Genomic DNA, 53,743 nt, shown 5'->3' on the forward strand with positions numbered 1-53,743 from the left:
TACCAAACCCGGAAATCCGGCTCCGGACCCCAGGTCCACCAGTGTCCGTTCCCCATCGGGAAGATAGGGTGCCAATTGTGCCGAGTCGAGAAAGTGCCGCCGCCAGGGATCGTTCAGGGTGGCCCGGGACACCAGATTGATCCGCTCCTGCCACTTGATCAGCAGGGCCAAATAGGTCTCAAGGGCGGCCCGTGTTTCACGTGAAACATCGGTCAGGTCCTGGAAGTCCTGGGGACTGAGGGGGGAGGGGATCTCAGGCATGCAATGGGTCCCCTGTCCATGTCAACGGGTGGCAGTGCGCCTTTTGACATGGCCGAGCAGCGCCGTCAAGGCAGCCGGTGTGACGCCGGAAATTCGTGAGGCCGCGCCCAGGGTCGCCGGGCGGGCCTGTTGCAGTTTAAGACGCACCTCATTGGACAGGGACGGTAGGCGACTGTAATCCAGGTCCTCAGGGAGCAGCAGGGCCTCGTCCCGTCGAAAAGCTTTGATATCGGCGTCCTGTCGATCCAGGTACGCAGCATAAAGCGCCTCGATTTCCAATTGCCGGGCCACCGCCGGAGAGAGTTCCGCCAGTTCAGGCCAAACCATTTGCAGGCGGGCCATATTCATGTCTGGATAGGCTAACAGATCGTAGGCCGACCGGCGGACCCCATCCTGATTAATCTGCAACCCCCGTTGGCGCAACTCGCTGGGGCTGGCGATGCAGGACCCGAGTTGCGCGCGGCCGCGATCCAACAATTGTTGTTGATGGGCGAATAGCCGACGTCGCTCCAAGCCTATGCAGCCCACCCGCTCTCCCAACGGTGTCAAACGCTGGTCCGCATTATCGGCCCGCAGGCGCAGCCGGTATTCGGCGCGCGAGGTAAACATACGATAGGGTTCCGCGGTGCCCAGGGTCACCAGATCATCGACCATCACACCCATATAGGCATCGGCCCGATCAAGCATCAACGGTTCCTGTCCAGCGGCCCGCAAGGCACCGTTGATCCCGGCCAGAACCCCTTGCGCCGCCGCCTCCTCATAGCCTGTGGTGCCATTGATCTGACCGGCCAGGAACAGACCAGGCACCCGCAAAGTTTCCAGACTGGGCTTGAGGCTTCTGGGGTCGATGAAATCATATTCAATGGCATAACCGGGCTGGAGCATGCGCGCCTGTTCCAACCCGGGAATGGTCTTCAACAGCTCAAGCTGCACATCCTTGGGCAAAGAGGTGGAAATGCCATTGGGGTAAATGGTGGGATCATCCAAACCTTCCGGTTCGAGAAAAATTTGATGCCGCGACTTGTCGGCAAAGCGCACCACCTTGTCTTCTATGGAGGGACAATAGCGCGGGCCTGTGCTGTCGATTTGACCGGAATAGAGGGGGGCTCGATGCAGATTATCATGGATCAACCGGTGACCCCGGGCGTCCGTCCAGGTGATATGGCACACCGTCTGCGGCACCCGGATCGCATCGGTCAAAGTGGAAAAGGGCACCGGCGGGTTATCGCCCGGCTGAACCTCCAGTCCGGACCAGTCGATGGTTCGACCGTCCAGACGCGGCGGTGTCCCGGTCTTCAATCGACCCATGGGGAAGCCCAGACGTTTGAGGGTGAAGGCCAGCCCAATGGATGGCTTGTCGCGGACCCGCCCGGCCGGGAACATCACCTCGCCCACATGAATCATCCCACGCAGAAAAGTGCCGGTGGTGATGATCACCTGAGCGGCCAACATATCTCGCCCATCGTCGAGTCGCAGGCCCGCAACAGAACCTGTGCGATCAAGCAGCAAGTCTTCCACCGAGGCGGCAATCAGTTCAAGGTTCGGCTGCGCACCGAGCAGTTCGCGCATGACCTGTCGATAGAGGTTACGGTCGGCCTGCGCCCGGGGTCCCCAGACCGCCGGACCCTTGCTCTTGTTGAGCATGCGAAACTGAATCCCCGACCGGTCGATGACCCGGCCCATCAGACCGTCCAGGGCATCCACCTCGCGCACCAACTGGCCCTTGGCCAAACCGCCGATGGCCGGATTACAGGACATCTCCCCCAGCCGGTCGAGCCGTTGGGTGACCAGGGCCGTCCGCGCGCCCATGCGGGCCGCCGCCGCCGCCGCCTCGCAACCCGCATGGCCTCCGCCGACCACCAGCACATCGTATCTGTCTTGTTTCACGTGAAACAAACCCTACTTGCCGATACAAAAATCCCGGAACACCAGATCCAACATATCTTCCACGCCGACCCGACCGGTCACGCTGCCCAATGACCGCGCCGCCTGTCGTACATGTTCCGCCATCAATTCGCCATCGCTTTCTTGTTCGGCCCGCATCAGCGCCTGCAAACAGGTTTCCAGGGCCTGCCGGTGACGAGCCCGGGTCAGGGGAGGCGTGCCACCCCCGCCGTCGCAACGTTGGGCCACTGCCGCCGTCAAAGCAGACAGAAAAGCTTCGACCCCCGCACCTGTATGAACAGACAATCCAAAGATTCGATGCCGACCCCAGACCAGCGGGGCCTCGGGTAGGCCTCGGTCCAACTTGTTAACCACGACCATGGACTCATCATCCACGAGGGCAGCCGTCTGCGGATCAATAGTCGGCCAATGCCCCCCATCCAGCACCGCCACCTTCAAATCCGCATCCCGCGCCCGCGCCAAGGCGCGCCGCACGCCTTCCTCCTCGACCTCATCACAAGCCGCACGCAGTCCCGCCGTGTCAGCCAGGATCACCGGATAACCGCCGAGATCCAGATGAACCTCGATCACATCCCGTGTGGTTCCGGCTTGCGCGGAAACAATCGCCGCCTCGCGTCGAGCTAAAAGATTCAGCAGGCTCGACTTGCCGGCGTTGGGTGGTCCGACGATGGCCAACGAAACTCCCTCCCGCAACCGTTCACCCCGATGTCCATCAGCCAGATGATGGGATAGGTCATTTTGCAGCTCAGTCAGATTTTTCTTTAATTCGGCCCACAAATCCGCTGGCAGATCCTCGTCGGAAAAATCAATGGTGGCTTCCAAATGCGCCGACAGACCCATCAAACGCTGCCGCCAATTTTCATACAAGTCGCCGAGGGCACCCTGCATCTGTCGCTGGGCCTGTTGCCGTTGTGCCTCGGTTTCCGCCGCCACCAGATCGGCCAGACCCTCCAGCTCGGTCAGGTCCATCTTGCCGTGTTCGAAAGCCCGGCGGCTGAATTCCCCCGGATCGGCCTGACGCAGCCCCAGACCCTCGCCCAGCAGGCGGGCCAGACGAGCCAGCATGGCCCGGCCGCCATGACCCTGCAGCTCCACCACATCCTCGCCGGTGAAACTGCCGGGTGCCGGAAACCACAGCACCAAGGCCCGATCCACCATTTCCCCGCTCAGCGGATCGCGCAGATCCCGCAACACCGCCCGCCGCGCGGCGGGAAGCGGCCCCCCGGTCAGACGACGCAGGCTCTCACCCGCCTGGGGTCCCGAGAGCCGGAACACCGCCACACCCGCCGCGCCGCCGCCGCTGGCCAGGGCAAAAATGGTATCGTTTCGCATGGGGTCCTGAACCTATATGTAGTAGGTTCCTAATCCTTGTTACGCAACATCAGCCGATCCACCCGGCCACCGCCCAGAATATGAGTGGTCAGGATTTCATCCATATCCGCCTTGGTAGGGCAACGGTACCAGACCGCCTCGGGATAAATGACCATCACCGGGCCGTTTTCACAGCGATCCAGACAGCCCGCCATATTGATGCGCACGTCGTCCAATTCCAACTGCTTGGTCTTGATCTTCAGATAGGCGCGTAGGGAAATGCTGTTCTTGTCGGCACAACAGCCGCGCGGATGGTCATCAGATCGTTTGTTGCCACAGACGAAGACATGGTGGCGATAATAGGAGGATTCGTTCATTTTTCTCCGCCCGTGAACTGCGCCCAAAAGGCCTTTTGCAGTTGTTCCAGACCCTGGATACCGGCCGGCAACCAGGTTTTGAACAAAGCGTCGGGGTCCATGGCATGCAGATTGTTTTTCATCTGCTCTTCCAATTCCGTCAACAGGCGACCCTGCATGGGCTTGAGATCGGGCTGACCGAAAAAGGTTCGGGCCTCCTCCGGCGTGCAATCGATATTGATCGTGACCTTCATGGGAAATCCCTTTTCATCCTTGTATCTGCGGCAAGAAGGACCCAAATCATAGTCAATCCATACCGGGTGATCCCACCTTAGCACGCTCCTTTTCTTTCATAAATACGTGGACAACATGACCAAAAATCTTCTGGCCCGTGAAACCAGCCCCTACCTTTTGCAGCACAAGGATAATCCGGTGCATTGGCAACCCTGGGGAGAAGCGGCGCTCCAGATGGCCCGGCAGAATAACAAGCCGGTACTGCTATCCATCGGATATGCGGCCTGTCACTGGTGCCATGTGATGGCCCACGAAAGTTTCGAATCGGCCCCCATAGCCGATTTGATGAACAAACTGTTCGTCAATATCAAGGTGGATCGGGAAGAGCGCCCGGATGTGGATTCGGTCTATCAGACCGCCTTGCAGCTCATGGGACAACAAGGCGGGTGGCCGCTGACCATGTTTTTGACGCCCGACGGTGCGCCGTTCTGGGGCGGCACCTATTTTCCGCCGGAACCGCGCTGGGGTCGGCAGGGGTTTCCGCAGGTCCTGCAATCCCTGTCCGAGGCCTATCATACCCAGACGTCCAAGGTGCTGGAGAACGTCACATCCCTGCGCGCCGCCCTGGATCAGGCGACCAACGAGGCCGGTTCCGGCCAGGGCGGCGGCGAGCCGGTGTCGCCCGATTCCCTCGATTTCATCGCCCAGGCGCTGCTGCGCATGATTGATCCGGTCCATGGCGGCCTGCAAGGGGCACCGAAATTTCCGCAACCGACTCTGTTCCGTTTCGTCTGGAATTCCTATCACCGTACCCGCTCCACCCTGTACAAACAGGCGGTGACCACGACCCTGGACCGCATCTGTCAGGGCGGCATCTATGATCATCTGGGCGGCGGCTTCGCCCGCTACTCGACCGATGAAGCCTGGTTGGCGCCGCATTTCGAGAAAATGCTCTATGACAACGCCCAGCTCGTCGACCTGCTGACCACGGTTTGGCAGGAAACAGGCAGCGATCTTTATGCCCAGCGAATTGCCGAAACGGTGGACTGGCTGCTGCGGGAAATGGTGATTTCCGACGGCGATGATTTCGCCTTTGCCGGAACCCTGGACGCCGACAGCGAAGGCGAGGAAGGCAAATTCTATGTCTGGGACTCCCGCCAGATCGACCAACTGCTGAAAGACGACGCCCCCCTGTTCAAGGAAAACTACGGGGTTTCCGAATCAGGCAACTGGGAAGGCACCAACATTCTCAACCGCAGCGCCGACCTGGAACTGAAAACCCCGGTCATGGAGGCGCGACTGGCTGAAAACCGCGCTCAGTTGCGGGCCGTGCGCGATCGGCGTCCCCGTCCGGGCCGCGACGACAAGATCCTCGCCGATTGGAACGGTCTGGCCATTGCCGCGCTGGCCCATGCGGGGGTGGTCTTCGGACGGCCGGACTGGCTGCAAGCCGCCGAAACCGTCTATGCCTTCATTCTGCGCCATCTGGTTATCGAGGACCGTTTGCGCCATACCTGGAAAGACGGAAAAGCGCCGCATCCGGCGGTGCTGGACGATTACGCGCAGATGATCCGCGCCGCCCTGACCCTCTATGAAACCACCGGCAAGGCCGACTATCTCGCGCAAGCGACCCAATGGCTGGAGACCGTGGAAACCTATCATAGGGTCGGGCCGGTGTTCGCCCTGTCGGCTTCGGATACCACCGATCTGATTGCCCGTCCGCGACCGATTTTCGATAACGTCACTCCCTCCGGCAACGGTGCCATGGCAGAAAATTACGCCCGCTTATACCTGCTCACCGGCAACGAGGCCTATGCCGAGGCTGCCGAATCGCTGATCCGCGCGATCACCAACGGCCCCCGGGACAGGCTGGTCAATCAACCGGTCACCCTGGGAGCGCTGGATTTGTTGCATCGGGGTGCCCAGGTGGTGGTGATCGCCGAGGAATCCCAGGGCACGGCCTTGCGGGACAGCGCCTTCCGGGCGGCCCATCCGCATCGGGTGTTTCAACGCATCGACCCGGGCCGCGCCCTGCCGGAGGATCATCCGGCCCATGGCAAAACCCAGGTGGAGAATCAGCCGACCGCCTATGTCTGCGTCGGTCGCACCTGTGGCCTGCCGCTGACCGATCCGAAAGCCTTGAGCGAAGCCCTCGCCCGGTTGTAGACTGGCCCCTATGGCTCATTTGTCCCTGCATAGTCCGGTCGGTCCGCTGACCCTGTTCGAGGAAAACGGTTTCCTGGTCGCCCTGGAATGGGGCCGGGCGCCGGAGGCCGACGCCGCATCGCCGGTGCTGGACGAGGCCAAGCGCCAACTGGATGCCTATTTCGATGGCGATTTGCAAGTTTTTGACCTGCCGCTGTTGCCCCAGGGCACGCCGTTTCAACAACGGGTCTGGGCTGAAATGAAGCTGATTCCGTTTGGTGAGTTACGGACCTACGGAGATCTGGCCCGAGTCACCGGCTCCGGTCCAAGGGCAATCGGCGGGGCCTGTGGCCGCAATCCGTTGCCCATCCTGATTCCCTGCCATCGGGTGACCGGGGCCAACGGGGCCCTGACCGGTTATTCCGGGGGCGAGGGTCTGGAGACCAAGCGCCGCCTGTTGGCCCTCGAAGGCCGAATCCTTTCCTGAATCCCGCCCCAAGGAGATCCACCCATGACCAAGGCCATTCGCATTCACCAAACCGGCGGCCCGGAGGTCATGGTATGGGAAGACATCCAGGTCGGCGATCCGGGACCGGGCCAGGTGCGGCTGCGCAATACCGCCGTTGGGGTCAATTTCATTGATGTGTATCACCGCACTGGGCTCTATCCGCTGGATATGCCTGCGGTCCTGGGCATGGAAGGCGCGGGCGTCATCGAGGCGCTGGGGGACGGTGTCGAGGGCTTCCAACTGGGCCAGCGGGTCGCCTACAACGGCCATCCTGCGGGGGCCTATGCGGAACAACGGCTCTATCCGGCGGACCGTCTGGTGCCTCTGCCCGACAGCATCGACGACCGCCAGGCCGCCGCCATGATGCTGAAGGGCATGACCGCCCATTACCTGTTGCGGCGCAGCTACGAAGTGCAGGCGGGCGATACCATCCTGCTGCACGCGGCGGCGGGTGGCGTCGGCCAAATCGCCTGCCAATGGGCCAAGCATTTGGGGGCAACGGTCATCGGCACCGTCGGTTCGGAAGAAAAAGCCGCCATTGCCAAGGCCCGAGGCTGCGACCATACCATTCTCTACGAGCACGAAAATTTCGTCGATCGGGTCAAGGAAATCACCGACGGCGAAGGGGTGGCGGCGGTCTACGATTCCATCGGCAAGGACACTTTCCAGGATTCGCTGAATTGCCTACGCCGTTTGGGGACCATGGTTTCCTACGGCAACGCCTCGGGACCAGTCCCCCCGTTCGAACCGGCGTTGCTGGCACAGAAAGGCTCGTTGTTTTTCACCCGGCCCATATTGTTCCATTACATCACCACCCGCGAGGAACTGATGGCGACGGCCGAGGAACTGTTCGAGGTGGTGGCCGACGGCACGGTGAAAATCGACATCGGCCAGACCTTCCCCCTGGCCGACGCGGCGCTGGCCCATCAGGCCTTGGAAGCCCGCAGGACCACCGGCTCGACGGTGTTGCTGCCTTAATCGGCAGGCTGTAGCACGAACCGATTACTTTCCGGCTCGAAAGTGCGGCCCTTGATTTGTTGCGCCCGGGTCCCGTCGAGCACTTGGCGCATGTCCGAGATGACATCCGGATGGTACTGATAATAGGAATGCTGCTTGATCCGTTCGGCCAATTGCGGAAAATGGCCCGAGGAAACGGATTCCGAACAATCCACCAATTGCACCTTGACCGGCACCTGATGGGGCAGTCGCGGGCCGTCGTGACCCAATCGCTCCGGATTGTCCTTCGTCTTGTCGGAGATCCACATGGCCCGGTCATGGTTATTGAAATAGACCGTGACCCGCCGGGCCAGCCGGGGAAGAGAACGCAGCTTGAATTCATGTTCAAAGGCATCGTCATCTTCGTCGGCGGCCATTAACAGCACCTGATCGAAGATGCGAGTCGCCGCATCGCCCACCTGCGGAATCATTTGCACAGCATGGCGCAAGACGTAGTTGCCCATGCTGTGGGCGATGAGATGAAGGTGATGGTTGCAATAATCCGTCTCGATCAAAGACCCCAGAAAGTCGCGCGCCTTGTGAAATCCACGGGCGAAGGACTGGGCCGAGGCCTTGGCGTCGATCCGATCGGAGTGATAGCTCTGAAGGGGGATGGACAGGCCATCCGAGGGCCAGGAAAAAACCAGCACATTGACGTTTTCTTCGCCCATGTTTTTGCGGATTTGCGCGCCATCGCGTAGGGCTTCGTGGAAACTGGTATTGAACCCATGAATGAAAACAATGGTATCCCTTTGTTTCTCAGCCATTTTATTCTTCAGGGCATTGAAAATCTGGAGGCTGCCAAACACCTGCCGGTTCATGTTTTCCGGGGCCACCTCCAAGGTAACCTCTTCGCCCTCGACCGTCGCCCGGCCAAAGCGCAAATTGGCCAGACCGTCGGGGCCAAAATGAGACCCGAAGTCGGTGGGATTGTTTTTCCTGTTGGGATTCCTGTTAGTCGCGAAATAGACTGTCGTCATCACATGCCTCCATCCCATAGCATGTCATAATTGTATATGGTGACGCGGGATGTGCAAGATGTATTACGCCCTATCATTGTATGCATGGGGCTTCGCGCCACGAGACTTGCAAAATGAAAGTATTGGCGGTTTGATGGGACATGCGCTCGATATGCCCGCTCGCCACCGCTCTTGACCTGTTCGGGGATCGTTGGACCCTGCTGGTTCTGCGCGACATGATGTTCGCCAACAAGCAGACCTATGGAGCCTTCCTGAACGCACCGGAAGGCATCGCCAGCAACATCCTGGCCGACCGCCTGCGCAAGTTGACCGAGGCCGGACTGATTGCCAGGCAGGGCACGGAATATGGTCTCACTTCCAAGGGCTGGACCCTGGAACCGGTGATTCGCGGGATTATGCGCTGGGGGCTGCGGGAATTGCCGGGGACCGAGGTTTCATCGCCTCCATGACCAGCAACGGCCCGTCGGCAGGGAGAGACTCTTCCACCCCACACAATTCCGGGTCGTCGCTATGCCCCGGATCAACTCGGCATAGGGCCTCGAATCCCGCTTGAAACAGCCGTTTTTGTAAGGTTTCGGGACTATAGAGAAAGCGCCGACCCTGATCATAAAACAACCCGTTAAGCCGTTCGGCACGACCTTCACCGCCTTGATGGATCGCCGTCTCCAGGTCCTGAGTGGCCAGGCGCAGTTTTCCGCCCGGTTTGAGAATGCGGAAACATTCGCCCAGAAAACGTTGACCCTGATCCGCCGTCAGCCGCTCAATCAGACAAGTCGCCGCCACATAGTCGAGCAGATTGTCCGACAGCGGCAACGGGCGCGCCGGATCGACCACCATCACGTCTGGAGATGTGGGCAGGCGATTGCAATTGATCCATCCGGAGAGCGGCGCGCCGGGGGTGCGTAGACTGCATTTATGCGGACCGGGCGCCGCCAGATAGGCCCGGACCATTTGCTGGGTGCGGGCCACCGGGACATTCAGCGCGCCCGGTGGTTGCTGGGGGAGGGCGTTGCGTTGCTCAAGCAAGGCGTAACGTGCCCTATTGGCCCCCCGATCAGCCTGCATCCAATAATAGAGCGTCGGCCGCCCAGTCCATGCCACAGAATAATAGGCGCGCAATGCCTTGAAAATAGAATGATCCTGCCCGGTGCCATCGGCCGAAATAGGCACCGACCATAGATGCAGCGCCGCCAGACAACGCCGCCGGTCGATCATCATACAATTGGTATCAACGAAGCCGCCCTGTTTCGACAGATAGATCCCCCGCCCCGGTCCGGCGGATTCGAAATCATCGACACAAAGCACCCGGTCCTCCACCGGATCGACGAACCAGCGCAGGGTATAGGCCCAATCGAAACCGTCAATGGCCTGCAGCAGGCGGGACAGGTGGTCGGGGGCCATCCAGTTGTCTGAGTCGAGAAAAATCAACCGCTCCGCATTGGCCAGAAAACAAAGGGCCGAACGCAGATAGCCGCCGTAACAGGAACGGGCGGTGCCGCCGTGGGAAATGGAGGTGGAATAGCCCATGTCGAGCCAACTCACGGCCATGCGCGGCGGGCAATCCTGCTCAATGATATCACGCAACCCAGGATCACCCCGGGGCATATCGACAGCGATGAGAATCTGGACCCGTCCGGGGAAATCCTGCGCATAGACCGAGCGCACCGCCTGAAGCAACGAAGGCTCCAAAACGGTGGTCATCAACACCGCCACGTCGAAAGGCTCTTGCAGCGCCGGGTCGCGGCCCTCAGGAACCATCGACACAACCCGTTAGCTGTTCATGGCCTCAAAGAAGCTGTCGTTGGTCTTGGCGTGTTTGAGCTTGTCGAGCAGGAATTCCATGGCATCGGTGGTGCCCATGGGCATCAAAATGCGACGCAGCACCCACATCTTCGACAGGGTGCCCTTGTCCACCAGCAGTTCCTCCTTACGGGTGCCCGACTTGGTAATGTCGATGGCCGGGAAGGTCCGCTTGTCGGACAGCTTGCGGTCGAGGATGATTTCCGAATTGCCGGTGCCCTTGAATTCCTCGAAAATCACTTCGTCCATGCGCGAGCCGGTATCCACCAGGGCGGTGGCGATGATGGTCAGGCTGCCGCCTTCCTCGATATTGCGCGCCGCGCCGAAAAACCGCTTGGGCCGTTGCAGGGCATTGGCGTCCACACCGCCGGTCAGCACCTTGCCGGAGCTTGGCACCACGGTGTTGTAGGCGCGCGCCAGACGGGTGATGGAATCGAGCAGGATCACCACGTCGCGCTTGTGTTCGACCAGCCGCTTGGCCTTTTCGATGACCATTTCAGCCACCTGGACATGACGGGACGCCGGTTCATCGAAGGTCGAGGACACCACCTCACCCTTGACCGAGCGGGCCATGTCGGTGACTTCCTCGGGCCGTTCGTCGATCAGCAACACGATCAAATAGCATTCCGGATGGCTGATGGAGATGGAATGGGCGATGTTTTGCAGCATCACCGTCTTGCCGGTGCGCGGCGGGGCGACCACCAGGGCGCGCTGCCCCTTGCCAACCGGAGAAATCAGGTCGATCACCCGGGCCGTGGTGTCCTTGGCCGTCGGATCGGGATTTTCCAGCTTCAGCCGCTGGGTCGGATAGAGCGGCGTCAGGTTGTCGAAATTGATGCGATGACGCACCGCTGCCGGATCCTCGAAATTGATGTCGTTGACCTTGAGCAGGGCGAAATAGCGCTCGCCATCCTTGGGCGAACGGATCTGGCCTTCCACCGTGTCGCCGGTGCGCAGGCTGAACCGCCGCACCTGGCTCGGGGAGACATAGATGTCGTCCGGTCCCGGCAGATAGTTGGCTTCCGGCGAACGCAGAAACCCGAAGCCGTCCTGCAACACCTCCAGAACCCCCGATCCAAAGATCGCCACATCGTTTTCCGCCAATTGCTTGAGAATGGCGAACATCATGTCCTGCTTGCGCAGGGTGGAGGCGTTTTCGATGCTCAGCTCCTCGGCGAAGGCGAGCAGCTCGGTGGGGGACTTTTCTTTGAGTTCTTGGAGATTCATTGGGACATGTCACAGATAGTGGGAGGGGAATGTTCGGGAGGGCGGATTTTTTTGGAGTCCTGAAGGCTTCCGGCATAAACCGAAATATGACAGGCACACGACTGACGATGAGGCCTTAGGACAAAATCCGTTATATTAAATTGGAGGCAAAACCCCGCGTGGAAAAATAAGCTGTGCGGGATCTGTTTCACAAATACCCAAGGGAGAACGTCAAGTCAAACGGGATTTTATGAAATCCTGTGCAAAAGCATGGCTACATCAACAAAAAACCGTCATTCCCAAGGTTTGACGACCACCATGATGACCAGAACGATCATCAGCAGGGTCGGCACTTCATTGGCCACCCGATAGAATTTATGGGAACGTCGATTGCGCCCCGCTAGAAAGTCCTGCCGCCATTTCATGTTCAGAAAGTGCATGATGAACAGGCCGGTGACGCAAACCAACTTGATCCATAGCCAAACGCTCAACCAGGCGTCTTCGGAAAGATTGCCCAATAATATCAAGCCGAAAAAGAGTGAAAGTACAGCCGCCGGATTCATGATGGCGCGCAGCAAACGCCGCTCCATGACCTTGAAGGTCTCGCCGGTCGGAGAATTTTCCGGTTCCTGGGCATGGTACACATAGAGCCGGGGCAGGTAGAAATGCCCGGCCATCCAGGCCATGACGCAAATGATATGCAGGGCCTTGGTCCACAGCCAAAGTTCACCACTCAGATCCCACAGCATCGGCTATTTCCCCTTGTCGCGCGGGCAGTCGACCAGTCCGGCAGCGCAGACCCGTCCTCCGGTGCCGCTATCGAGCGCCCGGTCTCCGGTCCGGCAGCGCTGCACCACATCCCGCAATCCCTGGATGAAGGCCTCGTGGGTGCCCACGGCGGGCACCCGCACATAACCCGGTACGCCCAATGCCTCGGCCGTCTCGCGATATTCGATATCCAATTCGACCAAAGTTTCCGAATGTTCGGAAACGAAAGCAATGGGCACGATCACCACCCCCACCCGGTCGCGGGCCGCCCGTTCAAGTTCCATCTCGGTGGAGGGACCAATCCATTCCAAACGACCGACCCGGCTCTGGTAACAGGTCGCCCAATCCAGATCGGCCACGCCCAATGCGGCGACCACGGCGGCACAGGTCTGTTCCACCTGCCATTGATAGGGGTCCCCGGCCTCGACGATCTTTTTCGGCAGTCCGTGGGCCGAAAACAACAATCGTTGTTTGACATGATTATCAGACTGTTGGAGTCCCTTTCGGGTCAAATCGGCAACCGCCTCGATCCAGCCCGCTTGCAGCGGATAGCAACAGACGGCACGGGTCGGCTTGTTCAGCCCCGCCGCCCGCGCCGCTCGATGCCAATCCTCCAGGGAAGAACCGCTGGTGGTGGTGGAAAACTGCGGATAGAGGGGCAGTAAAACGATTTCATCCGGATCGAAATCTTTCACCTCGTAGGCCACTTCGTCACTCATGGGATGCCAATAGCGCATGGCGATAAACACCCGAGCTTCATCGGTTTTGCAGAGTTGTTCGCGCAAAGCCTCGGCCTGGGCGCGGGTCAAATCGAGCAACGGCGATTTGCCGCCCAGATGTTCGTAAATAGTCTTGGCTACCGGGGCTCGCTTGCGGGAAATGAAGTGGGCCAACAGCCAGCGGATCGGTGCCGGAGCCCTGATGATCGCCGGATCATTGAACAGATTGAACAAAAAAGGCCGAATCGCCTCTGGGCGGTCCGGTCCTCCGAGATTGAAAAAAACGACGGCCAAACGGGCCACGACACCTGCTCCCGCGCGTCAGCCGCGCTGTTGAATGATTTCGGTCAGCCGGGCCACATGTTCCGGCGGCGTCTGCGGGACAATGCCATGACCCAGATTGAAAATGAACGGTCCCTGTCCCAACACATCAAGAATATGGTTCAGTTCCTGTTCCATGGCGGTGCCACCCGCCACCAGCAACATATTGTCCATGTTGCCTTGCAGGGTGCAATGGGGTTGTAGCGTCTCCGCCGCCCAAGTCACTGGAATGGTCGAATCCAGACTGACCCCATCTACCCCGGTTTCGCGCACGAAATCCACATATTGGAGCCCGGCCCCGCGCGGGAAGCCGATGATCGGCACATCCGGACAGGCCGCCTTGACCCGCTGAACCAGCGTGATGGTCGGCTCGATGACCCAGCGCCGGAATTCCGACGGCGGCAGGACCCCGGCCCAGCTATCGAATAATTGCAGGATTTCGGCACCGTTCTTTACCTGCTCGATCAGATAGAGCGCGGTGGCCTCGACCAGCAGGTCAATCAATTTGCTGAACGTTTGCGGGTCCCCATAGGCCCAGGAACGGGTGATCGGATAGTCCTTGGAGCCCTTGCCCTCGACCATGTAGGTGGCCACCGTCCAAGGCGCGCCAGCGAACCCGATCAATGCCGTGGTCTCCGGAATCTCATGCGACAACCGGCGCACGGTTTCGAAAATCGGCGCCATATGATCGAGCAACCCATCCAGACTGAGGGCTTGCAATTCAGCCGCCGAGCGGATCGGCTGCAACACCGGCCCTTCCCCCTCGCGGAATTCCACTTTCTGACCCAGGGCATCGGGGATGACCAGAATATCGCTGAACAGGATGGCCGCATCCATGCCGTAGCGGCGCAGGGGTTGCAAGGTGACTTCCACCGCCAAATCCGGCGAATGGCAGAATTCCAGGAAGTTGCGGGCATTTTTGCGCACGGCCCGATATTCGGCCAGATAACGTCCGGCCTGACGCATCAACCAGAACGGCGGACGAGACAGGGTCTCTCCGGCCAGGGCACGAAGCATGGTTTTATCGGATGACTGGATCATGGGCGGGAAACATCTCCTTTTTTCATCCCCCACCCATACTATTTTAATTTTAAAGATAAAAGAGGCTGTTGTAGTGGTTGGGGGGTGGAATGCTGTGGATCATTGGTCCCAGCGCTTTTATCCACACGGCTATTCAGGGGCTGGAATTTCTGTCCGCGAGGGGGCGGATCTTTTGCAACAAAATCTTCTAAAACCAACGACAGACAGAGAAATAATTGCTATACCCAAGCTGTGAATCAAATGCATGAAATTCCAGATCCGGTCAGGGATCGGAGTTTTCCCAAATCACTGAATAAATCTGTTCCTCGGTGGATAATGGGGGATGGTATAATCGGTGAGCGGGGATCGAATAAGGCATCCCGGCAAAGAATCCGGGTTGTCCACAATCAGGTGAGGGAATGGTGGATAACGTCGATACCGTCAAAGAGCTGCATCTGCATCTGGTTTCCGATGCCAGTGGTGAGACCGTCTTAGGGGTGGCTCGGGTATGTCTGCTACAGTTTGAAGGCTTTGAAACCGTAGAGCATCTTTCACCTCTGATCCGTCATATCAAGGACGTGGACAAGGTACTGGACCGGATCAGCCGCTATCCCGGCCTGTGCATTTTCACCCTGGTCAATCCGGAAATCCGGGAAGCTCTGGAAAAGGGCTGTGCCGAATTGGGCGTGCCCAGCGTGCCGGTGCTGGATCCCATTCTCGGAGCCATTGCCAATTATGTGGATGTGCCCATGCGCGGTCGTCCGGGGCGCCATCATGGCATGAATTCGGAATATTTCAGCCGCATCGACGCCATGCATTTCGTTATGGCTCACGATGACGGCCAATCCACTCGTGGTCTGGCGGAAGCGGACGTAGTGCTGCTCGGCGTGTCGCGCACCTCAAAAACCCCGACCTGTATTTATTTGGCCAATCGAGGCGTTAAGGCGGCAAATTTTCCCATCGTTCCCGGCTGTGCCCTGCCCGATGAAATGCTGACTCTGAAAGGTCCGTTGGTGGTCTGTCTGACCAAGGACGCCAAGCTGTTGGCGCAAATTCGGCGCAATCGGCTGCGGTTGCTGGGTCAGGAGGATCACACGGATTACACGGACCTGGATCGGGTCGAAGAGGAAGTCAACATGGCCAAACGCCTGGCCTCCCGCAATGGCTGGCACATTATCGACGTGACCCGCCGCTCGATCGAGGAAACGGCAGCACAAATCATCCGGCTGATCGCTGATCGCGAGGAAAAAAACGTATGATCCGCCAAGGCCAACGGCTGATTCTGGCCTCGGCCAGTCGGTCGCGGGCGGACATTCTCACCGGGGCCGGAATTCCCCATGCCGTTCATCCCGCTGATCTGGATGAAACGCCGATCAAAATAGCCTGTAAGAAAGACGGACAATCCGCCCTGCAAACCGCAGCCGCTCTGGCCGAAGCCAAGGCGATGAGTGTTTCCGAATTGCACCCGGGGGCCTGGATCGTCGGAGCCGATCAGATGCTGCGCTGTGAGGATCGTTGGCTGGACAAGCCGCGAACCCCTGCCGAGGCGCGGGACCATCTGCAATTCCTGCGCGGCCGAACCCATCATCTGGAAACCGCCCTGTGTCTGGCCCGCGATGATCGGGTACGATGGGCGCATCAGGACACCGTGAGCCTGACCATGCGCCATTTCAGCGATGCTTTTATTGATGATTATCTGGAAGCCGTGGGGGAAGACGTGACCACCACAGTCGGCTGCTATCGCCTGGAAGGTCTGGGCACTCATTTGTTTTCCAACATCGAAGGGGATTATTTCACCATACTCGGGTTGTCCTTGTTGCCGTTGCTGGAAAAGCTGCGCGACCTCGGCGTGGTGCGCGGATGATCAGCGGTCGGGCGAAACTGGCCGGGGTGATGGGATGGCCGGTGGGTCATTCCCTGTCACCGCGTCTGCATGGCTACTGGCTGCGTCAACGGGGGATCGACGGGGCCTATGTGCCGTTGGCGGTACGTCCCGAGGACTGCGCCCAGGTTCTGCGCGACCTGCCGCGCATGGGCTTTAGGGGCTGCAATGTCACGGTGCCGCACAAGGAAACGGCGCTGGCCACGGTCGATGATCTGGATGAACAGGCCCGCCGCATCGGGGCCGTCAATACGGTGGTGGTGGGCGACGACGGACGGCTGCTCGGCCGCAACACCGATGCCTATGGCTTCATGGCCAATCTGCAAGCGGCTATGCCGAAGTGGTCAGCGGCCCATGGCCCGGCGGTGGTGCTCGGGGCCGGGGGCGCGGCACGGGCGGTCTGTGTCGGGCTGCTCGATGCCGGATGCCCGGAAATCCGCCTGAGCAATCGCACTCGTGCCCGTGCCGAGTCTCTGGTCACCGCCCTGGACGGGCCGATCCAGGTTGTCGATTGGCCGGATCGTCACGTTGCCCTGGACGGGGCCGCGCTGCTGGTCAATACCACCACCCTCGGCATGACCGGACAGCCGCCCTTGGAAATCTCCCTCGATGCCCTGCCCAACACGGCACTGGTGACCGATATCGTCTATAGTCCGCTGCACACGGATTTGCTGAAACAAGCGGCCCGGCGCGGCAATCCCTGGGTGGATGGGCTGGGCATGTTGCTGCATCAGGCGGTCCCCGGCTTCGAGGCCTGGTTCGGCCAGCGCCCGCAAGTCACCGAGGATCTGCGGCGTTTCATGTTGGAGGCGGTGGCGTGATCGTTCTGGGGCTGACCGGCTCCATCGGCATGGGCAAAAGCACGGCGGCGGCGGATTTCCGGCGGCTCGGGGTGCCGGTGCATGATGCCGACGCTGTGGTGCATGGGCTGCTCGGTCCCGGCGGGGCGGCGCTGGCAGAACTGAGCAAGCTGTTTCCGGAAGTGGTCGGACCGCAAGGAGTGGATCGTCAGGCGCTGGGAGCGCGGGTGTTTCATGAGTCCACGGCGCTGAAAAAGCTGGAAGGCGTGCTGCATCCTCTGGTGCGGATTGAGGAACGACGCTTCCTGCGCCAACAGGCCTGCCGCCGGGCACCGCTGGTGGTGCTTGATATTCCGTTGTTGTTCGAGACCGGCGGCGAGACCCGTTGCGACGCGGTGGCCGTGGTCAGTGCGCCGCCCTGGGTGCAGGCCCGCCGGGTATTGGCCCGGCCCGGCATGACGCGCGCCAAGTTCAGGGCGATCCTGGCGCGCCAGATGGCGGATCGGGAAAAGCGGCGGCGGGCCGATTATGTGATCCCCACCGGCCTGGGTCGGCGTTATAGTCTGCGTCACATTCAAGGGATCATCGCCGACCTCGTGCCAAGGAGCCCCGGCCATGCGTGAAATCGTCCTGGATACGGAAACCACTGGCCTGAACCCCAAGACCGGCGACCGGGTGGTCGAGATCGGCTGTGTGGAACTGGTCAACCATCTGCCCACCGGCCAGACCTATCACCAATATATCAACCCGCAACGGGACATGCCGGAGGAAGCCTTCAGGGTGCATGGCCTGTCGCAGGAATTTCTGGCCGATTTTCCGGTTTTCGCCGATGTGGCGGCGGCTTTTCTGGATTTTATCGGCGACGATCCGCTGATCATCCATAACGCCCAATTCGATATGGGCTTTCTGAATGCCGAACTGACGTTATGCGGTCGGCCACCCCTGTCCCCGGAGCGGGCGGTGGATACGGTGCCCCTGGCGCGACGCAAGTTTCCCGGGGCGCAGGCCAATCTGGACGCCCTGTGTCGCCGGTTCAACATCGACAATACCAACCGCACCCTGCACGGGGCGTTGCTGGATTCCCAATTGCTGGCCGAGGTCTATCTGGAACTGATCGGCGGACGGCAGCCGGGGCTGCTGATCGAGGGCCACAAGGGTCCGGCAGTCTCCCAGGACGCCCAGGCCGCATCCGGCCCGGCCCGCACGGCCCGCCACTTCGCGCCGAGCGCCGAGGAACTGGCCGCCCACGCGGAATTCCTCGGCAAACTCAAAGAACCGATCTGGCTGCGTTAGTTTGTGATGCAGCCATCTGCATCACTTGATCCCCTCGCCGGGCGCGCAGGGCGCTTGGCCGCCGCCTCAATGGCGGCTGGGCATGATGCCGAATTTTGGCCTCATGCTAGTTGATGGTTTCGCCGCCGTCCTTTTTCGCCGCTTCGGCCTTGTCGGAGGCTTCCTGCTTGTTGCGGTGATACATGGACACGAAATCGATCATCGACAGCATCAACGGCGGGAATCCCCCGTCGCGGGTCACGTCGGCGATAATGGCCCGGGCGAACGGGAACAACAGACGCGGGCATTCCACCAGCAGCACCGGCTCGCGATGCTCATCGGGCACGTTGATGGTGAACAGCCCGGCATAGACCAGCTCGGCGATGAAGGCGATGGAGTCTTCGGCCTTGCACTGGGCGCGCACATGAAGCTCCACCTCGAACAGATTGTCTTGCAGCGGTCGGGCATTCACATCAACGCCGATGTTGACGTCCGGTTGACCCTTTTGCAGGCTGCCGAAGACCGCCGGGGCGTTGGGGGCCTCGAAGGACATGTCTTTGATGTATTGTCCGTTGATGACCAAAGGCGCGGCCTGTTGTTCGGGCTGCGCGCCGGTGGGGGTATCGGCCATGATTTCTACTCCGTCCCTAGAATGTTTTTGAAGGTTGAATGCTGGCTATCACGGATTGCCGAGAAGCTCAACCGTGCCGCTCGTCTTCCAGTATATCGGTCATGTCCTCGAATTCGCCGTCGATCACCTTGCCTTGGGCGTTGCGGGGGCGGCGCGCCTCGCCGCGCACCCGGAATCCCGGGTGACTGTCCATGCGGCTGCGGAACTGGCCGCGCAGCCAAGCGCGCAGCGGCGGCAACAGCAACAAAAAACCCAGGCTGTCGGTGAAAAAGCCGGGGGTCAGCAACAACGCGCCGGACAGCAGCAGCAACACGCCATCGAGGGCCTCATCCACCGGCATCTCGCCGCGATCCATGCTTTGACGGGCCCGCTCAAAGGTGGCCCGGCCTTGTAAGCGCATGATGGAAGTGCCGATCAGGGCGGTGGCGATGGTGGCACCGATGGTCGGCCAAACGCCAATCTGATCCCCCACTTCGATGAACAGGGCGATCTCGGCCAGCGGCACGAAGACGAAGGTTAAAACGAGCAGAAGTCCCATGTTGGCTTGCTCTTTGAGTGAATAGGGCTTATCTAACCAACTGAATCCCCGGTATTCACCGGAGGTTGGCGGCGTGATGTGATGACAGGTGTACCCGATCATCGTCCGCCGGTCTAGGCTGTCGGTGGTCGCGAAGGTCGGAACAACGAGCGTTGTAGGGAAATGGACGGCGGTTTTCAGTTTTTCGATATCATTCTTTTTGCGCTGGTGGCCGGGTTTCTGGTCTTCCGGTTGCGCAACGTGCTGGGACGTCGGGACGGTCATGAGGGGGGCTATCAGGACCCCTATCAGCCCAAACCGGACAACGGGGCTGAGCCACGGGAGAACGACAACGTCATTCCATTGCCCGACCGCACGGAGCGTTCGCCGCTGGATGAGGACCTGGCCGACGCCAACCCGGACGATCCTCTGACGGCGGGACTGCTGCAAATCCGCATTGCCGATCCGACCTTCGAGGAACGGTCGTTTCTGTCCGGAGCCAAGGGGGCTTTCGAGATGATCGTCGGCTCGTTTGCCGCCGGTGACCGCGCGGCGCTGGCCTTTCTGCTCAGTCCCGAAGTGCTGGCCAATTTTGAAAAGGTCATCACCCAGCGGGAAACCAACGAGGAAACGGTCGAGCACGAGCTGGTCGGCCTGCGCCAACCGGAATTCATGGAAGCCGAGATGCAGGGGGACACGGCCCGTATCACCGTCAAGTTCGTCAGCGAACAGGTCAATGTGGTGCGCGACAAGGACGGCAAGGTGGTGGAGGGCGATCCCAACTATGTGGACAAAGTCACCGATTTCTGGACCTTCGCCCGTGATGTACGCGCTACCGATCCCAACTGGTCCCTCGTGGCCACGCGCAGCCTTGATTCTTAAGCGGTTCATAGGACTCGGCTTGCTGGTCCTGGCAGGCTGCGCCGAGTTGGAAAAACCGTGGGAAGAACCGACCCCGGAATCGACTGAACAAGGCGCGCCACAGGAAGGCTTGCTGTTGCGCCTGGAATCGTTCGCCGAACTGCCTGGCTGGTTCGGCGGTCGTCAGAGCGAGATGCTGCCGGCCTTCCTGAAATCCTGCGGCAAGCTGGCCAACCGTTCAGGCGACACCCTGTTCAACGACGATCCGCGTTTCGGGCGCTATGTGGACTGGCGGCTGCTGTGCGCCCAGGCGGCCCAGTTGCCGGGGGCCAACGATTCGGTGGTGCGCGATTTTTTGGTCACCAACTTCCAGCCCTACCGGGTGGTCAGTGAGGGTGGGTCCGAGGACGAAGGCCTGTTCACCGGCTATTACGAAGCGGAGATTCGGGCTTCGCGCATTGCCTCGGAGCGCTATTGGGTGCCGCTGCTGGGTCCGCCCTCCGATCTGATCACCGTTGATTTGGGGCAGTTTCGCGCCAGTCTGAAGGGTCAGACCCTGTCCGGTCGGCTGCATGGCAAGCGTCTTGAGCCGCACGCCAGCCGCCAGGACATTGCCCATGGGGCCTTGACCGACCAACATTTGGAATTCCTGTGGGCCGACGATCCGGTGGACCTGTTCTTTTTGCAGGTCCAGGGCTCGGGCCGCGCCGTGTTGCCGGATGGCTCGGTGGTCCGGGTGGGCTATGCGGGTACCAACGGCCATGAGTATAAATCCATCGGCAAAATCCTCATTGAACGTCAGGAAGTGACCCGCGAACAAATGTCCATGCAGGCTATCCGCCAATGGATCGCCGCCCATCCCGACAAGGGTTTGGCCCTGTTGATGGAAAATCCGTCCTATGTGTTCCTGCGCGAAAATCCCGGCGACGGTCCCATCGGCGCCCAGGGGGTGCCGCTGACCCCGGGGCGCAGTCTGGCGGTGGACAAGCGGTATATTCCTTACGGTGTGCCCCTGTGGCTCGACACCACCGACCCGGTGGACCCGGAACAGCCGTTGCGCCGGGTGGTTATCGCCCAGGATACCGGCGGGGCCATCCGCGGGCCGATTCGCGGCGACCTGTTCTGGGGCTATGGCCGCGAGGCGGCGCACAAGGCGGGGTTGATGAAGCAGACCGGTGGCTATTGGCTGCTGTTGCCCCGACCCCCGGGAAATTCCTGAACGGACGCTTGAATTCGCGATGGACTAACCGCATCCTGCCCGGATGATTCACCGTCCGCCCCCGCGCCGTCGTTCGACCCGTGGCTTGAGCCGCGAGGATCATGACGTCTGGCATTTCGTGACCCGCGATGTGGCCCCGCTGCGCGCCGAGGGTTTGGAACCCGCCGTGCTCCCGCCCCCGTCGCGGGTCGCGGCACCCCCTGAGCCGCGGCCCCGGGAGCTGCCGGATCTCCCCCGTTCCGCGATTCCCTTGCCGGAAATGGCCCATGGCTCGGCGCCGGGCCTGGATCGGCGGACCGCAGCCCGCATGCGACGGGGAAAAATCGACATTCAGGGGCGACTTGATCTGCACGGCATGACCCGGGCTCAGGCCCACGGAGCCTTGCGCAGTTATCTGATGCAGGCCCAGCTTCAGGGCAAGAAATGCGTTCTGGTCATTACCGGGCGCGGCCTGAAGCGCGATGGGGAAATCGGCGTGTTGCGCCAGGCGGTGCCCGAGTGGCTCAACGACCTGCGCGGTTTGGTCCATGCCTTCCATTACGCCGCCCCGCAGGATGGCGGCGAGGGGGCCTTGTATGTGCTGCTGCGCCGGGTGCGTCCGTCATGACGCCGTTCGGACAACGCATCCGCGAATTACGTCGCAGCCAGAAAGTCACCCAGCGGCAGATGGCGGCCGACCTGCATGTCACCCCGGCCTATCTGTCGGCGCTGGAACACGGACGGCGGGGACGCCCGGCTCCGGGCATGGTAATGCAGATTTGCGCCTATTTCGGCCTGATCTGGGATGATGCCGAGGATCTAAAGCGACTGGCCGGGCTGTCCCATCCGCGCATCGTGGTGGATACGGGGGGGCTGAGTCCCCAGGCCACCCAACTGGCCAATCTGCTGGCCCAACATATGGGCGACTTGCCGGATCATGTGGTGGAATGGATCCTTGATGAAGTGCAGGCCAATTTGTCCGTTAAGTCGGATTCCTGAGCCAAGAATCCTTCCCCGCTTTGAGCCGCGTTGCCAGGGCCTGGGCCGCGCGGCTGCGTCGGCGGTCGGCGGACCAGGCCAGAACGGCGGTGCGGCGCAACGGCGGATCGATCACCGGCGCACCACTGATTCCCGGCTCCCCGGCAAAGGACCGGCGCGGCAGAAATGAGCAGCCCACCCCAAGACGCACCATTTCAAGCTGCATCCGAAGGCTTTCCACTTCCATCGCCACCTGTAACGCCAGCCCGCGCCGCATGGCTGCCGCCTCGATGATCACCCGCAGGCCATGCCGTGCCCCGGGCAGCACCAACGGCCGGTCGGCAATCTGTTCCAGGGTCACCGGTTGATCGGCGCGGAATCCCAGGGCCGCCGGGGCCACTAGATCCAGGTCCTCGGTCCATAGCTCCTCGGCCCCCAGGTTGGCGCTGCGCAGGGGATGATAAAGCACGCCGAGATCGACCCGACCGCGCAACAGCGCCTCGTGAATGGCCCCCGACAGGGCAACCACCACCCGCACCCGCACCTGTGGATTGGCCTGATGGTAATCACGCAGCATTTCCGCCGTGCTGTGATCGGCCAGGGTCGGCGGAATGGCCAGACTGACCTCACCGGAGAGGGTGTCTCCCTGCCGCAGGATATCCCCGGCCATGGCTTCCAATTCGGCGACCAGCGGGCGGGCGCGGGATTCCAGCTGCAAACCGGCCTCGGTGGGGGTGGCCCCGCGTCCGGTGCGGGTCAGCAGCCGGGTGCCCAGATCTTCTTCCAGCAGCCGAATTTGGCGACTGAGCGCCGGTTGGGTCAGATTCAGGCGCTCGGCGGCGCGGCTCAGACTGCCCAGTTCGGCCACATGTAGGAAGGCTTTCAGTTGTTTCAGGTCCATAGCAACATGATATCAGTTTTCATTATATCCGATAGAGATAATTTCGAATTGTCTTAGGGCTGGTTACCGCCCATGTTGGAGTTCTCAACCAGAGGAACAAAGCGATGACTCCCAACCCGCGCGACAATGCGGCCTTGATGATGGTGCTGGCGGCCACCTTGGGCCTGGCCTTCAAGGGCATCTTCGCCAAGCTGGCCCTGGCGGCGGGATTGTCGGTGGCGGCGCTGGTGACATTGCGGCTGGTTTGGGCCTGGCCGCTGTTCTGGGCCGGGGCGGCCTGGCGCGGCGAGGGCAACCTGTTCGGTCTGGGCTGGCGCGAGGTGCGCAACTGCGTCGGAGCCGGAATGCTGTTCCTGTTGGCCACCATTTCCGATTTCACCGCCATTGACCGGCTGGGGGCCGGACTGTCGCGCATCGTGCTGTTCACCTTTCCGCTGTTCGTGGTGCTGATCAATGCGGCCCTGGAGCGGCAACGGCCCTCGGCGCGGCATCTGACCGCCTTCGCGGTGTCTTATGCCGGATTGCTGGTGGTGCTGGCCCCGGGGCATCTGTCGTTGGATCGGCAGTTCCTGGGCGGCATCGGCTGGTCGTTTATATCGGCCCTGAGCTATGCCACCTATCTGGTGGTGGGCCAGCGGATCATGCGGCGCATCGGCTCGGCCCGCTTCACCTTTGCGGCGAATACGGCCTCCCTGTTGGGGGTGCTGATTTTCGCCAGTCTGACTCTGGATTGGACCGATTTTACTCTGACCCTCCCGGCGACCGGCTGGCTGTTGGCCATCGTGGTGATATCCACCGTGGTACCGATTTTCCTGCTCTACGAGGGCATTCGGCGCATCGGGGCCGGGCGAGCCAGCCTGATTTCCCTCGGTGGGCCGGTCCTGACCATGCTGGTCGCCTGGGCGGTGCTGGGGGAAACCATCAGCCTGACCCAGAGCCTCGGCTTCGTGCTGGTGTTGATCGGGGTCGGCATCCTGGAAGGGCTGATTGGATTTCCCAAGCGGGTACCTATGCTATAGGATAGGGTCAGATCATCCGTCTAAGAGAGGCTGAAATGCTCCGTCACAGGGTTCTGTTGTCCGCGAGTGTCCTTGTTCTGTTGGCGTCCGGCGTGGCCCAGGCGGCGGAGATCCAGGTGTTCAAGTCGCCCACCTGCGGCTGTTGCGGGGCCTGGGTCGATCTCATGCGCCAGCGTGGACATCAGGTCACGGTCATCGACCGGGACGACCTGGAACTGGTCAAACAAATGGCCGGGGTGCCGGAGGATCTGCAATCCTGTCATACGGCGATGGTCGAGGGCTATGTGGTCGAAGGCCATGTGCCGCCGGAGGATGTGGAGCGGCTGTTGCTGGAAAAACCGCAGGCCCGGGGCCTTTCGGTGCCGGGTATGCCCGCCGGTTCCCCCGGCATGGACATGCCCGATGGCTCCAAGGAGCCCTTCGTCACCGTCATCTTCGGCCAGGACGGCCGGGCGAAGATCTATCAGCGTCATTAGCTCCCCGGCGTCTGTCTCCCTCGAAGACCATTGTTGACGCCCTTGTATTAGTCAGACGCATGTCTTATATTGGGCGACACAAGCAGCGCGGAGAGGGCTCATGCAGACCATTATCATCACCGGAGCCACTGGATTCGTCGGCCGTCACGCCCTGAAAGCCCTGCATGGGGGACCTTGGCAGGTCATCGCCGCCTGTCGGGAGCGGGCACGGCTGGATCATGATTTTACCGAGGAGGTGCTGGTCGGCGACCTGCGCGACCCGGAATACGCTCGGGAAATCGCGGCCCGGGCGGACACGATCCTGCATGCCGCTGCCTGGTCGTCGCTGCATGGCCATCGCCGCCGATCCAATGCACTGTTCCGCGATCCGTCGCTGCTATTGATCGAGGCGGCGCGAGCCGGGCGGGTCTCGCGGTTCATATTCGTCAGCACCACCGGCGCGGCGTCGCCTTCCCGGGCCGCCGATCCGGACAGCCTCGGTCAAAAGGTGGGTTTCTGGCCGCATCTGGACAATGTGGTGACCATTGAGGACCGGTTGCGCGAGGCGGTGGGTCAGGGGCTGGATCAAGTGTTGAACATGCGATTCGGATTGTTCGTTGGAGAACATTACGGTCTTGGGCTATTGCCGATCCTGGTGCCCCGCTTGAAAAGCCATTTGGTGCCTTGGGTGGCGAAAGGCCGCAGCCCCATGCCCTTGATTGCCGGAGAGGATATCGGTCTGGCCCTGCGAAAAGCGGCAGAATCCAGCCTGATCCCGGATTTTCACGGCTTTAATCTGCTTGGCCCGACGGTGCCCAGAGTGCGCGATGTGATAATTTTTCTGCATCGGGAATACGGCCTGCCGTGTCCGTGGTTTTCAGTGCCCTTTGCCGTCGCCCATCCGTTCGCCGGGGCGATGGAGGCGCTGTCCCATGTGACGCCCTTCGATCCCTTTATCAGCCGAGGAATCATTCATTTAATGCAGGACTTTGGAGTCACCAATGATAAGGCGGCCCAGCAGTTGAATTATCATCCGAATGTGGATTGGCGCGACGCCGTGTGCCGACAAATGGCGGAAATGACCATCCGCCAAGTCAAACCCATGTCCATGGTGAAAGACTACAGCCCCAGCACGTCGCGCATGCTATAGAGCCCGGCCGGTTGGCCTTTGGTCCATAGGGCGGCATGGACGGCCCCGCGGGCGAACACGGCGCGCGAGCGGGCCTGATGGGTCAGCAACACGCTTTCCCCCTCACTGACAAACATGGCGGTATGGTCGCCGACCACATCGCCGCCGCGCAGGGTGGCAAAGCCGATATCGCCCTTCTTGCGCGGCCCGGTATGACCGTCGCGCACCTTCTGCGCCACCTGATCAAGCGCTACACCGCGCCCCTTGGCGGCGGCCTGTCCCAGTCCGAGAGCGGTGCCTGAGGGGGCGTCGACCTTGTGGCGGTGATGCATTTCCAGAATTTCGATATCGAAATCCGCATTCAGGGTGGCCGCGACCTTCTCGGTCAGGGCCATCAACAGATTCACCCCGAGACTGAAATTGGGCGCCTGGACCACCGGAACCCGGGCCGCCGCCGCCTCAATCAGCGCCTGTTGCGTTGCATCCAGGCCGGTGGTGCCGATGATCAGCGCCGTCCCGGTCTCGGCGGCCAGCCGGGCATGGTCGGCAGTGGCGGAAGGAATGGTGAAATCAATCACCACATCCACCCGCTCAAAAAGCGACCGGGCATCGTCGGTGACCATCTGTCCGGACGGCATCAACCCGGCCAGCTCCCCGCAATCCTGACCGATCATCGGGCTTGAGGCTGTTTCCGAGCCGCCGCCGAATTCCGCCCCGTCGGTGACCACCACCGTCTGCACCAGCATGCGGCCCATGCGCCCCGCACAGCCGACAATTCCGATTTTCATGGCCTGAATCCTCTTGAAAGAGACGGGTTCATTCGGTCAAATCGTCCCACAATTCCTTGACCTTCTTGAAAAAGCCGGTGGATTCAGGGTTGTTGCCCTCGCCGCTGTGGGATTTGCTTTCCTGGTCGAATTCTTCCAGCAACTCCTTCTGGCGTTTGGAGAGATTAACCGGGGTCTCAACCACCGCCTGCACAAACATGTCACCGCGCGCCGTGGAACGCAACACGGTCATGCCCTTGCCCTTGAGCCGGAACTGGTGACCCGACTGGGTGCCGCCGGGAATGGAAATGCGGGCCCGCCCGCCGTCCACGGTCGGCACCTCGATGCTGCCGCCCAGTGACGCCGTAGTCATGGGCAACGGCACGCGACAGAAGATGTTGGCTCCCTCGCGCTGAAAAATACGGTGCGGCTTCAGGCTGAGGAAAATATACAGATCTCCCGGCGGGCCACCGCGCATCCCGGCTTCGCCCTCGCCGCTGAGGCGGATTCGAGTGCCTTCCTCAACCCCGGCCGGAATGTTCACCGACAGGGTTTTTTCCTTTTCGACCCGCCCACTGCCGCCGCAGGTATGGCAGGGGTCCTTGATCACCCGCCCCGCCCCGTGGCAACTGGGACAAGTGCGCTCGACGGTGAAAAAGCCCGATTGGGCGCGCACCCGTCCCGTCCCTTGACAGGTCGTGCAGGTGACCGGCGGTTTGCCGCCCGCTGCTCCGGTTCCGTCGCAGGACTCGCAGGGCACCGCCGTGGGGACCCGAATGGTCGATTTGGAGCCCTTGAAGGCCTCCTCCAGGCTGATTTCCATGTTGTAGCGCAGGTCGGCCCCGTGGTTCTGGGTGCCGCCGCCGCGAGCCGCGCCGCCGAAATTGCCGAACATCTCCTCGAAGATATCGGCAAAGCCGCTGAATCCCGCCGCGCCGCCAGGGTGGAAACCGCCGCCACCGGCACCGGGGCCGCCCTGTTCAAAGGCTGCATGACCAAAACGGTCGTAGGCGGCGCGCTTCTGCTCGTCCTTGAGCACGTCGTAGGCGCCGCTGATTTCCTTGAATTTGTGCTCGGCTGCCTTGTCTCCCGGATTGCGGTCCGGGTGATACTGCATGGCCAGTTTGCGATAGGCCTTCTTGATCTCGGCCTCGCTGGCCTCACGATCCACGCCCAGCAGCTCGTAAAAATCCTTGGTGGACATGACCGCCCCTCTTCAAACGGAAACGCCGGGCCGAGGCCCGGCGCAACTCCATGGGTTGGATTAATTCTTTTTGTCGGGGTCCACTTCCTCGAAGTCGGCATCAACCACCGAACTGTCTTCGGTTTCGGAAGCCCCGCCCGTCGCCCCGGCCTCGCCGGCGGCCTCCGCATCCTGCTGCGCCTTGTACATGGCCTCGCCGAGCTTCATGGAGGATTGGGTCAGCGCCTCGGTCTTGGATTTGATCTTCTCCACGTCTTCGGAGTCCATGACCCCGCGCAGGGCCTCCAGGTCTTTCTCGATGGTCGATTTGGTGGAGGCGTCCACCTTGTCGCCGTATTCCTTGAGGCTCTTCTCGGTGGCATGAATCATGGCGTCGGCCTGATTGCGGACCTCCACCAGCTCCTTGCGCTTCTTGTCCGTTTCGGCGTTGGCCTCGGCGTCGCGCACCATCTTGTCGATGTCGCTGTCTGACAGCCCGCCGGAAGCCTGGATGCGGATCTGCTGTTCCTTGCCTGTCGCCTTGTCCTTGGCCGTCACATGGACAATGCCGTTGGCGTCGATGTCGAAGGTAACCTCAATCTGCGGAATGCCGCGCGGTGCAGACGGAATGCCGACCAGATCGAACTGACCGAGAATCTTGTTGTCGGCGGCCATTTCCCGTTCGCCCTGGAAGACGCGAATGGTCACCGCCGTCTGATTGTCCTCGGCGGTGGAGAACACCTGGCTCTTGCGAGTCGGGATGGTGGTGTTGCGGTCGATCAGCCGGGTGAACACGCCGCCCAGGGTCTCGATGCCGAGGCTCAACGGGGTCACGTCGAGCAGCAGCACGTCCTTGACGTCGCCCTTCAGCACACCGCCCTGAATGGCCGCGCCGAGCGCCACCACTTCATCCGGGTTGACCCCCTTGTGGGGCTCGCGGCCGAAGAATTCCTTGACCCGTTGCTGCACCTTGGGCATGCGGATCATGCCGCCGACCAGGATCACCTCGTCGATTTCCCCGGCGGTGACGTCGGCGTCCTTGAGCGCCTTGCGGCAGGGCTCGATGGTGCGTTCGATCAGGTCCTCGACCAGGGCTTCCAGCTTGGCGCGGGTCAGCTTGATGTTGAGGTGCTTCGGCCCCGAGGCGTCGGCAGTGATGAACGGCAGGTTGATCTCGGTCTGCATGGACGAAGACAGCTCGATCTTAGCCTTTTCCGCCGCTTCCTTGAGCCGTTGCAGGGCCAGCTTGTCGGTGCGCAGGTTGATGCCCTGCTCCTTTTTGAATTCGTCGGCCAAGTAATCAATGATGCGGGCGTCAAAGTCCTCGCCGCCGAGGAAGGTGTCGCCGTTGGTGGATTTCACCTCGAATACCCCGTCGCCGATTTCGAGCACCGAAATGTCGAAGGTGCCGCCGCCCAGATCATAGACCGCGATGGTGCCGCCCGCTTTCTTGTCCAGCCCATAGGCCAGGGCCGCAGCAGTCGGCTCGTTGATGATGCGCAGCACTTCCAATCCGGCAATCTTGCCGGCGTCCTTGGTGGCCTGGCGCTGGGAATCGTTGAAGTAGGCGGGCACGGTGATGACCGCCTGGGTGACCGGCTCGCCCAGGTGCGCCTCGGCGGTTTCCTTCATCTTTTGCAGGATGAAGGCGGAAATCTGCGACGGGCTGTAATTCTTATCATTGGCCTTGATCCAGGCATCGCCGTTGTCGCCCTTGACGATGGAATAGGGGACCAGTTCCATGTCCTTCTTGGTCAGCGGATCGTCGAAACGGCGACCGATCAAACGCTTGATGGCAAACAGGGTGTTTTCCGGATTGGTCACCGCCTGCCGTTTGGCCGGCTGGCCGACCAGACGCTCGCCGTCGTCGGCGATGGCGACCATGGAGGGGGTGGTGCGCGCCCCTTCGGCGTTCTCGATGACCTTGGCATCCTTGCCATCCATCAAGGCGACACAGGAGTTGGTGGTTCCCAGATCAATACCGATGACTTTGCTCATTGTCTTCTCTCCTTGCGGCGGACGTTTCCAGGCCCATTGGCACGCCGGATCGTCCCCAAATTGGTCGTGATTGTCACGAATTTGTGAAACCTAGCCGTTATATAGGCAGATCGCCTGAACTTCGCAACTGCCCTGAAGGTGCTAAAGTTCCTCGTTCACCTGACTGCCGGAGGCGCGGGTGGTGCCGTCGATGACCTTGTCATAGGCCTTGGCGCCGCCCGAGGCGGCGGCTTCCTCCGCAGAGGTCACCGGCTCCGGCTTGGGGCCGCCCTTGGACACCCCGACGCGGGCCGGACGCAACAGCCGGTCGGCGATCATGAAGCCGGTCTCCATCACCTGCACCACCATGCCTGAGGGCTGATCGGGTAGCGGCACTTCGAACATGGCTTCGTGAAATTTGGGATCGAACCGCTGACCCTCGGCGGGTACCGGCTTGACGCCGAACCGTTCGAGCACCTGCAACAGGCTCTTGCCGGTCATATCCACACCCTCGAACAATGCCTTGACCGCCTCGTCCTCGGTGCGTGCCTGTTCCGGCACATGGTCAAGGGCGCGGCTCAGGTTGTCGGCCACCTCCAGCATCGCCTTGGCGAAATCGGCGATGGCGAACTTGCGCCCCTGCTCGATCTGGATATCGGCCCGGCGGCGGACATTCTCCATTTCCGCCACGGCGCGCCGCCAGTTGTCGTCCAACTCGCGCACCTGGGCCTCCAGGGCGGCTATGCGCGCTGCCGGGTCCTCTTGCGGCGCGGGTTCGGGCGCGTCGGGTTGTTCCGGCGCGGCTTCCGCAGCGGGTGCTTCCGCTTCGGGGGTCTCGTCGAGGGGATCTTGAGCTTGGGTTTCTTCAGACATTGTCACTTCTCTCCGTCATCCAATGACACGGCTCAGGATTTGCGCCGTGTAATCGACCATGGGTATGATTCGGGCGTAATTCATGCGGGTCGGGCCGATGACCCCGAGGGCGCCGATGATCCGTTCAGCGCCGTCGCGATAAGGGGCGACGATCATCGAACAACCGGCGGTGCCGAACAACTGATTTTCCGAACCGATGAAAATTTGAATGCCCTCCGCCTGATCGGCCTGATCCAAAAGGCTCAAGAGCGTTTCCTTTTGATCCAGGGCGGCGAACAGGGCGCGGATGCGTTCCAGGTCGGCCACCGCATCCACGTCTTCCAGCAGATTGGCCTGACCACGCACAATCAACGAGCGGGAGCGTTTTTCGCCGCCCCAGGTGGCCAGACCGGCGGCGACCAGCTTACTGGTCAGGTGATCCAGTTCGCCGCGCTGACTTTCCAGTTCAGCCAGAATTTCCGCCTGGGCGTCGGCCAGGGTACGACCGCGCAGTCGGGCCGAGAGGAAATTCCCCGCTTCCACCAGTGCCGAGGGCGGCAGATTCACCGGCACCTCGAAGATGCGGTTTTCCACCAGCCCGTTCTCGGTCATCATGACGACCAGCACCCGGCCCGGCGACAGGGCGACGAATTCGATATGTTTCAGCGGGCTGTCGCTTTTCGGGGCGAGCACCAGCCCGGCGCAATGGGTCAGCCCGGACAGGGTGTTGGAGGCCTCTTCGAGCAGGCCCTCGACGCTGCGACCGCTGCCCGCCACCCGCCGTTCCATGTCGCGCCGCTCGGCCTCGGTCAGCGCCCCCAGTTCCAGCAGCCCATCGACGAACAGCCGCAGCCCGGCATCGGTGGGCAGGCGTCCGGCGGAGGTATGGGGCGAAAACAGCAGTCCGAAATCCTCCAGATCGGCCATCACATTGCGAATGGTCGCCGGAGACAGCCGCGAATCCAACAGCCGGGCCAGGGTGCGCGAGCCGACGGGCTCACCTGTTTCTAGGTAAGTATCGACGATCTGGCGAAAGATCTTGCGCGAACGGTCGTTGAGGTCGGTAATCATGCTGCGCGGAATGTAGGGGTGCGGAGGGGCATCGTCAACTTGCCCCGGTCTCCGTCTGCGGTTAGGGTGCGCCCAAACAGCAATATGAGGGATATCATGAGACCGTCCGACCGTTCGCCCGACCAGATGCGCGCCATCATTCTGGAGCCCGGCTTTTCCAAACATGCGGAAGGCTCCTGCATGGCGCGCTTCGGCAATACCCATGTGCTCTGCACCGCCTCGGTGGAGGAACGGGTGCCGGGCTGGATGCGCGGCTCGGGCAAGGGCTGGGTGACCGCCGAATACGGCATGTTGCCCCGCTCCACCCATACCCGCACCGACCGCGAGGCGGCGCGCGGCAAGCAATCGGGCCGGACCCAGGAGATTCAGCGGCTGATCGGCCGTTCCCTGCGCGCAGTGACCGACCTCAAGGGCATGGGCGAAATCCAGGTCAAGGTGGATTGCGACGTGATCCAGGCCGACGGCGGCACCCGTACCGCCAGCATCACCGGAGCCTATGTGGCGCTCTATGAAGCGTTCCGCAAGATCGTCGAAATGGGCATTCTGCCCGACGTGCCGCTGACCGATTCCATCGCCGCCGTATCCTGTGGCATTTACCAGGGCACCCCGGTGCTGGATCTGGACTACGCCGAGGACAGCGACGCCGAGACCGACGCCAATTTCGTGCTCACCGGCAGCGGCGGCATCGTCGAGATCCAGGGCACGGCGGAACAGGAGCCGTTCTCCGAAGCGCAATTCTTCGAACTGCTCAATCTGGCCAAGAGCGGCATTGCCACCCTGACCGACGCACAGAACAAGGCGCTCGGCCTGTGAGTCGCAAATTCACCGGCAACAAGCTGGTTATCGCCAGCCACAACAAGGGCAAGGTGCGGGAAATCGCCGAACTGCTGGCCCCCTATGACGTGGAAGTGATTTCCGCCGGAGACCTGAACCTGCCGGAACCGGAAGAGGACGCCGACAGCTTCCTCGGCAATGCGGACATCAAGGCCCGTGCCGCCGCTCTGGCCTCCGGGCTGCCGTCCCTGTCCGACGATTCGGGGCTGGCGGTGGAAGCCCTGGGCGGTCAGCCGGGCATCCATTCCGCCCGCTGGGCCGGACCGAGCAAGGATTTTTCCATCGCCATGGAAAAGGTCGAACAGGCCCTGGCCGGAAAAACCGACCGCCGGGCGCATTTCGTCTGCGCTTTGGTGCTCTGCTGGCCCGACGGCCATGCGGAATCCTTTCTGGGCGAGGTGCATGGGGCCCTGACCTGGCCGCCGCGCGGCGAGAAAGGCTTCGGCTACGACCCGGTGTTCATCCCCAATGGATATGATCTGACTTTCGCCGAAATGGACCCGCAGGCCAAGCACGCCATGAGCCACCGCGCCGATGCCTTCCGGCAACTGGTGGCGGCCTGTTTCGAAACGGATTAGGTTTTTTACGAGGGATTCGATCCCTCGCGCTCCCATTGGATTGGGGTGTGGGGCCTGTGGCCCCACGAACCCTTCGAGTGCTCTGCGCTTAGGGATATCACATGCCAAAGAGCCTCTCCCTCTACATCCACTGGCCGTTCTGTCTGGCCAAGTGTCCCTATTGCGACTTCAACAGTCATGCCCAGGGGCAGGTCGATCAGGATTTGTGGCGGTGGGCGCTGCTGGGGGATCTGGAGGCCTCGGCAGGGGAACTTGCAAATCGCAAGTTGGGGTCGATTTTCTTCGGCGGCGGCACCCCGTCGTTGATGGACCCGGCGACGGTGGGGGCGCTGATCGAGCGGGCAACGGCCCTGTGGAGCCCGGCGGACGATCTGGAAATCACCCTGGAAGCCAATCCGGGCACGGCGGAGGCCGGACGATTCGCCGACTTCCGCGCCGCCGGGGTGAATCGGCTGTCGCTGGGGGTGCAGGCTTTTGATGATCAGGCGTTGCAGGATCTGGGGCGCATCCATGACGTGGCGCAGGCGCGGCGGGCCCTGGAGATGGCGCGGGGACTGTTTCCCCGGCTGTCGTTCGATTTGATTTACGCCCGCCCGGGGCAGACGCCCGAGCCATGGGCGGCGGAACTGGAGGAAGCCCTGGGCTGGGGCAGCGACCATCTGTCGCTCTATCAACTGACCATCGAGCCGGGCACCCCGTTTGCCAAGCAGGGACGGACGGCGGCGGACGAGGACTTGGCGGTGGATCTGTTCGAACTGACCCAGGAGCGGATGACGCAGGCGGGATTACCGGCCTACGAGATTTCCAACCATGCCCGGCCCGGGGCCGAATCGCGGCATAATCTGGTTTATTGGCAGGGCGGCGACTATCTGGGCATCGGTCCCGGGGCGCATGGCCGGTTGACCCTGGACGGCATCACCTACGCCGAACGCCGCACCCCCAGCCCCGAGGGCTATCTCAAACGACCGCGACTCGACCGGGTGGCCTTGACCGACCGGGAACGCTTCGAGGAACGGCTGATGATGGGGCTGCGACTAAGCGCGGGAATCGGGCGGGAACTCGCTGATTTCTGCGAGTCCCGGGCCTTGAACGCCTTGATCGAGGGCGGCTTTGTGGAGCTGACGGACAGCCACCTGCGGGCCACCCCGGCCGGACTGCGGCGGCTCAACGGGGTATTGGAGAAGCTGCTGGCTTAGTTGAGCGGCTCCTCGAAACTCTGTGGCGCCGGGTCGAGAATCACGTTGGTTCGTTCGTGGACTTCAAGAATGGCCAGGCCCCGTTCTCCCAGGCCGTTGGGTTTCAGGCGGAATACCCCATCGGTGCCGAGAAAGCCGGTGGATTGGGTCAGGGTCGGGGCTGAATAGTCGGGACCGTCCTGGGCCCCGCGCACCAGCACGGCGGCCAGGGCGGTGGCGTCATAGGCCAGGGTGATCAGGCGCGGCGGTTCCTCGCCGAAGGTCTCCTGATAGCGGGTCATCAGGCCCTGGCGCAGGGCGGGGTCGGAGGCGGCAAACCAACCGCCGACCAGGGCCGGTTCGACGCCGATCCCCGGCACATCCCATTGCCCGGTGCCGAGCATTTTCACGACTTTGGGGTCCACGTCGTAGTAGGGCAACAGGGCCGCCACTTCCTGCAACCGGCGACCGCCATCGGCGACCAGCAGGGCGTCGAAATCGGGATCGCCGATGGTTTGCAGGTTTTCCAAGCGGCTGAGGGTCATTTTCGAAACTTCATCGCTTCGTTTTTCGAGCATCGCCTTTTGCGCCAGCAGGGCCTGATGCCGATAGTCGAAATCGGCGAGGTCACGAATCACATCGTTATAGGTCGCGGAATCGGTCCCGTAGCGGGCGACGCGGCTGACCGTTCCCCCCAGGTCGGCGACCACCGAGCGGAATTCGGCCACCACCCGGTCGCCGTAATTGTTGTGGGGGGCGAGCACGGCAAAACGCCGCAGCCCCGCATTGACGGCATAGGAAATCACCCGCCGCACTTCGGTTTCTGGCCGGAATCCCAGCACATAGGCCCCCGGGCTGGCGGCCCCGGCGTCACTGGAAAAAGAGACCAGCGGGACATTGGCCTGACGGGCCACCGCCCCGGCGGCCTTGGTCGATTCGGAGAGCAGCGGCCCCAGAATAAGCGCCGCGCCGTCGGAAATGGCGGTCAGTGCGGCTTCCCGCGCCCCTTCAGTCGTGCCGCCGGTATCCATGAACATCAGCTCAAAGCTCTGTCCGGCGAACTCGAACAGAGCCAGTTGCGCCGCATTGCGCAGCGACTTGCCCAGTCGGGCATGACGGCCGCTCAACGGCAACAGCACGGCCACCCGCGCCACCCCTCGGGTGTCGGTGAACAGCGGCTCGCTGCCCGTCATCGGGGCGGGGGCGACGCGCGGGGTCGGTTGTGGGGCGAGACCCGCCTCCTGATTCTGATAGGCCTGGGTGCTGCGATGGTGGACCGCCCAGCGGGACGGCGGGTTTTTCCACACCGGCACCGCCTCCGCCGCCGGTTCGGCGGGCAACGGGGGGGCCGGTTGCTGCGGGTCGGGTTGGGCGACTTGCGTCGGAACGGGGAGTAGGGGAGACTGGCAGGCCGTCGTTCCCATCAGCAACAGGGCTGCCGCCCATGCCGCGAATACCTTCCGCTGGATCATCCGTTTCCTCGTCATTTGTCCTCTCTCCCCGCGAACCGTCGGGCGGGCCTGAGCCTACCCATGCGGCGGGCCGCTGTAAACCGTTGCAGCCGGGTCTGTATATCGTCGCCACGCCAATCGGCAATGCGGAGGATATCACCTTGCGCGCCCTGCGGGTCCTGAAATCGGCTGATGTGATCGCCTGTGAGGATACCCGGGTCACCGGCAAGTTGGCGACAATGCACCAGATTGCCACTCCACGTCTCGCCTATCACGAACACAACGCCGACAAGATGCGGCCCAGGATCATGCAACGCCTTAGAAATGGCGAAATCGTGGCGCTGGTCTCCGATGCCGGGACGCCGCTGATCAACGATCCGGGCTACAAGCTGGTGCGGGACTGCGTGGCCGAGGGGCTTTTCGTGACCGCATTGCCCGGACCCTCATCGGTGATTGATGCCCTGGTGCTGTCCGGCCTGCCCAGCGACCGTTTTCTGTTCGTCGGCTATGCGCCGCCCAAATCGGCGGCACGGCGGACCTGGTTGGCTGAACTGGCGACGATCCCGGCCACCCTGGTGATGCTCGAATCGCCCAAGCGTCTGGCCGCTGCCCTGGCCGATCTGGCGGATGTCCTGGGGCCGCGTCCGGCGGCCATGGCCCGGGAGATGACCAAGTTGTTCGAGGAGGTGCGTCGGGCCCCCCTGGATGAGTTGGCGGCCCATTATGCCGAGGCCGGACCGCCAAAGGGCGAGGTGGTACTGGTGATCGGCCCGCCGGAGGTCTCGGAGACTGCGACCGAGGACCTGGACGGTCTGTTGCGTCAGGCCATGCAGAGCCAGAGTCTGCGCGATGCCGCTCAGGCAGTCAGTATCGCCACCGGAATGCCGCGCAAAACTGTCTATGCCCGGGCCCTGGAATTGCAAAAGGATGCCCCATGAGCCCTGACGACCGCAAGGCGCGGGGCCGCCGCGCCTGGGCGTTGGGGCTGCGGGCGGAATCCCTGGCCGTCTGGATGCTGCGCTTCAAGGGCTATCGCATCCTCGCCCGGCGCGCCAAGACCCCGGTCGGGGAATTGGATATCGTGGCCCGGCGCGGCCGTCTGCTGGTCATTGTCGAGGTCAAGGCGCGCGGCAGCCTGCGCGATGCTGCCGAATCCCTGACGGTGCACCAGCGCCAGCGCATCGAGCGGGCCGCCGAGGCCTATGTCGCCCGCCACCCGGATCTGGCCCTGTTGGACATGCGGTTCGATGTGATCCTGGTGCCGCCGGGCCGCTGGCCGCACCATCTGATGGATGCCTGGCGACCCGGGCTCTAAAACGACTGCACCAGCGCCCACCGGTCGGCGACCTTGACCGCCCGCTGTTGAAGCCGCGACAGGGGATCGCGGATTTCCACCATGTTGGTTACGTTGTAGAGCAGGCGTTGGACCACTTCCCGGCTGCGTGGACTGTCCGGACGACCCAGAACGTAAGTGGGAAAGGCGTCCAGGGTCAGGGCGATGAAATCGAAATCCGTTTCCGCGACAAAGCGATCAACCGCCTCGATAACACCGAAATTGCGCGTCTGGGCCGCCGGGCCATTGCTGTAATCGTGGCCAAGAATCAATCCATCGGGATGTATGCGGCGGCTGTACAGGGTCAGGTCTTGAAAAACCGCCGCTTCCGTGTGATTGCCGTCCAGATAGACCCAGTCCAGGGTGCCTTCGGAAAAATCCGGGGCGGCCAGATGCGAATAGGTCCGATGCAGTACCACGTCGCCGCGCTGGATTCGGTCGGCGAATCGCTCGGCCACCTTTTGCGCGCGCTGGTCCTGGGTCGCGGAATCCAGGTTGGAGGGATCGGGCTGATAATCAATGTCGTCCTGAAACGTCCAGGGGTCGATCAGATGCAACCGCTCCGGCTGGGCGCGGGTCAGGATTTCCTGCGAAAAGTCCCCCTCGGCGACGCCGATTTCGGCCACCGTGCCGCCCTTGGGTAAAAAATCCAGCAGATGGACGCGCGAAAACGGCAAAACGAACATGCGGAACCCCTTCGGATGTTGGCGGAACCTTAACCAGTTGCTGCTATGAAAACACAGGATTTTAAACAAGGAGTCGACAGCAAAATGCGAACTCTGAGCTTGTTGGGCCTGATCGGCACCATACTGCTGGGGGCCTGTAGTCCGGTGGGCATGGCCGTGGACGCGGGATCTCAGGCGGCCATGGCGAGCCAGGAAGAACGGGGTCTGGGCGGCGCGATGGAGGATCTGAAAATCCGCGCCACCTTGTTCGAATCCTGGTTTTCCCATGACCATACCTGGCCCGCCGTCCTGACCGCCGATGTCTATCAGGGTCAGGTGCTGATCACCGGGGTGATGGAAGACGCCGACGACCGCGCCGAGGCCCTGCGCCGGGCCTGGGCCATTGCGGACGTGCGGGCGGTCTATAATGAAATCCAGAGCGAGCCGCGCGATCTCATTGATACCGCATGGGACAAATGGGTCAGCGCGCAACTGGGAACCCGGCTCACCTTCGACAAGGAAATTCACGCCATCAACTATCAAGTGACGACGGTCAACGGCACCGTCTATCTGCTCGGTCACGCCCGGTCACGGGTGGAGCTGGATCGGGTTCTGGCCCATGCCCGGGATATCGAACATGTGCGCAAGGTGATCAGTCATGTGAAAATCTCCCGACCGGCAACGGAAAATGCGCAACGCTGAGGCGTTCCGGTGGTATAAAATACGCTTTCCGTCCCCTCGCAAGGAGTCCTCATGAGTCTGACCGTCGCCATCCAGATGGACCCCATCGAAAGCGTCAATATTGATGCGGATTCCACCTTCGTCCTGGCTCTTGAGGCGCAGAAGCGCGGCTATCGGCTGTTTCATTATCTGCCGCGCGATCTGGCCTATGTGGAGGGCCGGGTGCAGGCCCGGGCGCGACCGTTGGAGGTGCGTCGGGAATATAAGAACCATTTTACCCTCGGCGAACCCCGGCTGATCGACTTGGCCGAGGATGCCGACGTGGTGCTGATGCGCCAGGACCCGCCGTTCGACATGGCCTATATCACCGCCACCCATCTGCTCCAGCTGGTGCACCCGAAGACCCTGGTGGTCAACGATCCGGCGCAGGTGCGCAACGCTCCCGAGAAATTGTTCGTCACCCATTTCGAAGGCGTGATGCCGCCGACCCTGATCACCTCCGACCGGCAGCAGATCACCGCCTTTCGCGCCAAGTACAAGGATGTGATTCTGAAGCCGTTGTTCGGCAACGGCGGGGCCGGGGTGTTTCACATCAAGCCGGGCGACGAGAACCTCAATTCGCTGCTCGAACTGTTTACCGAACTGTATCGGGAACCGATCATCGTGCAGCAGTATCTGGCCGACGTGCGGGCCGGGGACAAGCGGATCATTCTGGTCAACGGGCGTCCGGTGGGGGCGGTCAACCGGGTGCCCGCCGAGGGCGAGGCGCGCTCCAACATGCATGTGGGCGGGCGGCCCGAGCGTTGTGTCCTGACCGCGCGCGAGGAACAAATCTGCGCCATCATCGGTCCGGCGCTGAAGGAACGGGGGCTGATCTTCGTCGGTATCGACGTGATCGGCGATTTTCTGACCGAAATCAACGTCACTTCGCCCACCGGTTTGCAGGAGATCAACCGTTTCGACGGGGTCTGCCTGGAAGCCGAGGTGTGGGATGCCATCGAAGAAAATTACCAAAACTCAAGGGAGTCCTGACCATGCGCCAGCCGATCCTTTTGCTGTTGGTCGGCCTGTTGCTGGGGGCACCGGCCATGGCCCAGGAACCGACCAACAAGTTCGACATCACCTGCGCCGGGGCCCCGCCGCAGGCGGTGCTGGAACTGCCGAAATCGTTGGCCAGCATGGCGCGGGTGCTCTGTTCGACCATCGGTCATGTGGTGATGGCCCGGGAACCGATCCTGTGGCTGGTCGAAAAGGACCTGCCGCGGGTCATCACGGCGACCGACCCGATGACCACCAAACCGACCGATTACGTGGGCCATCGGGCCTATTTCACAGAGATCGAGGATCTGCCGGTGGATGAGGCGCGGCACCGGCGGGTTACCGAGGCCTTTCATGCCCTGGTCCCGGCCCCGGCCAATGCCTTGCCCGATCAGGTGGCGGGGTATCGAATTGTCTCCAACGACCAGCGGGTGACCGAGCTGTACATCCTGCGCACCCGGCAGACAAACAGCGACGTCTTCCAGCTTTGGGGCATCACCTGCACCCGGCTGACCTGCGCCCTGAACACCGATACCCTGGACGGGGTGCCGTTCCGCATCGTCCAGCTGCGACCGAAATAGGCTTGCGATAAACCAATCGTTTCAACTATGATTTCTTCTGCAATTGCAGGTGGGATTCATGGTCACCCGGGTTTTCACGGTCGCCTTTCATGGCACCTCGGTCATCGACGTGGATGTGCAGGTGCAGATGAGCGCCGGGCTGCCAACCTTTTCGGTGGTCGGTCTGCCGGACAAGGCGGTGGCCGAAAGCCGCGAGCGGGTGCGCTCGGCGCTCACCGCGCTGGGGCTGGCCCTGCCGCCCAAACGCATCACCGTCAATCTGGCTCCGGCCGACCTGGCCAAGGAAGGCAGTCATTTCGATCTGCCCATCGCGCTGGGGATTCTCGGGGCCATGGGGACCCTCCCGGTGGAGGACCTGTCCCAGTATACGGCGCTTGGTGAGCTGGCCTTGGATGGGCGGCTAACACCGGTGTCCGGGGTGCTGCCCGCGGCCATGCAGGCGGCCAGCCATGGGCGCGGCTTCATCTGTCCCGGGGCGCAGGGGGGCGAGGCGGCCTGGGCCGGGGGCAACAACCTGCTCGCCCCGCCCGACCTTTTGTCGCTGATCAATCATCTCAAGGGTCAGCAAAGCCTCGCCCCGCCGGTCACCCGGGTGGCATCGGATGCCGGGCACGGCGGCCCCGATCTGGCCGAGGTCAAGGGCCAGGAAACCGCCAAACGGGCGCTGGAAATCGCTGCGGCGGGCGGCCATAACCTGTTGATGAGCGGCCCGCCGGGCTCCGGCAAATCGCTGCTGGCGGCCTGTCTGCCCGGGCTGTTGCCGCCGCTCACCCCGTCCGAGGCGCTGGAAGTCAGCATGATCCATTCCCTGGACGGGCGGCTCAAGGACGGCGCACTGCTGACCCGAAGGCCGTTTCGCGACCCGCACCATTCGGCCTCCATGGCGGCGCTGGTCGGCGGCGGCCACAAGGCGCGTCCGGGGGAAGTCTCGCTGGCCCATCTGGGGGTGCTGTTCCTGGACGAACTGCCGGAATTCCAGCGTCCGGCCCTGGAGGCCCTGCGCCAGCCGCTGGAAAGCGGGCGCACCACCGTCTCACGGGTCAATTATCAGGCCACCTATCCGGCCCGGGTGCAATTGATCGCGGCGATGAATCCCTGCCGCTGCGGCCATCTGGATGATCCGGCCCAGGCCTGTTCCCGCGCCCCCCACTGCGCCGACGAGTATCAGAACAGATTGTCCGGGCCGCTGCTCGATCGGATTGATCTGCATGTGCAGGTCCCCGCCGTGTCGCCACAGGATCTGATGCTGCCGCCGCCCACCGATTCGACCGCCGATGTGGCGGCGCGGGTGGCCCGGGTGCGCGATGTGCAAGCCCGGCGCTATGAAAAGGCCAAACTGCGCACCAATGCGGAAGCCGACGGCAAATTGCTGGAATCTGTGGCTACCCCGGACCGCGAGGGCCAGGACTTGCTGACCCAGGCGACGGAAAAACTCCACCTCTCGGCGCGCGGCTATCATCGGGTGCTCCGAGTGGCGCGAACCATCGCCGACATGGACCATAGCGCCCGTGTGGGCCGCCCCCATGTGGCCGAGGCGCTGTCGTTCAGACGGCTGCGGGCCGGACGCTAACGGGCCGTTAGGCCATCTGCATATTGGTGCTTGCCACATAGATGCTGAACGCATCCAAACTCGCATTGTCGGAGAATACCGCAACCTGGGAATAGGATGTATCGGTAGCCCCATAGGTGCCCGCGTGCCAAAGCTCCGATTCACCGCTGTTATTGTGGAAGAACAAGAAGACGTCCTGGTTCGGGCCTATGCCCAGGGAGTTGATCTGACTCCCATGAACGACCCCCCCCGTGTAGCTCCCAAAGGACTTGGCACTAAAGGCATTCAAGGCGGCGGTAAAGGAGGCATATGTGGCGGTGATGTTCGACATCGAAGTGGTAGCGACGCCGACGGCCACGAAGTTGCCCTGCCAACCGTAGGAATAATTGTAGAGTAGATTGGCAAGCGTTGAACTCAGCGCCAATCCGTTGACGCTGGTTGCCGATGTATACATGAAAAAGGTATCGCCATCGGTGGAATAATCGTTGATCACATCGTAATTGATTCCGTCGATGCCGGTGCCTTGATCGAAATCCGATAGCAGGAACTTGAAAATATCACTGCCGCTCCCGCCAGTCAGGGTGTCGATTCCCAGGCCGCCCTCCAAAATGTCGGCCCCGGCGTTACCGGTCAACGTATCGTCTCCATCGCCGCCGAGGATGGTATCCGCCTGCGCCGTTCCGATCAGGGTGTGGTGGAGCCCCGTATAGGACGAGTTCTCGGCTGTATCCTCAACGCTTTGGATGAGCACGTTTTCCACATTGGTCAGGGTCAGGCCGCTGGCGTCCAGGGTGCCGTTTTCCGTTTGCAGGAACAATTGCACCGTATCGGTTCCCGTGCCGCCGTCGATGGTCATTGACCCCAGCACGCCCACGCTCGCGTCGTCGAGGTTTACCCATTCGTCGCCGCTGCCCAGGGCGATATTCTCCACATCGGTCAGGACGACGCCGGTCAGATCCATGCCACTGTTCGCGGTGCCGAGGGTGAGGGTGTCGGTTCCCGCGTCCCCCTGGATGGTAGAAAACTGCTGCGTCTGGGTATTGTCGAAGGTCACCGAGTTGCCCGCCGCGTTCAGGGTCAGGATCTCGATCCCGGTCACGGTGCCCAGCGAGAGATCGAACGTGCCGCCCGCCGCGAGGATCAGGTTGTCGGTTCCGGAGGCCCCGCTGTCGGCAATCTGCTCGCCGGAGTCAAAGTCGCCGGAATTGAGTTTGTAGGTATCGTTGCCCTCACCGCCGTCCAGGGTATCGGCACCGATCTGGCCGATAAGCGTGTTGTCCGAGCTGTCGCCGGTCAGGATATCGTCATAATAGGAGCCGTCGAGCACCTCGAAGTTGGACATGCTGTCGGTCAGGCCGTTGTAGATCACTCCGCCGCTGCTCAGGTCCGCCGTGACGCCATAGCCCATATTGACGAAGCTCAGGGTATCTGTTCCCGTTTCGCCATCGTAGACGGCACCGCCCGTGCCGGAGTACCCGGCATCGACCCAGTCGTCTCCGGCCCCGGCGGAAACAACATCCACGCCGCCCGCGCCGTTCAGAACGTTGGCCCCGTCGTTGCCCAGAAGGATGTTGGAATCAGCATTGCCGGTGCCGTCGATGTCGGCGATACCGTCCAGGGCCAGATGTTCAACATTGGTGGGCAAGGTGTACGAGACGGAGGATATCACGTAGTCGCTGCCCTCGCCCGCCGACTCGGTGATCGAATCGGAGCTGTCGTCGATGACGTAGATATCGTCGCCCAGGCCGCCGACCAGGGCATCAATCCCGGTGCCGCCATTGAGCACGTCGTCGCCGTCATTTCCGTAAATGATGTCGTTGCCCGGGCCCCCGAACAGGCTGTCATTGTCGGCCCCGCCATAAATCACGTCGGCCCCGTCGTTCCCGAAGATGTAATCAATCCCGGCATCCCCGGACAGGCTGTCGTCACCGGTGCCGCCGTCGATGAAATCGCTGCCATCACCGCCATAGATGGTGTCGTTGCCATCATCGCCGCTGATGTCATCGTTGCCGGTGCCGCCGTCGATATAGTCGGCTCCGGCGTCGCCGTCGATGGAGTCGTTATCGGCCTCTCCGTAAAGATAGTCGTCGCCATCATCGCCGCTGATGTCATCGTTCCCGGCACCACCATAGATGTGGTCATTGCCCGCCGTGCCGGAGCCGAAATCCACGACACCGCTGGCAAGCAGGATATCCAGGTCGTTGCCTTCGCTACCCGTGGTGGTATCGGGAATATCGCCGGTAATGGAATCATCGCCGGGGCCGCCATAAATATAGTCGTTGCCGCCGCCCCCGGCGATGGCATCGCGCTCGGCGCTGCCGCTGAAGGTGGGGGTGATTCCGGTATCGGTGGCACTGGTGAAGGCGCCGATATTGTCCGGCGTGTCGGCGATGATCAGATCGTCGCCACCCATGCCGGAAATGGCGTTGCCATAGGCGATACCGTTCACATCAGCCACATAGCCGGTGATGATCAATCCGGCATTGTCGCCTTCTGGGTCGTTGGTGATCTCCCAGGCGCCAACCGTGGTGGTGGTGGTCGTCGTCGTTGTCGGCGGCGGCTCGTTCTGTGTGGGTGGTGGCTGCGTCGTTGTCGGCGGCGGCGTTGTCGTCGTGGTTGGTGGGGGCGTTGTCGTCGTTGTCGGCGGCGGTGTTGTGGGCGTCAACCCACCGGGACCTCCGGGAATCGTGCTGCCACCGGGCAAACCGGGCGTTCCAGGGGCGGGAGGTTGGGCACCCTGCTGGGCGGGAGCACCTTGCTGTGCGCCGGGTTGGGCCGGAGCGCCTTCTGCGGGTCCGCCCTCGGCCGGAGCGCCTTCTGCGGGTCCGCCCTCTGCCGGAGCGCCTTCTGCGGGTCCGCCCTCGGCCGGAGCGCCCTCGCCTTCCGCCGGAGCGCCTTCTCCTTCAGCCGGAGCCCCCTCGCCCTCCGCTGGAGCGCCCTCGCCCTCCGCCGGGGCCTCGCCTTCTGCCGGTGCCCCCTCGCCCTCGGCGGGTGCGCCCTCCTGTTGGGCGGCCTCGGCCTGTTGCTGATCCTGAGCGGCCTGATCCTCGGCGGCCTGTTGTTCCGCCTCTTGTTGGGCCGCCTGCTGCTGGGCCTGACTATGGGCCTGGGAGGCGGCCTCGCGGAAAGCGCTGGGCAGGTGCTGCGCGGCGTTGGGCAGGCTGCCCAGGGCGGCCCCGAACTTGGCGCCGAAATCGGCGGCGGAGAATTGCAGGGCGGCGTGGCTGTTGTTGGTGCCCTGGCCCGGCTGGTTGAGGGTGGTGGAGCGTCCGTCGGGGGTGCTGAACACCGCCTCGCCGGTCTGACCGCCCGACTCCTCGGCCAGCGCGAAGGTGGTTCCGCCACCGCCGCCGCCCGCGCCGTCGCCCGCATCGACGCCGCCCGCTCCGGCGGTGCCGCGAATGCCGATGGTCGCCGTAGGGGTATGCACCACCATGGCGTCCTGTTTCATTTTGGAGATCGAGCCCGAGACCAGCGAGAACACGCCGGTGACCACGGAAATGGCCAGCTCGCCATTCCCTGCCCCGGGGTCGTAGACCATTTCGTCGAGCACCATGCGCCCGTCGTTGCCCAGCGAGAAGCTTGTATCGTCGGCAAAGACAATGCCGATGGCCCCATCCGCGCCGGTTTCCAGCACATCGCCCTGGAACACCTTGGTCCCTTGTTCGGCGAACTCGCGACTGCCGTCGGTGCGCACAATGGTGACTTCGCCAGCAACGTTGTCCACTTGCCCGATGGGTTCGCCGGCCACCGTCGGCCCGGCCTGGGCCACCTGACTGGGGGCCAGCGGTCCGGCCAGCCGTTCGGCCAGCACGCCGCTGATGCGCGCGCCGTTGGGGCCAACCAGATCGGGCAGCGGGTCCTGGGCGAAGAAATCGCGCACCAGGAGCACATTGCCCTCGTCATCGGCCAGCACCAGATGATCGTCGTGATGGATATAGCGGGCGGTCAGCAGGAAATGGGTGTTGGGAATAGCGACCGTACCATCGGCTCCAATGGCAACCGAGCCACTCTGAGCGGCACTGCCCTCATGGGAAGTCGGCGTCTGACTCTGGACATGCGAAACGGCAACCATGGTCAATCCTTCTTGGACAAGTCCCATCGCTTACACGACAAAACCCCCCGCTTCCCATTCTAGGGCGGTTTTTATCCTAATAGTATAGCCTTAAATCCGGTAAAGGCCGAAGCGAAATAATCAGTCCCAATTTCAGCGTCGGGCGAGCATCGGCCCCAGCGGACGACCACCCAGGACGTGCATATGGAAATGCGGCACTTCCTGACCGCCATCGGTGCCGTGGTTGGCGATCAGCCGATAGCCCGGTCCGACCAGCCCCAGATCCCGCGCCACCTGCGCCACCAGGGCATGAAACCCAGCGATTTCAGAGGCTTCGGCGGTGCTGTAGAAATCATCCGACGACACATAGGCCCCGCGCGGGATGACCAGCACATGCACCGGCGCCTGCGGGTTGATGTCCTTGAAGGCCAGGGCATGGTCGTTCTCGGCCACCCGGTCGCAGGGGATCTCGCCGCGCAAAATCTTGGCGAAAATATTGTTCGAATCGTAGGTCATGACGGGTATCTCCGTTCCATCATTGCGCAGTACGGGACCGCTTTTCGTCGAGTCCCGAGGTGCCGCGACGGCGCGCCAGTTCGGTCCAGACCGCCGCCGGATCGACGCCCTTTTCGGCCCACAGCACCAACAGATGATACAGCAGATCGGCACTCTCGGCGGTCACTTTGTCGGGGCTTTCATCAAGCGCGGCGACGATGGTTTCCACCGCCTCCTCGCCCAGTTTCTGACAAATCTTGCCGACGCCGCGATGAAACAGTTTAGCCGTATAAGAGGTGCTCGGATCGTCGCCCTTGCGGCCCTGAATCACCTGGAACAGTTCGTCCAGAACCTCGGGCGAGGGGGGATTTATTGTCGGCATGGCGAAAAGCGTCCCTGTTGCACTCAGAAATCCAGCCGCACCGGCACCCCGGCGGCGGCCATATGTTCCTTGCATTGGCGAATGGTGAAGGTGCCGAAATGGAAGATCGACGCCGCCAGCACCGCCGTGGCATGGCCCTCGGTGATGCCCTCGACCATATGGTCCAGGGTGCCGACGCCGCCCGAGGCGATCACCGGAATGGGAATGGCATCGGCAATGGCGCGGGTCAGCGGGATGTTGAAGCCCTGCTTGGTGCCGTCCCGGTCCATGGAGGTCAGCAGGATTTCCCCGGCTCCGTAGTCGGCCATGCGCCGGGCCCATTCCACCGCGTCGATGCCGGTCGGGTTGCGTCCGCCGTGGGTGAAGATTTCGAACTTGTCCGGCCCCACCGATTTGGCGTCGATGGCGACCACGATGCACTGGCTGCCGAATTTGCGGGCCGCCTCGCGGACAAACTCCGGGCGATGCACGGCGGCGGTGTTGATGGACACCTTGTCGGCCCCGGCCAGCAGCAGCTTGCGGATATCCTCCACCACCCGCACCCCGCCGCCGACGGTCAGCGGCATGAAGCATTGTTCGGCGGTGCGGTTGACCACATCATAGATGGTGTCGCGGTTTTCATGGCTGGCGGTGATGTCGAGGAAGGTCAGCTCGTCGGCCCCTTCTCGGTCATAGATCTTGGCCTGTTCCACCGGGTCCCCGGCGTCGATCAGATCAACGAAGTTGACCCCCTTGACCACGCGGCCGTCCTTGACGTCCAGGCAGGGTATGACGCGCATTTTCATCATGGCTCAGGCATCCAACAGTTGTTGCGCGGCGGTGGGGTCGATATGGCCGTCATAGACCGCCCGTCCGCTGATGACGCCTTCCAGCCGCTCGGCCCCCGGGGCTGCCTTGATCGCCTCCAGATCGGCCATGGACGACACGCCGCCGGACAGAATGACCGGCGTCGAGATGGCCTCGGCCAGGGTCAGGGTGGCCTCGATGTTGGGACCCTGCATGGCCCCGTCGCGGGCGATATCGGTATAGATGATCGCCGCCACTCCGGCATCTTCGAATTTCAGCGCCAGATCGAGGGCGGTGATCTTGGAGACCTCGGCCCAGCCCTCCACGGCGACGAAACCGTCGCGGGCGTCAATGCCCACCGCGACGCGCCCCGGATGACGGGCGCAGGCCTGTTTGACCAGCGCCGGATCACGCAGCGCCACGGTGCCCAGAATGACCCGTTGCACGCCTTTCTCCAGCCACATGTCGATGGTCGCCATGTCGCGGATGCCGCCGCCCAACTCGATGGGGAAATCCACATGGGCCAGGATGTCGTCCACCGCCGCCCCGTTGATCGGCTTGCCCTCGAAGGCCCCATTGAGATCGACCACATGCAGCCAGCGCAACCCGGCGGCCTTGAACTTGCGGGCCTGATCGCCGGGGCTGTCGTTGAATACGGTGGCCTTGTCCATCTCGCCGCGCAACAGGCGCACGCATTGGCCGTCTTTCAGGTCGATGGCGGGGAGAAAAATCATATCAAGGTTTCCAACACAGAAAATTGGTGATCAAAGCGAGCCCGGTGGCCTGGCTTTTCTCCGGGTGGAACTGGGTGCCGACCATGTTGTCGCGCCCGATGACCGCCGCGACCGGCCCGCCATAGTCCACCGTCGCCAGCAGGCTGGCCGGATCGTCCGCCCGGAACCCGTAGGAATGGACGAAATAGGCATGGGCGCCGGATTTCAACCCCAGGAACAGCGGATGGCCCGGGGTTTGGAGGCGCAATTCGTTCCAGCCCATATGGGGGATCTTCAGGGTGGGGTCGGTCGGGGTCAGCGGCAACACTTCGCCGCCAATCCAGTTCAGGCCAGCGAAATCCCCATGCTCGCGGCCCATGGTGGCCAGCAACTGCATGCCGACGCAGATACCGAGAAACGGCTTGCCGTCCCGGTGCACCGCTTGGTCCAGCGCCTCGGTCATACCGGGCAGGGCATCCAAACCGGCCTTGCAGTCGGCAAAGGCGCCGACGCCGGGCAGCACCACATGGGTGGCATTGGCCACTTCTGTCGGGTCGGCACTAACCACCACCCGGCCTTGCAGCCCGGCTTCCGCCTCGGCCCGTTCGAAGGCCTTGGCCGCCGAACGCAGATTGCCCGACCCATAGTCGACGATGACGATTCTCATGCTTCGGGCCTCTTATCTTGCTCATTCAGCACGCGCAGCAGCGCCGCTTCTTCGTCTGCTGCTGCAACCACCGCTGTCGTCGGCTGTCCGTGCCGGGCCAGGGCGCAGCGCCGCAGGTCGTTGGCGGTATAACCGACGGCGAGAAAAAAAGCGATCCCCAGCGGCCCTTGGATGCGTTCCGCGATTCCAGGCCAATGGCCGAGAATCCCCAGCCCCATTGTCAGGGCAAACAAGATGAGCGCCGTGCCCCAGAGTCGATGGTTCAGGGCCCAGACAAAGCCCAACAGCCCGGCGGCCCAGTTAAAGCCCTCCTGGATCAGCAGCGGCGGCGCGCCATCAGGGGCGGGATGAACGCTGTAGAATTTCATGACGTTTACAGGGAACCGCCCAGCACGCCCTTGGTCGAGGGCACCGCATCGGCCTTGCGCGGGTCGATCTCCAACGCCGGGCGCAGGGCGCGGGCCAGAGCCTTGAAGGCGGCCTCGGCCATATGGTGGTTGTTGTCCCCATACAGGCATTCCACATGCAGGGTCAGCCCGGCGGCCTGGGCAAAGGCCTGGAACCATTCCTTGAACAGCTCCGTATCCATTTCGCCCAGCTTGTCGCGCCGAAAATCCACCTTCCACACCAGATAGGGACGGTTGGAACAATCCAGGGCAACCCGCACAAGGGTTTCATCCATGGGGGCGAGGGCCGACCCGTAGCGGGTGATGCCGCGCCGGTCGCCCAGCGCCTGAGCCAGGGCGGTGCCGATGGCGATGCCCACATCCTCGGTGGTGTGGTGATAATCAATATGCAGATCCCCGTCGGCCTTGACGGTGAGGTCCATCAGGCTGTGCCGCGAGAGCTGTTCAAGCATATGGTCGAGGAAGCCGATGCCGGTGGACACATCATAGGTGCCGTTGCCGTCCAGATTGACGGTCACCGAAATGCCGGTTTCATGGGTCTTGCGCTCAACGGTGGCGGTGCGCATGGGAGGCTCCTTGAACAATGCTTCAAGGGCGTTGTTGTATCAGCATTTGAAGCGGAATACCAAGACTTGGAATGCACCGGATCGTCACGGGGGAGCCCCAGGCCCCCCCGGCGGTGGATCAGGCCGTGTAGCCGTGCCGTTCGGCGTTGGCGGTGCAGTCGGATTTGTTCTTGTAGCCTTCGCAGGCGGCCCCGACGTTATTGCCGTTGCTGGCCTTGCGCCGCCAGCGGTGTTCCCCGGCCTTGTCTTCGTAGAATTCCCATTTGTCATTGGCACCCAGGCCCTTGGGGTTACCGTTCATGCCGTTGCGCTCGGCATTGGCTTCACAATCGGACTTGTTCTTGTAACCCTCGGTGGCGGCCCCGACGATATTGCCGTTGGAAGCCGTACGCCGCCAGCGCCACTCTTCCTTTTTGTCCTGATAGATTTCCCACTTGTCGTTTTCACCTGCCATGATGCTGCTCCCTGATGTTTGAAAACGTTCGTATGATAAAAGCAATTTGTTGATATTCAGGCTTTTGAGAAAACCGGAATAATCCCCCGCCTTGACCGCCCGGCTTGGTCGGACTACATCCAAGGCTCACCTTCTTTTCCAGCGCTGGAGCCTCCCTTATGTCTGACAACGGTCCCGCCTCCTGGCACGGCACCACCATCCTCGCCGTGCGCAAGAATGGCCGCGTGGTCATTGCCGGTGACGGTCAGGTCACCCTCGGCGACACGGTGATCAAGGCCAATGCCCGCAAGGTGCGCCGGTTGTCCGACGGCCATGTCATCGCCGGGTTCGCCGGGGCCACCGCCGATGCCTTCACCCTGTTCGAGCGTCTGGAAGGCAAGCTGGAGCAGCATCCGGGGCAATTGACCCGGGCCTGCGTGGAAATGGCCAAGGACTGGCGGACTGACCGCTATCTGCGCCGCCTCGAAGCGATGATGGCGGTGGCGGATAAAGACGTCTCCTTGGTGCTGACCGGGAACGGCGATGTGCTGGAACCGGAAGACGGGCTGATCGGCATCGGCTCCGGCGGCAATTATGCCCTCGCGGCGGCCCGCGCCCTCATCGACCAGGACGGCATGGAGGCCGAGGCCATCGCCCGCAAGGCCTTGGGCATCGCTTCCGAGATCTGCGTCTATACCAACGGCAACATTCTGGTGGAATCCCTATGACCACAACCACGTCCTTCACCCCGCGCGAGATCGTCTCCGAGCTCGAACGATTCATCGTCGGCCAGGACGACGCCAAACGCGCCGTGGCCATTGCCCTGCGCAACCGCTGGCGGCGGCAGCAACTGCCCGACGCGCTGAAGGAAGAGGTGCTGCCGAAAAATATCCTGATGATCGGCCCGACCGGCGTCGGCAAAACGGAGATCGCCCGCCGTTTGGCCAATCTGGCCGACGCGCCCTTCCTCAAGGTCGAGGCGACCAAGTTCACCGAGGTGGGCTATGTGGGCCGCGACGTGGAATCAATCATCCGCGACATGGTGGAAGTTGCCATTCACATGACCCGCGACCGGCACCGCAAGGGGGTCACCGCCAAGGCCGAGATGCGGGCCGAGGAACGGGTTATCGACGCCCTGGTCGGTGATGGGGCGAGCAAGGAAACCCGTGAGAAATTCCGCTCCATGCTGCGTGCCGGGACCCTGGATGACAAGGAAGTGGAGGTGGACCTGTCCGATTCCGGCAATCTGGGCCTGCCGACCTTCGACATTCCCGGCATGCCCGGGGCGCAGATGGGCATGCTCAATCTGAACGACATGTTCGGCAAGGCGTTCGGCGGCGGGCGCACGGTGAAGAAAAAGATGACCGTGCTCGACTCCCATGACGTGCTGGTCAACGACGAGGCCGACAAGCTGCTCGATGAGGACAAGGTGGTGCGCGAGGCCCTGGAATCGGTGCAGAGCAACGGCATCGTGTTCCTTGACGAAATCGACAAGATCACCGCCCGCGCCGACCGGGGCGGGGCCGATGTGTCCCGCGAGGGGGTGCAGCGCGACCTGTTGCCGTTGATCGAAGGCACCACGGTGACCACCAAACACGGCACCATCAAGACCGATCATATTCTGTTCATCGCCTCGGGGGCGTTCCATATCGCCAAGCCGTCGGACTTGCTGCCCGAGTTGCAGGGGCGGCTGCCGATCCGGGTCGAGCTGAAGGCGCTGACCAAGGAAGACTTCGAGCGCATTCTGACCGAGCCGGAAGCCAGCCTGATCAAGCAGTATGTGGCGCTGATGGGCACCGAGGAAGTGATCCTGAACTTCACCGACGACGCTATTTCGGAAATTGCCTCCCTGGCTGCCGAGATCAACCGCAACGTGGAAAATATCGGGGCGCGCCGTCTGCATACGGTGCTGGAAAAGCTGCTCGAAGAAATCAGCTTCTCGGCCAGCGAACGGAGCGGCGAAAGCATCACCGTCGATGCGGCCCTGGTTCGCGAACGGGTTGGCGAGCTGGCCGCCGATACGGATTTGTCGAAGTTTATTCTTTAGCGTCCCGCCGCCAGCGGCGCACGTTAAGTGCGGTTTCGCGGCCCTTGACCCGGAGTGTCTCAGAGGGGCCGAAACCCCCGGCTTCGGCCATCTGGACCGTGGCCTCATCGACTACCATTTCCCCGGGGGCCGCCGCATCGCTGAGCCGGGCTGCCAGATTGACACCATCACCGATGACCGTGAAATCGCGTCGCTTCTGTGGCCCGACGGCCCCGGAAATCACCTCGCCGGTATAGATCCCGATCCCCAGATCTCGCGGTAAATCCAGTTGCTTGGCCCGGTGCAGAATGGCGCGTCCGGCGGCAATGGCGCGCCCGGACGCATTCACCCCCTCAAAGCGGGCCAGCACCGCATCGCCGATAAATTTGTCCACATCGCCGTTGAAGCGATCCACCAGGTCGATCTGCTCGCCCATGATGGTATTGAGAAAGGCCACCACCTGTTCCGGCTCGGCGGATTCCGCGTAGCTGGTGAACCCGCGCACGTCGGAAAACAGCACCGAGCAGGTCACCCGCCGGGATGGAATCTCGGCCCCATTGGATTCGAGAGCCGCACTCCGGGCGCTGCCGGAGACAAAGGTTTCCAACTGGCGGCGCAGGCGGGACAGGGCTTCGGTATGGGAATCGATGTTGGTCTGCGCCCGGCGCACCAGATGGCGCAGGGCCAGCACCAGAAAAACCAACAAAGCGCCGGGAATCAGGGTCGGCAACAGGGCGTGGCGGAGCACCAGATCATCCAGGAAATCGACGGTTTCATAAAGCTCGAACGCGCCGACCACGCGGCCCGCCGGGTCCCGTACCGGCACATAGAATTCATAAAGACTGCGCCCGACTTCGTCCTTGGTGCTGAAAATGTGCGAATCCCCGGATTGCAGCACGTGTTTCAGGCTCTCATCTTCGCTGACCGTGCCGATGGTTTCAGGCTGGGTATCGAATATGATGGTGCGCGTGGTGTCGTAGACCTTCAGCCGACTGAGCGCCAGTTCGGTGACCTCATCGGAAAATGCCTCAGACAGTTTGTCGATGGTGACGCGGGGTACCGGCTGCCCGACCTGGCCCATCAACAAATACGCCGTCCAGGCTTCGGGCTGGGCGGTTTGCGAGGCACTGGCGATGGTCTCCCCGCGCCGGTCGGCCTGTTCCAGATAGACCGCGCGCAAAGCCTCGCGGACACCGAACCAAGAGAGTCCGAGACTCACGATGACAAAGACAATCAACCCCGGAATGATGCGCCGTTTGAATAACTGGCGCAGGGGATAGGGACTCTCGATGGTGATGTCGTCCAT

Annotated in this window: 58 protein-coding genes and 1 pseudogene (1 of these 59 running past the window's edge); 28 read left to right on the forward strand and 31 right to left on the reverse strand. The window is 62.3% G+C overall.

The genetic code is table 11. From position 1 onward, the window contains the following. The 5 genes and pseudogenes from rsmG to ACYQ1P_RS06390 all read right to left on the reverse strand — a co-directional run. Nucleotides 1–261 (reverse strand): annotated as a pseudogene (rsmG, locus tag ACYQ1P_RS06370) (16S rRNA (guanine(527)-N(7))-methyltransferase RsmG) (its annotated part extends 354 nt beyond the left edge of the window); the annotation flags it as partial. Nucleotides 262–282: 21 nt separating this feature from the next. After that, the gene (gene mnmG, locus ACYQ1P_RS06375) at nt 283–2,148 is read right to left on the reverse strand and encodes a tRNA uridine-5-carboxymethylaminomethyl(34) synthesis enzyme MnmG (RefSeq protein WP_460019508.1); all 1,866 of its coding nucleotides are present in this window, start codon (nt 2,146–2,148) and stop codon (nt 283–285) included. Between the two features lie 12 nt (nt 2,149–2,160). Then, nucleotides 2,161–3,498, reverse strand: coding sequence for a tRNA uridine-5-carboxymethylaminomethyl(34) synthesis GTPase MnmE (gene mnmE / locus ACYQ1P_RS06380; protein ID WP_460019509.1), 1,338 nt, complete (start codon nt 3,496–3,498; stop codon nt 2,161–2,163). A gap of 29 nt (nt 3,499–3,527) precedes the next feature. Further along, nucleotides 3,528–3,854, reverse strand: coding sequence for a (2Fe-2S) ferredoxin domain-containing protein (locus ACYQ1P_RS06385; RefSeq protein WP_460019510.1), 327 nt, complete (start codon nt 3,852–3,854; stop codon nt 3,528–3,530). Continuing rightward, nucleotides 3,851–4,087 (reverse strand): DUF6489 family protein, encoded by a 237-nt coding sequence (locus ACYQ1P_RS06390; RefSeq protein ID WP_460019511.1) that lies wholly within the window; start codon nt 4,085–4,087, stop codon nt 3,851–3,853. The genes ACYQ1P_RS06385 and ACYQ1P_RS06390 overlap by 4 nt, the downstream gene beginning before the upstream one ends. Before the next feature lie 115 nt (nt 4,088–4,202). Here ACYQ1P_RS06390 and ACYQ1P_RS06395 point away from each other — a divergent pair, with 115 nt between their 5' ends. Genes ACYQ1P_RS06395 through ACYQ1P_RS06405 form a run of 3 tightly spaced genes read left to right on the forward strand, consistent with a single transcriptional unit; the run spans nt 4,203 to nt 7,698 of the window. Further along, nucleotides 4,203–6,233, forward strand: a complete 2,031-nt coding sequence (locus ACYQ1P_RS06395) for a thioredoxin domain-containing protein (protein ID WP_460019512.1) — start codon at nt 4,203–4,205, stop codon at nt 6,231–6,233. Between the two features lie 10 nt (nt 6,234–6,243). Further along, complete coding sequence (locus tag ACYQ1P_RS06400) at nt 6,244–6,699, forward strand: methylated-DNA--[protein]-cysteine S-methyltransferase (protein ID WP_460019513.1); 456 nt, start codon at nt 6,244–6,246, stop codon at nt 6,697–6,699. A 24-nt stretch (nt 6,700–6,723) separates the two neighbouring features. After that, nucleotides 6,724–7,698, forward strand: a complete 975-nt coding sequence (locus ACYQ1P_RS06405; protein ID WP_460019514.1) for a quinone oxidoreductase family protein — start codon at nt 6,724–6,726, stop codon at nt 7,696–7,698. Here the strand turns inward: ACYQ1P_RS06405 and ACYQ1P_RS06410 are convergent. Continuing rightward, complete coding sequence (locus tag ACYQ1P_RS06410; protein ID WP_460019515.1) at nt 7,695–8,696, reverse strand: alpha/beta fold hydrolase; 1,002 nt, start codon at nt 8,694–8,696, stop codon at nt 7,695–7,697. The two genes, ACYQ1P_RS06405 and ACYQ1P_RS06410, sit on opposite strands and share 4 nt — an antisense overlap. A 140-nt stretch (nt 8,697–8,836) precedes the next feature. Between ACYQ1P_RS06410 and ACYQ1P_RS06415 the strand changes: the two genes are divergently transcribed. Beyond that, entirely contained in the window at nt 8,837–9,145 is a 309-nt protein-coding gene (locus ACYQ1P_RS06415) for a winged helix-turn-helix transcriptional regulator (protein WP_460019516.1), read from the forward strand. Here the strand turns inward: ACYQ1P_RS06415 and ACYQ1P_RS06420 are convergent. The 5 genes from ACYQ1P_RS06420 to hemE all read right to left on the reverse strand — a co-directional run bounded on the left by ACYQ1P_RS06420 (nt 9,090) and on the right by hemE (nt 14,551). Then, nucleotides 9,090–10,454, reverse strand: a complete 1,365-nt coding sequence (locus tag ACYQ1P_RS06420; protein WP_460019517.1) for a methyltransferase domain-containing protein — start codon at nt 10,452–10,454, stop codon at nt 9,090–9,092. The genes ACYQ1P_RS06415 and ACYQ1P_RS06420 overlap by 56 nt on opposite strands. Nucleotides 10,455–10,466: 12 nt before the next feature. Next, complete coding sequence (rho, locus tag ACYQ1P_RS06425) at nt 10,467–11,723, reverse strand: transcription termination factor Rho (protein ID WP_460019518.1); 1,257 nt, start codon at nt 11,721–11,723, stop codon at nt 10,467–10,469. Between the two features lie 272 nt (nt 11,724–11,995). Then, the gene (gene hemJ / locus ACYQ1P_RS06430) at nt 11,996–12,451 is read right to left on the reverse strand and encodes a protoporphyrinogen oxidase HemJ (protein ID WP_460019519.1); all 456 of its coding nucleotides are present in this window, start codon (nt 12,449–12,451) and stop codon (nt 11,996–11,998) included. A 3-nt stretch (nt 12,452–12,454) separates the two neighbouring features. Beyond that, entirely contained in the window at nt 12,455–13,492 is a 1,038-nt protein-coding gene (hemH, locus tag ACYQ1P_RS06435; protein WP_460019520.1) for a ferrochelatase, read from the reverse strand. A gap of 18 nt (nt 13,493–13,510) precedes the next feature. Beyond that, a complete protein-coding gene (gene hemE / locus ACYQ1P_RS06440; protein ID WP_460019521.1) occupies nt 13,511–14,551 on the reverse strand; it encodes a uroporphyrinogen decarboxylase in 1,041 nt (346 codons plus the stop codon). Between hemE and ACYQ1P_RS06445 the strand changes: the two genes are divergently transcribed. From ACYQ1P_RS06445 to dnaQ, 6 genes are all read left to right on the forward strand, one after another. Further along, the gene (locus ACYQ1P_RS06445) at nt 14,550–14,786 is read left to right on the forward strand and encodes a hypothetical protein (RefSeq protein WP_460019522.1); all 237 of its coding nucleotides are present in this window, start codon (nt 14,550–14,552) and stop codon (nt 14,784–14,786) included. The genes hemE and ACYQ1P_RS06445 overlap by 2 nt on opposite strands. 163 nt (nt 14,787–14,949) lie before the next feature. After that, entirely contained in the window at nt 14,950–15,789 is an 840-nt protein-coding gene (locus tag ACYQ1P_RS06450; protein WP_460019523.1) for a pyruvate, water dikinase regulatory protein, read from the forward strand. Beyond that, on the forward strand, nt 15,786–16,394 hold the full coding sequence (locus tag ACYQ1P_RS06455; RefSeq protein ID WP_460019524.1) for a Maf family protein: 609 nt from the start codon (nt 15,786–15,788) through the stop codon (nt 16,392–16,394). Before ACYQ1P_RS06450 ends, ACYQ1P_RS06455 begins: the two co-directional genes overlap by 4 nt. Beyond that, a complete protein-coding gene (locus ACYQ1P_RS06460) occupies nt 16,391–17,233 on the forward strand; it encodes a shikimate dehydrogenase (protein WP_460019525.1) in 843 nt (280 codons plus the stop codon). The genes ACYQ1P_RS06455 and ACYQ1P_RS06460 overlap by 4 nt, the downstream gene beginning before the upstream one ends. Next, complete coding sequence (gene coaE / locus ACYQ1P_RS06465) at nt 17,230–17,835, forward strand: dephospho-CoA kinase (RefSeq protein ID WP_460019526.1); 606 nt, start codon at nt 17,230–17,232, stop codon at nt 17,833–17,835. Before ACYQ1P_RS06460 ends, coaE begins: the two co-directional genes overlap by 4 nt. Further along, entirely contained in the window at nt 17,828–18,505 is a 678-nt protein-coding gene (dnaQ, locus tag ACYQ1P_RS06470; RefSeq protein ID WP_460019527.1) for a DNA polymerase III subunit epsilon, read from the forward strand. Before coaE ends, dnaQ begins: the two co-directional genes overlap by 8 nt. 106 nt (nt 18,506–18,611) lie before the next feature. On the opposite strand, the gene secB is transcribed toward dnaQ, so the two are convergent. Both secB and ACYQ1P_RS06480 read right to left on the reverse strand, forming a co-directional pair. Continuing rightward, nucleotides 18,612–19,115 carry a protein-export chaperone SecB gene (secB, locus tag ACYQ1P_RS06475; protein ID WP_460019528.1) on the reverse strand — a complete coding sequence of 168 codons (504 nt, stop codon included), beginning with the start codon at nt 19,113–19,115 and terminating at the stop codon, nt 18,612–18,614. A 67-nt stretch (nt 19,116–19,182) separates the two neighbouring features. Next, on the reverse strand, nt 19,183–19,653 hold the full coding sequence (locus ACYQ1P_RS06480) for an FxsA family protein (RefSeq protein WP_460019529.1): 471 nt from the start codon (nt 19,651–19,653) through the stop codon (nt 19,183–19,185). Nucleotides 19,654–19,815: 162 nt separating this feature from the next. On the opposite strand from ACYQ1P_RS06480, the gene ACYQ1P_RS06485 reads away from it, so the two are divergent. The 4 genes from ACYQ1P_RS06485 to ACYQ1P_RS06500 are packed head-to-tail and all read left to right on the forward strand — an operon-like array spanning nt 19,816 to nt 22,690. Further along, nucleotides 19,816–20,514 (forward strand): Tim44/TimA family putative adaptor protein, encoded by a 699-nt coding sequence (locus ACYQ1P_RS06485; RefSeq protein ID WP_460019530.1) that lies wholly within the window; start codon nt 19,816–19,818, stop codon nt 20,512–20,514. A gap of 19 nt (nt 20,515–20,533) precedes the next feature. Continuing rightward, nucleotides 20,534–21,712 (forward strand): murein transglycosylase A, encoded by a 1,179-nt coding sequence (gene mltA, locus ACYQ1P_RS06490; protein WP_460019531.1) that lies wholly within the window; start codon nt 20,534–20,536, stop codon nt 21,710–21,712. A gap of 43 nt (nt 21,713–21,755) precedes the next feature. Beyond that, nucleotides 21,756–22,319 (forward strand): Smr/MutS family protein, encoded by a 564-nt coding sequence (locus tag ACYQ1P_RS06495; protein ID WP_460019532.1) that lies wholly within the window; start codon nt 21,756–21,758, stop codon nt 22,317–22,319. Next, the gene (locus tag ACYQ1P_RS06500) at nt 22,316–22,690 is read left to right on the forward strand and encodes a helix-turn-helix domain-containing protein (RefSeq protein WP_460019533.1); all 375 of its coding nucleotides are present in this window, start codon (nt 22,316–22,318) and stop codon (nt 22,688–22,690) included. Before ACYQ1P_RS06495 ends, ACYQ1P_RS06500 begins: the two co-directional genes overlap by 4 nt. Here the strand turns inward: ACYQ1P_RS06500 and ACYQ1P_RS06505 are convergent. After that, a complete protein-coding gene (locus ACYQ1P_RS06505; protein WP_460019534.1) occupies nt 22,674–23,570 on the reverse strand; it encodes a LysR family transcriptional regulator in 897 nt (298 codons plus the stop codon). The genes ACYQ1P_RS06500 and ACYQ1P_RS06505 overlap by 17 nt on opposite strands. A 104-nt stretch (nt 23,571–23,674) precedes the next feature. Between ACYQ1P_RS06505 and ACYQ1P_RS06510 the strand changes: the two genes are divergently transcribed. The 3 genes from ACYQ1P_RS06510 (at nt 23,675) to ACYQ1P_RS06520 (ending at nt 26,194) form a co-directional block, all read left to right on the forward strand. Next, nucleotides 23,675–24,589, forward strand: a complete 915-nt coding sequence (locus ACYQ1P_RS06510) for a DMT family transporter (RefSeq protein ID WP_460019535.1) — start codon at nt 23,675–23,677, stop codon at nt 24,587–24,589. A gap of 35 nt (nt 24,590–24,624) precedes the next feature. Continuing rightward, a complete protein-coding gene (locus ACYQ1P_RS06515) occupies nt 24,625–25,065 on the forward strand; it encodes a DUF411 domain-containing protein (RefSeq protein ID WP_460019536.1) in 441 nt (146 codons plus the stop codon). 100 nt (nt 25,066–25,165) lie between these two features. After that, complete coding sequence (locus ACYQ1P_RS06520; RefSeq protein WP_460019537.1) at nt 25,166–26,194, forward strand: NAD-dependent epimerase/dehydratase family protein; 1,029 nt, start codon at nt 25,166–25,168, stop codon at nt 26,192–26,194. Here ACYQ1P_RS06520 and dapB read toward each other — a convergent pair. The 5 genes from dapB to hrcA all read right to left on the reverse strand — a co-directional run bounded on the left by dapB (nt 26,164) and on the right by hrcA (nt 32,023). Beyond that, complete coding sequence (gene dapB, locus ACYQ1P_RS06525) at nt 26,164–26,961, reverse strand: 4-hydroxy-tetrahydrodipicolinate reductase (protein ID WP_460019538.1); 798 nt, start codon at nt 26,959–26,961, stop codon at nt 26,164–26,166. The two genes, ACYQ1P_RS06520 and dapB, sit on opposite strands and share 31 nt — an antisense overlap. 28 nt (nt 26,962–26,989) lie before the next feature. Further along, nucleotides 26,990–28,144: a molecular chaperone DnaJ gene (gene dnaJ / locus ACYQ1P_RS06530; protein ID WP_460019539.1), complete on the reverse strand. Its 1,155-nt coding sequence runs from the start codon at nt 28,142–28,144 to the stop codon at nt 26,990–26,992. Nucleotides 28,145–28,204: 60 nt separating this feature from the next. Next, nucleotides 28,205–30,121, reverse strand: a complete 1,917-nt coding sequence (gene dnaK / locus ACYQ1P_RS06535; RefSeq protein ID WP_460019540.1) for a molecular chaperone DnaK — start codon at nt 30,119–30,121, stop codon at nt 28,205–28,207. A 141-nt stretch (nt 30,122–30,262) separates the two neighbouring features. After that, nucleotides 30,263–30,973 carry a nucleotide exchange factor GrpE gene (gene grpE / locus ACYQ1P_RS06540; protein ID WP_460019541.1) on the reverse strand — a complete coding sequence of 237 codons (711 nt, stop codon included), beginning with the start codon at nt 30,971–30,973 and terminating at the stop codon, nt 30,263–30,265. 15 nt (nt 30,974–30,988) lie between these two features. After that, nucleotides 30,989–32,023, reverse strand: coding sequence for a heat-inducible transcriptional repressor HrcA (hrcA, locus tag ACYQ1P_RS06545; protein WP_460019542.1), 1,035 nt, complete (start codon nt 32,021–32,023; stop codon nt 30,989–30,991). Between the two features lie 96 nt (nt 32,024–32,119). Here hrcA and rph point away from each other — a divergent pair, with 96 nt between their 5' ends. The 3 genes from rph (at nt 32,120) to hemW (ending at nt 34,631) form a co-directional block, all read left to right on the forward strand. After that, nucleotides 32,120–32,836, forward strand: coding sequence for a ribonuclease PH (gene rph / locus ACYQ1P_RS06550; protein WP_460019543.1), 717 nt, complete (start codon nt 32,120–32,122; stop codon nt 32,834–32,836). Further along, the gene (rdgB, locus tag ACYQ1P_RS06555) at nt 32,833–33,435 is read left to right on the forward strand and encodes an RdgB/HAM1 family non-canonical purine NTP pyrophosphatase (RefSeq protein WP_460019544.1); all 603 of its coding nucleotides are present in this window, start codon (nt 32,833–32,835) and stop codon (nt 33,433–33,435) included. The genes rph and rdgB overlap by 4 nt, the downstream gene beginning before the upstream one ends. Before the next feature lie 101 nt (nt 33,436–33,536). Then, a complete protein-coding gene (gene hemW / locus ACYQ1P_RS06560; protein WP_460019545.1) occupies nt 33,537–34,631 on the forward strand; it encodes a radical SAM family heme chaperone HemW in 1,095 nt (364 codons plus the stop codon). Here the strand turns inward: hemW and ACYQ1P_RS06565 are convergent. Next, on the reverse strand, nt 34,628–36,097 hold the full coding sequence (locus ACYQ1P_RS06565) for a penicillin-binding protein activator (protein ID WP_460019546.1): 1,470 nt from the start codon (nt 36,095–36,097) through the stop codon (nt 34,628–34,630). The genes hemW and ACYQ1P_RS06565 overlap by 4 nt on opposite strands. Before the next feature lie 68 nt (nt 36,098–36,165). On the opposite strand from ACYQ1P_RS06565, the gene rsmI reads away from it, so the two are divergent. Together rsmI and ACYQ1P_RS06575 are read left to right on the forward strand one after the other, a co-directional pair. Further along, entirely contained in the window at nt 36,166–36,999 is an 834-nt protein-coding gene (gene rsmI / locus ACYQ1P_RS06570) for a 16S rRNA (cytidine(1402)-2'-O)-methyltransferase (RefSeq protein ID WP_460019547.1), read from the forward strand. Next, complete coding sequence (locus ACYQ1P_RS06575; RefSeq protein WP_460019548.1) at nt 36,996–37,376, forward strand: YraN family protein; 381 nt, start codon at nt 36,996–36,998, stop codon at nt 37,374–37,376. Before rsmI ends, ACYQ1P_RS06575 begins: the two co-directional genes overlap by 4 nt. On the opposite strand, the gene ACYQ1P_RS06580 is transcribed toward ACYQ1P_RS06575, so the two are convergent. Then, on the reverse strand, nt 37,373–38,080 hold the full coding sequence (locus ACYQ1P_RS06580) for a class I SAM-dependent methyltransferase (protein WP_460019549.1): 708 nt from the start codon (nt 38,078–38,080) through the stop codon (nt 37,373–37,375). The genes ACYQ1P_RS06575 and ACYQ1P_RS06580 overlap by 4 nt on opposite strands. Before the next feature lie 84 nt (nt 38,081–38,164). Between ACYQ1P_RS06580 and ACYQ1P_RS06585 the strand changes: the two genes are divergently transcribed. Genes ACYQ1P_RS06585 through ACYQ1P_RS06600 form a run of 4 tightly spaced genes read left to right on the forward strand, consistent with a single transcriptional unit; the run spans nt 38,165 to nt 41,929 of the window. Continuing rightward, nucleotides 38,165–38,761 (forward strand): BON domain-containing protein, encoded by a 597-nt coding sequence (locus tag ACYQ1P_RS06585; RefSeq protein ID WP_460019550.1) that lies wholly within the window; start codon nt 38,165–38,167, stop codon nt 38,759–38,761. A gap of 51 nt (nt 38,762–38,812) precedes the next feature. Beyond that, nucleotides 38,813–39,772 (forward strand): glutathione synthase, encoded by a 960-nt coding sequence (gene gshB / locus ACYQ1P_RS06590; RefSeq protein ID WP_460019551.1) that lies wholly within the window; start codon nt 38,813–38,815, stop codon nt 39,770–39,772. Nucleotides 39,773–39,774: 2 nt separating this feature from the next. Further along, the gene (locus ACYQ1P_RS06595; RefSeq protein WP_460019552.1) at nt 39,775–40,359 is read left to right on the forward strand and encodes a hypothetical protein; all 585 of its coding nucleotides are present in this window, start codon (nt 39,775–39,777) and stop codon (nt 40,357–40,359) included. Nucleotides 40,360–40,417: 58 nt separating this feature from the next. Continuing rightward, nucleotides 40,418–41,929: a YifB family Mg chelatase-like AAA ATPase gene (locus ACYQ1P_RS06600; RefSeq protein ID WP_460019553.1), complete on the forward strand. Its 1,512-nt coding sequence runs from the start codon at nt 40,418–40,420 to the stop codon at nt 41,927–41,929. Between the two features lie 7 nt (nt 41,930–41,936). On the opposite strand, the gene ACYQ1P_RS06605 is transcribed toward ACYQ1P_RS06600, so the two are convergent. From ACYQ1P_RS06605 to ACYQ1P_RS06645, 9 genes are all read right to left on the reverse strand, one after another. After that, nucleotides 41,937–45,983 (reverse strand): FecR domain-containing protein, encoded by a 4,047-nt coding sequence (locus ACYQ1P_RS06605; protein WP_460019554.1) that lies wholly within the window; start codon nt 45,981–45,983, stop codon nt 41,937–41,939. 132 nt (nt 45,984–46,115) lie between these two features. Beyond that, complete coding sequence (locus ACYQ1P_RS06610; RefSeq protein WP_460019555.1) at nt 46,116–46,478, reverse strand: histidine triad nucleotide-binding protein; 363 nt, start codon at nt 46,476–46,478, stop codon at nt 46,116–46,118. 19 nt (nt 46,479–46,497) lie between these two features. Then, on the reverse strand, nt 46,498–46,839 hold the full coding sequence (locus ACYQ1P_RS06615; RefSeq protein WP_460019556.1) for a phosphoribosyl-ATP diphosphatase: 342 nt from the start codon (nt 46,837–46,839) through the stop codon (nt 46,498–46,500). 23 nt (nt 46,840–46,862) lie between these two features. Continuing rightward, nucleotides 46,863–47,627: an imidazole glycerol phosphate synthase subunit HisF gene (hisF, locus tag ACYQ1P_RS06620; RefSeq protein WP_460019557.1), complete on the reverse strand. Its 765-nt coding sequence runs from the start codon at nt 47,625–47,627 to the stop codon at nt 46,863–46,865. Nucleotides 47,628–47,630: 3 nt separating this feature from the next. Continuing rightward, the gene (hisA, locus tag ACYQ1P_RS06625; RefSeq protein WP_460019558.1) at nt 47,631–48,359 is read right to left on the reverse strand and encodes a 1-(5-phosphoribosyl)-5-[(5-phosphoribosylamino)methylideneamino]imidazole-4-carboxamide isomerase; all 729 of its coding nucleotides are present in this window, start codon (nt 48,357–48,359) and stop codon (nt 47,631–47,633) included. A gap of 1 nt (nt 48,360) precedes the next feature. Further along, on the reverse strand, nt 48,361–49,005 hold the full coding sequence (gene hisH, locus ACYQ1P_RS06630; protein WP_460019559.1) for an imidazole glycerol phosphate synthase subunit HisH: 645 nt from the start codon (nt 49,003–49,005) through the stop codon (nt 48,361–48,363). After that, nucleotides 49,002–49,373 carry a DUF2628 domain-containing protein gene (locus ACYQ1P_RS06635; RefSeq protein ID WP_460019560.1) on the reverse strand — a complete coding sequence of 124 codons (372 nt, stop codon included), beginning with the start codon at nt 49,371–49,373 and terminating at the stop codon, nt 49,002–49,004. The genes hisH and ACYQ1P_RS06635 overlap by 4 nt, the downstream gene beginning before the upstream one ends. Nucleotides 49,374–49,378: 5 nt before the next feature. Next, complete coding sequence (gene hisB / locus ACYQ1P_RS06640; protein WP_460019561.1) at nt 49,379–49,978, reverse strand: imidazoleglycerol-phosphate dehydratase HisB; 600 nt, start codon at nt 49,976–49,978, stop codon at nt 49,379–49,381. A 118-nt stretch (nt 49,979–50,096) separates the two neighbouring features. After that, nucleotides 50,097–50,432: a YegP family protein gene (locus tag ACYQ1P_RS06645; protein ID WP_460019562.1), complete on the reverse strand. Its 336-nt coding sequence runs from the start codon at nt 50,430–50,432 to the stop codon at nt 50,097–50,099. Between the two features lie 158 nt (nt 50,433–50,590). Here ACYQ1P_RS06645 and hslV point away from each other — a divergent pair, with 158 nt between their 5' ends. Together hslV and hslU are read left to right on the forward strand one after the other, a co-directional pair. After that, a complete protein-coding gene (gene hslV / locus ACYQ1P_RS06650; protein WP_460019563.1) occupies nt 50,591–51,139 on the forward strand; it encodes an ATP-dependent protease subunit HslV in 549 nt (182 codons plus the stop codon). Next, on the forward strand, nt 51,136–52,458 hold the full coding sequence (hslU, locus tag ACYQ1P_RS06655) for an ATP-dependent protease ATPase subunit HslU (protein ID WP_460019564.1): 1,323 nt from the start codon (nt 51,136–51,138) through the stop codon (nt 52,456–52,458). The genes hslV and hslU overlap by 4 nt, the downstream gene beginning before the upstream one ends. On the opposite strand, the gene ACYQ1P_RS06660 is transcribed toward hslU, so the two are convergent. Then, complete coding sequence (locus tag ACYQ1P_RS06660) at nt 52,448–53,743, reverse strand: adenylate/guanylate cyclase domain-containing protein (RefSeq protein ID WP_460019565.1); 1,296 nt, start codon at nt 53,741–53,743, stop codon at nt 52,448–52,450. The two genes, hslU and ACYQ1P_RS06660, sit on opposite strands and share 11 nt — an antisense overlap.

Source organism: Magnetospira thiophila (assembly GCF_054657015.1).

Bases quoted from the DNA above. Each gene is read 5' to 3' on its own strand.
- hisB (WP_460019561.1), bottom strand. From the start codon at position 49,978: ATGCGCACCGCCACCGTTGAGCGCAAGACCCATGAAACCGGCATTTCG.
- ACYQ1P_RS06645 (WP_460019562.1), bottom strand. From the start codon at position 50,432: ATGGCAGGTGAAAACGACAAGTGGGAAATCTATCAGGACAAAAAGGAA.
- rph (WP_460019543.1), top strand. From the start codon at position 32,120: ATGAGACCGTCCGACCGTTCGCCCGACCAGATGCGCGCCATCATTCTG.
- ACYQ1P_RS06480 (WP_460019529.1), bottom strand. From the start codon at position 19,653: ATGGGACTTCTGCTCGTTTTAACCTTCGTCTTCGTGCCGCTGGCCGAG.
- ACYQ1P_RS06600 (WP_460019553.1), top strand. From the start codon at position 40,418: ATGGTCACCCGGGTTTTCACGGTCGCCTTTCATGGCACCTCGGTCATC.
- ACYQ1P_RS06510 (WP_460019535.1), top strand. From the start codon at position 23,675: ATGACTCCCAACCCGCGCGACAATGCGGCCTTGATGATGGTGCTGGCG.
- ACYQ1P_RS06415 (WP_460019516.1), top strand. From the start codon at position 8,837: ATGCGCTCGATATGCCCGCTCGCCACCGCTCTTGACCTGTTCGGGGAT.
- ACYQ1P_RS06520 (WP_460019537.1), top strand. From the start codon at position 25,166: ATGCAGACCATTATCATCACCGGAGCCACTGGATTCGTCGGCCGTCAC.
- ACYQ1P_RS06660 (WP_460019565.1), bottom strand. From the start codon at position 53,743: ATGGACGACATCACCATCGAGAGTCCCTATCCCCTGCGCCAGTTATTC.
- ACYQ1P_RS06450 (WP_460019523.1), top strand. From the start codon at position 14,950: ATGGTGGATAACGTCGATACCGTCAAAGAGCTGCATCTGCATCTGGTT.
- hrcA (WP_460019542.1), bottom strand. From the start codon at position 32,023: ATGATTACCGACCTCAACGACCGTTCGCGCAAGATCTTTCGCCAGATC.
- hisA (WP_460019558.1), bottom strand. From the start codon at position 48,359: ATGATTTTTCTCCCCGCCATCGACCTGAAAGACGGCCAATGCGTGCGC.
- dnaQ (WP_460019527.1), top strand. From the start codon at position 17,828: ATGCGTGAAATCGTCCTGGATACGGAAACCACTGGCCTGAACCCCAAG.
- ACYQ1P_RS06445 (WP_460019522.1), top strand. From the start codon at position 14,550: ATGGGCGGGAAACATCTCCTTTTTTCATCCCCCACCCATACTATTTTA.
- ACYQ1P_RS06485 (WP_460019530.1), top strand. From the start codon at position 19,816: ATGGACGGCGGTTTTCAGTTTTTCGATATCATTCTTTTTGCGCTGGTG.
- ACYQ1P_RS06615 (WP_460019556.1), bottom strand. From the start codon at position 46,839: ATGCCGACAATAAATCCCCCCTCGCCCGAGGTTCTGGACGAACTGTTC.
- hisH (WP_460019559.1), bottom strand. From the start codon at position 49,005: ATGAGAATCGTCATCGTCGACTATGGGTCGGGCAATCTGCGTTCGGCG.
- ACYQ1P_RS06405 (WP_460019514.1), top strand. From the start codon at position 6,724: ATGACCAAGGCCATTCGCATTCACCAAACCGGCGGCCCGGAGGTCATG.
- ACYQ1P_RS06420 (WP_460019517.1), bottom strand. From the start codon at position 10,454: ATGGTTCCTGAGGGCCGCGACCCGGCGCTGCAAGAGCCTTTCGACGTG.
- ACYQ1P_RS06385 (WP_460019510.1), bottom strand. From the start codon at position 3,854: ATGAACGAATCCTCCTATTATCGCCACCATGTCTTCGTCTGTGGCAAC.
- hslU (WP_460019564.1), top strand. From the start codon at position 51,136: ATGACCACAACCACGTCCTTCACCCCGCGCGAGATCGTCTCCGAGCTC.
- dapB (WP_460019538.1), bottom strand. From the start codon at position 26,961: ATGAAAATCGGAATTGTCGGCTGTGCGGGGCGCATGGGCCGCATGCTG.
- ACYQ1P_RS06515 (WP_460019536.1), top strand. From the start codon at position 24,625: ATGCTCCGTCACAGGGTTCTGTTGTCCGCGAGTGTCCTTGTTCTGTTG.
- ACYQ1P_RS06395 (WP_460019512.1), top strand. From the start codon at position 4,203: ATGACCAAAAATCTTCTGGCCCGTGAAACCAGCCCCTACCTTTTGCAG.
- ACYQ1P_RS06505 (WP_460019534.1), bottom strand. From the start codon at position 23,570: ATGGACCTGAAACAACTGAAAGCCTTCCTACATGTGGCCGAACTGGGC.
- dnaJ (WP_460019539.1), bottom strand. From the start codon at position 28,144: ATGTCCACCAAGGATTTTTACGAGCTGCTGGGCGTGGATCGTGAGGCC.
- grpE (WP_460019541.1), bottom strand. From the start codon at position 30,973: ATGTCTGAAGAAACCCAAGCTCAAGATCCCCTCGACGAGACCCCCGAA.
- ACYQ1P_RS06400 (WP_460019513.1), top strand. From the start codon at position 6,244: ATGGCTCATTTGTCCCTGCATAGTCCGGTCGGTCCGCTGACCCTGTTC.
- ACYQ1P_RS06500 (WP_460019533.1), top strand. From the start codon at position 22,316: ATGACGCCGTTCGGACAACGCATCCGCGAATTACGTCGCAGCCAGAAA.
- secB (WP_460019528.1), bottom strand. From the start codon at position 19,115: ATGGCCGATACCCCCACCGGCGCGCAGCCCGAACAACAGGCCGCGCCT.
- hemJ (WP_460019519.1), bottom strand. From the start codon at position 12,451: ATGCTGTGGGATCTGAGTGGTGAACTTTGGCTGTGGACCAAGGCCCTG.
- dnaK (WP_460019540.1), bottom strand. From the start codon at position 30,121: ATGAGCAAAGTCATCGGTATTGATCTGGGAACCACCAACTCCTGTGTC.
- ACYQ1P_RS06580 (WP_460019549.1), bottom strand. From the start codon at position 38,080: ATGTTCGTTTTGCCGTTTTCGCGCGTCCATCTGCTGGATTTTTTACCC.
- ACYQ1P_RS06460 (WP_460019525.1), top strand. From the start codon at position 16,391: ATGATCAGCGGTCGGGCGAAACTGGCCGGGGTGATGGGATGGCCGGTG.
- ACYQ1P_RS06605 (WP_460019554.1), bottom strand. From the start codon at position 45,983: ATGGTTGCCGTTTCGCATGTCCAGAGTCAGACGCCGACTTCCCATGAG.
- ACYQ1P_RS06410 (WP_460019515.1), bottom strand. From the start codon at position 8,696: ATGACGACAGTCTATTTCGCGACTAACAGGAATCCCAACAGGAAAAAC.
- hemW (WP_460019545.1), top strand. From the start codon at position 33,537: ATGCCAAAGAGCCTCTCCCTCTACATCCACTGGCCGTTCTGTCTGGCC.
- ACYQ1P_RS06595 (WP_460019552.1), top strand. From the start codon at position 39,775: ATGCGCCAGCCGATCCTTTTGCTGTTGGTCGGCCTGTTGCTGGGGGCA.
- ACYQ1P_RS06585 (WP_460019550.1), top strand. From the start codon at position 38,165: ATGCGAACTCTGAGCTTGTTGGGCCTGATCGGCACCATACTGCTGGGG.
- ACYQ1P_RS06390 (WP_460019511.1), bottom strand. From the start codon at position 4,087: ATGAAGGTCACGATCAATATCGATTGCACGCCGGAGGAGGCCCGAACC.
- ACYQ1P_RS06455 (WP_460019524.1), top strand. From the start codon at position 15,786: ATGATCCGCCAAGGCCAACGGCTGATTCTGGCCTCGGCCAGTCGGTCG.
- gshB (WP_460019551.1), top strand. From the start codon at position 38,813: ATGAGTCTGACCGTCGCCATCCAGATGGACCCCATCGAAAGCGTCAAT.
- ACYQ1P_RS06575 (WP_460019548.1), top strand. From the start codon at position 36,996: ATGAGCCCTGACGACCGCAAGGCGCGGGGCCGCCGCGCCTGGGCGTTG.
- rho (WP_460019518.1), bottom strand. From the start codon at position 11,723: ATGAATCTCCAAGAACTCAAAGAAAAGTCCCCCACCGAGCTGCTCGCC.
- ACYQ1P_RS06495 (WP_460019532.1), top strand. From the start codon at position 21,756: ATGATTCACCGTCCGCCCCCGCGCCGTCGTTCGACCCGTGGCTTGAGC.
- ACYQ1P_RS06635 (WP_460019560.1), bottom strand. From the start codon at position 49,373: ATGAAATTCTACAGCGTTCATCCCGCCCCTGATGGCGCGCCGCCGCTG.
- hisF (WP_460019557.1), bottom strand. From the start codon at position 47,627: ATGATGAAAATGCGCGTCATACCCTGCCTGGACGTCAAGGACGGCCGC.
- mnmE (WP_460019509.1), bottom strand. From the start codon at position 3,498: ATGCGAAACGATACCATTTTTGCCCTGGCCAGCGGCGGCGGCGCGGCG.
- ACYQ1P_RS06610 (WP_460019555.1), bottom strand. From the start codon at position 46,478: ATGACCTACGATTCGAACAATATTTTCGCCAAGATTTTGCGCGGCGAG.
- hemE (WP_460019521.1), bottom strand. From the start codon at position 14,551: ATGATCCAGTCATCCGATAAAACCATGCTTCGTGCCCTGGCCGGAGAG.
- hslV (WP_460019563.1), top strand. From the start codon at position 50,591: ATGTCTGACAACGGTCCCGCCTCCTGGCACGGCACCACCATCCTCGCC.
- ACYQ1P_RS06565 (WP_460019546.1), bottom strand. From the start codon at position 36,097: ATGACGAGGAAACGGATGATCCAGCGGAAGGTATTCGCGGCATGGGCG.